Here is a 46,511-nt window from a genome sequence, read left to right as displayed (position 1 = left end):
GCCAGGCACCAGTTGGCGGCCAGACCGCAGCGATTGGCGTAACTGGAAATCACCCCCGGCACGGTGTCGCTGGCGGCATAACCGTTGCTGCCGCCGACGGCGTTGACCGCCGTCACCGCCAGCCAGCCGGTTTGCAGATCGCCATACAAATTCGGCAGGCTGGCGTTCAGATTCGGTTGCGCCGCACTGTCATTGCCGGTAGACCAGATAAACAAACTCTTCTGCGCCACATAAGGTTGATACAAGGCGTGCAAGGCAAGCGCCTGGCCGACCGAAGCGCCGACCGCACTGATGCCGTTGGATTGATTAAAAATCCGCGCACCCTTGGCGAACAGATCCTGGTACATCTGATTATTGAACAGCAAGCTATTGCCGGTGGTGCCGGACGCTGCCGCTTGTATGAATACGCCGGGGGCGATACCCAAGGTATTGCCAGCCAATATTTCCGTCACCTCCGTGCCGTGCGTATTACCGTTGGCGCCGTCGGGACTATAAACCGTTTTACTGATGCGCCCGGCGAATTGGGGATCGCTGACATTGAAATCGGTATCGACCACGCCAACCGTGACCCCGGCTCCGGTCAGCCCCTGTGCTCGGGCAGCTTTGACATTGCTTGGATCAAGTACATTCAACAGCGCCGGTGGCGGTGTTACCGCACTGCCGCTGCTAGAGGCAGGCGGCGTAGTTGAGGCCGGTGGCGTGGTTGGCACCGCGGACGCCGGCGGACTGGCACTGCTGCTACCGCCACCGCCCCCGCCGCAACCTGAAATCACGGCCGAGACAGCCATGGCAATCATCGATAACGAATATCGAGCAGACAGTTCCTTGTTCATGACATCCTCAGAATATTTGCTTCTATCATTGGCCTGACAGGCCATCCGTTTACTGTATTAACGGACGTCGTCGGGCTTTCTTGAACGGCAAATTACGAGTGTGTCGGGAGCTGTCTCTGTATATTTTTACTTCACGAAAACTGAATTCCAGCAGCTGCAAAACATCTGCAAAATCGCTGCAAAACTGCTGCACAACAGTTGCTAAAGCGCGATGCCCCGCATCACCAGGCCAACCCAATGCGAAGTCGATTCGTCCACGCCGAATGATCTTTTTCCAGCAGCGTCGCCCTTGCCCAAGGATGAGTTGTAAACCAGTTTCTTCGCACGTCTCGCCAGCCTTTGCTTGATGCGCCCGGTTTGCTGGTCGCCATACGCAACGATCTCGTGGAACATGGATTTCAGCAGCGCATCATCGTACAGATCTTGTTCCAGCTGGCGCCAGATGTCGCACTCGTTCCAGCGCCGGAAACGCATATAGGTGGTATTCCATTTACCAAACTCGGCAGGCAGCTTGCGCCATATGGATTTACTGTCGATGATCCAAAGCACAGCGTCGATAAACAAGCGGTTATCCCGGCCTTTTGCGCCAGGATCGCCCTGTTTGCCTATCAATAAAGGCTCCAGTTTTTGCCATTGACTATCACGAAGTTTCATCTTTGATTTCCTGTCTGCAAATGACTAGATTGTCACCACATCAAACCAGTTCGGGGGTATCAAACAAAGCCATGTCTGCACTGCACATGAGCTTTTCTATATCGATCAAAATCAGCATGCGTTGTTCCACCGTACCGAGGCCGCTGAGATATTCGGCCGACAAGGCGGCGCCAAACTCAGGCGGCGGTTTGATTTCGTCGCGCCCCAAAGTCAGCACATCGGATACGCCGTCAACCAATATGCCGACCACACGTTCAGCGATGTTCAAAATGATCACGACTGTCTGATGGTTGTATTGGATATTTTCGAGGCGGAACTTGATACGCAGATCGACGATAGGCACGATGATGCCGCGCAGATTGGTCACGCCTTTGATGAATTCCGGCGCGTGGGCAATCCGGGTCACGGCTTCGTAGTCGCGGATTTCCTGCACCTTCAGAATATCGATGCCATATTCTTCGCTACCCAGTGTGAACACCAGGAATTTCTGTCCCTCTGACTCATCATGCCCTGCCAGAGTCTTATTGTGATCATTGACCATTCCATTCTCTCTCTTCATCAAGATTTTTATGCTGCATCAGTCACGCAGCAGCTCAGGCTGCCGCCAGCAACGGCGCTTTCTCGCGGTTGGCGCGCTGTAACGCTGCCACGTCGACAATCAGCGCAACGCTGCCGTCGCCAAGAATGGTGGCGGCAGAAATGCCCGGGACTTTGCGATAATTTGTTTCCAGGTTTTTCACCACTACCTGGTGCTGGCCGACCAACTGATCTACCAGCAAAGCGAAACGTTTTCCTTCACCGTGCAAAATCACCACGATGCCTTGGGTCGGATCGGTACGTGCATCGGCGACGCTGAATACACGATGCAACTCGGTCAGCGGCAGATATTCGCCACGCACATGCAGCACCTGTTCCTCATTGCTGACGGAATGAATATCTTCAGCGCGTGGCTGCAAGGATTCGATCACATAGTTCAGGGGCAGGATGTAGACTTCGTTGCCGACCTTGACCGACATGCCATCCAGAATCGCCAGCGTCAACGGCAATACAATCTTGGTAGTAGTGCCATTGCCCTGACGCGAAGCGATCTCGACATGGCCGCCCATTTCCTGGATATTGCGCTTGACCACATCCATGCCGACGCCGCGCCCGGAGACATCGGTAATCTTTTCCGCGGTAGAAAAACCGGGAGCAAAAATCAGTTGCCAGACTTCGTCGTCGCTGATCGTGTCGCTGATGGCCATCCCTTGCTGAATCGCTTTTGCCAGAATTTTTTCCCGATTCAAACCGGCGCCGTCATCGCTCACTTCAATCACGATATTGCCGCCCTGATGCTGGGCCGACAACAGCAACTGGCCGACCGGATCCTTACCGGCAGCAATACGCTGCTCCGATTTTTCGATGCCGTGGTCAAGGCTGTTACGCACCAGATGCGTCAGGGGGTCGATGATCCTTTCGATCAGGCTCTTGTCCAGCTCGGTAGCTTTACCAAAGGTCACCAATTGCACCTGCTTGCCAAGCTTGTCGGTCAGATCCCGGACCAGGCGCGGAAAGCGGCTGAATACATAATCCATTTGCATCATGCGGATCGACATCACCGATTCCTGCAAATCGCGGGCGTTGCGTTCAAGTTGTCCCATGCCGTTCAACAGGCGCTCATGCAACACCGGATCCAGCGTCGCCGCGGTCTGCGCCAGCATCGACTGGGTGATCACCAGCTCGCCGACCAGATTGATGATCTGGTCGACCTTTTCCACATCGACCCGGATCGAGCTGGACTCTTTGGGCGCCGCTGCTGCGGCCGGACTGGCTGCAGTTACGACAGCCTTCGGCGCTGCCGATGTTGCCGATACCGCCGCAATCGGGATCACCTTTGCCGGTTCTGCCGATTCTGCTGCCACCGCCGGCATCGGTTCGACCAGGTCGATCGATGCGATTTCCGCTTGCGCCGCTGCCGCCGGCACTGCAGATTCCTGCACGATCTCGATCTGATCGAGATCGATAATGAAGCAGCACACGGCGATGATATCGTCTGCCTGGCAGCTGGTTTCCAGCCACAGGGTCAAACTGTCTTCGGTGTGCGTCTGCGCTGCCACCTCGCCCAGATTCGCCAGCTCCGCGCTCAACAACTTGCGATCGCTCTCGGATACTTTCGAAAATCGCACCCGTAGTTGCGCGCTGCCGGCGGCGCTCGCGGATGGCGGCGCAGCCACCGGTACGGCGACGGCAACCGGCACCTTTGCTACAGCCGCCTTGTTGCCAGCAGCGGGGCCGGCGCTTTCTTCCTGCGCCAATTGTTGCAATATCGCGCAAATCCGCGCGACCATTTCAGGATCAGGTTCTGCACCGGCCCGATAAGCACTTATCTGTTCTTGTAGCACGTCTTTGGTTTCCAAAAATGCGTCGATCATTTCCTTGCGCAGTCGTATTTCCTGATGACGAGCACGGTCCAGTAAATTTTCCAAAAGATGGGTAGTGTCGGTCAACGCCGTAAAACCGAAGGTGGCGGCGCCGCCTTTGATCGAATGCGCCGCGCGAAATATGGCGTTCAGATGTTCGCTGTCGGGCGCATCCATATCCAGCCCCAGCAGCAACTGTTCCATTTCGGCCAGCAGTTCATCCGCCTCTTCAAAGAAGGTCTGGTAAAACTCGGTGATATCCATATCGTTTGTGATCTCCTTACTGCGCTCTTTGATTGTTTGGCCCGCTACTGCACTCGGATGGCAAAGATCCTTGCCAAGCCATCGTCGCTATCCTGCATCCAGTAAACTGGCAACCACTTCCAGCAAGGTTGCAGGTTCTATCGGTTTTCTCAGCCAACCGCTGGCGCCAGCTGCCCGCGCATCGGCCTTTTCGGTATCGCTGGCTTCTGTGGTGAGCACCAGGATCGGTGTCTCGGCATGGCTTGCCAACTGCCGCAACTCGCGAATCAACTGGTGGCCGCCCATGGTCGGCATATTCCAGTCGGTCAGCACCAGGTCGATCGCTGCTGTGCGTGCATGCTGCATCGCGGCCGCACCGTCTTCTGCCAGCAGAACCTGATAGACATCTCCCGCCAGAGTCGCAGCAATCAGCTTGCGCATTACCGCCGAATCGTCCACCACCAGTATTGTTCTAGTCGTCATATCGGTTTCTGCTCATGGCTTTTTTGCTGTGGCGCCTGGCGGCGGCTTAAGCGCTTCCTGCCGCAACTGGCTGGCGCTATCCTTCTGCCCATCTAGCTTGGCGCCGGCATTGCTGCCGCTGGCGTTTTCCTGTTCGATCTGCGCCTGCGCCCGGTGATTCAACACTACGATGCTGATGCGTCGATTGATCGGATCGAGCGGATCTTCCTTGTTCAAATCCATGGTCGAAGCCACGCCAATCACGCGCAACACCTTTTGCTCGGTCATGCCGCCGCTAATCAATTCGCGCCGCGAGGCGTTGGCACGGTCGGCCGACAACTCCCAGTTGCTGTAGTACTTCGACGCCAGCACATAGGGCGTGGCGTCGGTGTGCCCGGCCAGGGTGATCTTGTTAGGCAGCTCATTGAGCACCGGCCCAATCTCGCGCAAAATGGTGCTCATGTACGGCTGCACCTTGGCGCTGGAAATATCGAACATCGGCCGGTTACGGTTATCGACGATTTGAATCCGCAAACCTTCGCTGGTGATATCGATCAGCAACTGCGGCCGGAACTGCTTGAGCACCGGATTGGCGTCGATCACCTGTTCCAGCCGGCGCTTCAGCGAGCGCAGCTTTTCGCTATCGGCGGCGTCGGGATTGCTGCGCTTGTCTTCGCCGTCGACCTGGGTGAAATCGGTGCCGCCGCCGGGAATCACGCTGCTGCTGGTGCTGCTCTTTTCACCGCCGCTGATGGCAACTTTCAGCGGCATTTTGAAATACTCGGCAATCCCTTCCTTTTGCTTGGGCGAGGAAATCGACAGCAGCCACATCACCAGAAAGAACGCCATCATCGCCGTCATAAAGTCAGCGTAGGCGATCTTCCAGCTGCCGCCATGCGCCTGATGCTTGGCGGCGCTTACCCGCTTGACGACGATGCGCTGCTTATTAGTCTTGCTCATGCGGCCTCCGTCGCCATTCCGACCGAACCAGCAAAACTAGCGGCTCTTGACTTGGCGCACATGATCATCCAGTTCCGTGAACGAAGGGCGTTCGGTGGAATACAACACCTTGCGGCCGAATTCCACCGCCAGTTGCGGCGCATAACCGTTCAGGTTAGCCAGCAAAGTGACCTTGATGCACTGATACATTTTTACCGATTCCGCCACCTGATGTTCGATCAGCGTTGCCAGCGGCGAGACGAAGCCGTAGGCCAGCAAGATCCCCAGGAAAGTGCCGACCATCGCATGCGCAATCAGCTCACCCATTTCCGACGGCGGCAAGTTGGCGGAGGCCAGCGCATGCACCACTCCCATGACTGCCGCCACGATGCCGAATGCAGGCAAGGCGTCGCCAACCTTGGCCAGGCTGTGCGCCGGCACTTCAGCCTCGTGCTTATAGGTTTCTATTTCGTGATCCATCAGCGATTCGATTTCAAAGGCATCCATATTGCCGCTGACGATCAGGCGCAGATAGTCGGTCAGGAATTCAATCACGCGCGGATCATGCTGTACCAGCGGATACTGAGCAAAGATGGGGCTGTTCAAGGGATCGTCGATATCCCCTTCGAGCGCCAGCATGCCGTCTTTGCGGGCTTTCGCTAGCAATACGTAAAGCAGGGCCATCAACTCCATGTACAAGGCTTTATTGTGCTTGGAACTGCGCAGCAGTTTTGGTAATTCCTTAAGGGTGGCCATGATGGCCTTGCCATCGTTGCCGACCACAAAAGCGCCGACTCCGGCGCCGCCGATCATCAACAATTCGATCGGCTGAAACAACACGCCAAGGTGGCCGCCCATGATGGCGTAACCGCCAAACACGGAAGCTATAACAACGATATAGCCAACAAGAACTAGCACTTTTAATTCCCCTTGAAATGAATCTTATGCGGCCGTCCGGATCACCGTTCTCGCTACACTCAGGCGACGCCGCCTTTGGCATGGCTGGCAATCCGATGCGGCTGCAGCGGCGGCGGCATATAACCGTGGCCGGTATCGAGCTGCTGATCCGCGACATGCGAGGCACTCAGCTTGCGTGTCTTGCCGGCACGTGACGGCGGCCGGCACAAGACACAGACGAAACCGTTTTGCAAATCGTGGGCGTGCGCCACAAAGCGACCGTTGCAGCGGCTGCAAGTGCTTAGCTGCAGCATGCCGCTGTCGAAGAAACGGGTCAGGGTCCAGGCTCGTGTGAAATCCAGCACCGGCTTGCTGCCTTGCCGTTCGGCCTGCTCCAGATACAGCCGGTAACTCTTGACCACCGCAACAATCTGCTGGCCGTCGCCATGCGCCAGCATGAAGCGGTAGATGTTGTAGAACATCGATGAATGGATATTCGACAACCAGGTCATGAACCAGTCGGTGGAAAACGGCAGCAATCCCTTGGGTGGAGAAATGCCTTTGATTTCCTTGTACAGCTTGATCAGGCGATCGCGGCTCAAGGAGGTTTCCGCCTCCAGGAATTGCAGGCGCGCGCCGAGTTTGATCAGGTCGATGGCCAGTTGGATTTCCTGGGCTTCCAGGATCACGCTTTTGTTAGTAGCCACGATTGCCGGCTCCCAAGGTGAACACCGTTGCAGCAGTTGCGATGGTCCGCATGAATGATGTCATCGGATCCCCTCCAGCGGTTGTCCTGCCAGCAGGATCGAGGCGTGTGCCTGTTGCAAGGCGTTGTCTTTGTCGGCATGCGTCAGAGATGAAAGAATCGCGTGATCGTCAAACCGGAAGCGGCACAACAAAAGGCTGGATGCAGCCAGCTTTACCACTTGCGATAATGACAGATTACCTAGCAGCTCGGCCAGTTCCCGGCTCAATCCCATACGGAACATGGCTGTCGCTTTATCCTCGCGCAACAGACGTTGCGCCAGCAGTAGATATGACAGATTGACTTCGCTTATCTCGTTTACAAATCCATTACTGTCCATGCTTTTCCCCAGACTGAAACTACTTATGAGTGATAACGGCAATGTGTGAGCAATCTTTTAGTTTTTGTATTTTCAGAACTCATTTCATCAATATCCGCGAGTGCGAACGCGCGGCAGGCGTTGCGTGCCTAGGCGCGGCGACGCGACGTAGCGGCACTACGGCAAGGAGCTGCAACAACGGCATGCGACGCCTGCAGCCGTTCCCGAAGGGTTCTTGCCAGAAGAGGCGCTGGCCGCGTTGTGCTCCTTGCCAATAGCTCGCTATTGGACGCGTCGCACGCCTTGCCAGCACCTCTTCTGGCAAGAACATCTCACGGATGTTGATGAAATGAGTTCTATGCTGCTTCCAGGCAATTATGGGATGTTTCAAAAAGGAAATAAGTCGGTAAGGTTCTCGATATGAATGAAACTTTTGGCTGAATTGATGTAGGCATTGTTCCTACGTCAGCACCGCATTGCACGGCAGCCAGGAGAGTGGAGATAAAATAGCAGAGTGATACAGCCGGAACAGCGCTGGAACGGCCGCTGCTGCGGTAACGCAGTGGTCACACAACGTTCACGCAACGTTCACGACAGCGGCGCCGGCAGGGCCGGGTTTGGCTTGAGTTGCAAAGCCAGCCGGTCCAACGCGTTTTGCAAGCGATAGTAGGCTTCTTCGATATTCTCAGATTCGCGATTGCGCGATTGGTTCTCGATTTCCGCTGCAGTTTGTGAAATTTCTTTTTGTTGCAATACGGCGGCGGCGCCGCGCAAGCCGTGCGCGATGCTCGCCGTCTCCGCCCATTGTCTGTTTTTAATGCTGAGCTTGAGACTGGCCAGTTGCAGATAACCGAATTGCAGCAAGTCCGTTAGCAGGTCGTCGGGCGCGCTGGACAGGGTCGCTGCCAATTTCTGCGGCACCACCGGCGCCAGCGTCTGCCGCAGTTGTTCGCGGCTGATAGGTTTAGTCAGGATGGCAGTGCAATCCAGGCCTCTGGATTCGCGCTGCAAATATTCGAGCGACATGCCGCTATACAGAATCATCGGGATCGGCGGCAAGCTCGATGCATCCGCCTCCCAGCGCCGCACCCGGTGCAACAATTCGACGCCAGACATGTCTTCCAGCACATAGTCGGTAATCACCGCAACCGGTCGCGTATGCGTCAGCCACAGCAAGGCTTCGGCGCCAGTCGCCACCAGTTCGCTCTGCCAGCCTTCCGCCGCCAGCTGCGCCTGCAGCATGCGGCGATTGATAGGATGATCTTCGACTACAAGAATTAATGCTGAACGCATCGCCACCTCCTAGCGGAGAAGATATCCTGCTTCAACATCCTTGTCATCTAGTGTAGTAAACCCGAGATCTGCCTTGGCGGCAGACCATTCAACGTGCATTCAGAGGTATGTTCAGATTGACCACGGTGCCGACTCCCACTTCAGAATCGATGCGAATGCTGCCGCGTATCAAATCGGTAAACTCCTTGGCCAACGACAAACCCAAACCCAGGCCGCGGCTGCGACCGGTACGCACCGATTCAGCCTGATAGAAATATTCAAACAAATGTTTCAATTCGCCTTTGGAGATGCCGGGACCGGTATCCAGCACCCGGATCTTGAGTTTGTTCCTGAACGTGGTGACTTCTATCGTAACGCCGCCGGTGACGGTGAATTTGACGGCGTTGTCGAGCATGTTATTGAGAATCTGCGACAGCCTGACGCGATCGCACAGAAAATTGCCGGGCAAGTCCGGCGCCAGCCGCATCTGGAAACTCAAGCCTTTTTTATCGGCATTGATTTTGTGCATGGAGCCGATATATTCGAAATACGCCAGCGTGTCGATATTCTCGTGAAATATCACCACCCTGCCGGCTTCGATACGGGCCAGGTCAAACAAAGTGTTCAACAAACCATGCAGGTAGATCGAGCTTTGATGAATCAGGTCGCCGAATTCCCGGCTCTGTGGATCGCTGCTGGTGTCTCGAACCAGTTCGGAATAACCGTGGACGCCGCTCAAAGGTGTGCGCAGCTCGTGCACCACCGTCGCCAGAAAGCGCGATTTTCGTTTGTTGGCGTCGCTCGCGCGCCGGCGCATCGCATCGTATTTGCGCACCACTTGATACTGACGCTTGATGGTGCGATAAGCTAAACCGATCAATAACAAGATCAATAAGGTCGGCACGCCGGCGTACGTCACATACCCCATCAGCTTGAGACTTGCCTGCCCTGGCAACGGCTCCGGGTAGGGCAGTTGCACCGACAGCAGGAGCGGATACGGTTCCAGCTTGCGCGATACCCATGAATGCTGGTCGTCAGGCGTATGATGATCGGCGAAAAGCTGATTCTTGCTCAGCTCGCTGTCGTCCAGCACCATGACCGTTTCATCGATCCGCCGCAAAATCATTCTTTCGTCTTCCAGCGCGCCGTCGGCGGCAATACCGTCGCTGCCGACCACCTGCCGCTCGCTGGCGCGAATCCGATCGAGGCTCGCATACAACGCTGGCAGGCGATCTACTGCAAATTCCAGTTCGACCATGCCGGCAAAATCACCCGTGGCGGAAAAGATGCGCCGCGCCACGTGCATCTGCCATTGGCCGCTGCCGGGCAATTTGCGCGGGCGGCCAAACCGCAAGCAGTCATCCAGATGATCGCGATGTGCAATATACAAATCGTTGCCGCTCCAATCGGCCGCTGCCGTTTGCCGGGTCGACGCGACCAGGCTCCCGGTCTGGTCCACTATCGTCAGCTGCGTGTACAAGCTGCCAAAGATCTTTGTGTAGCGCTGCAGATCGACTTTGCCGTCGGCACTTTGGTAATCGTCGCGTACCAATCTCAGCAAGCGATCGCGTTCATCTATGGATCGCAGCAAACGCTGGGAGAAATCGCGCACCACGATGGTGTGGCTGAGCTGGATGGTTTTGATATCGCGTTCGTACTCGGAACCGATTTGATAACCGGCGTATAGCCAGACGTAGCCAATGATGAGAATGGCAGTCACGGCGATCGCGTAGACCAGGCGCAAGAAACGCGGTCCGCAAAAAATGTTGTCCGTCTTTGAAACGGTTAGCAGGCGGCGCCAGGCAGAGGTAAATCTTTGCATTACGATGGGCATACAATCTATTGGAAACTGTGACGGATATTACCGCCACAATGCGTGATGCCCGTCGGCGACGATCGTGTCGTCACCGGCGTAGCTCAGGCATGTTTGCCATTATCCCGCATCGTGCGCCCCTGTAGCTCATCAATTTACACTTACCAATGCGGGCATGGGCCGGCCATCGGCGTGATGCGGGTCTGTTGGCTCCAGAAGTGTGGTCGATTCTGCAAAACCTTGTTTTTCAGATATGCCTGAATATTCCTGCCCGGCGCCCTCTGTCAAACGGAAGATGCTGACCGCTTGCAGCAATTCCCCGGCCTGTTCCTGCAAGCTGTGCGCTGCTGCTGCCGCCTGCTCTACCAAAGCGGCATTCTGTTGGGTAGCCTGATCCATTTGCCCCACGGCCTGGTTGACTTGTTCGATACCGCTGCTCTGCTGCGCGCTGGCGGCGGCGATTTCGGCCATTATGTCGACCACGCGCCGGATCGAGGCGACGATCTCGCTCATGGCGGCGCCAGCCGCGTCCACCTGTTTACTGCCAGCATCGACCTTGTCGACCGAGGCGCCGATCAATGCCTTGATATCCTTGGCAGCAAGCGCCGAACGCTGCGCCAGATTGCGCACCTCGGCCGCCACCACCGCAAAACCTCGTCCTTGTTCACCGGCCCGGGCTGCTTCCACGGCAGCGTTCAGCGCCAGTATATTGGTCTGGAAGGCAATGCCGTCGATGACGCCGATGATATCGCTGATCTGGTGCGAACTGTCCTTGATCAAGGTCATGGTGGCGACCACCTCGGCCACCATCTGACCGCCGCCCAGCGCCACGGAAGCAGCATTTTCAGCCAATTGGTTGGCCTGTCGCGCATTGTCCGCATTTTGCTTGACGGTTGAAGTCAATTGCTCCATCGAAGCAGCGGTTTGCTCCAGGCTGGCGGCTTGTTCTTCGGTGCGGCTGGATAAATCCAGATTACCGGCGGCAATCTGGCGCGAGGCGCTGACGATACTTTCGGTGCCGTTGCGGACCCGGCTGACCGTGTCTCGCAAAGAAAAAATCATCTCTTCAATGCCGCTCAACAGCTGCCCGGTTTCATCTTTGCTGTTGACCTCGATGCTGGCGCTAAGATCGCCCTGCGCCACCCGCTGCGCTACACCGACTGCCGCCCGCAGCGGCTTGACGATGCCGCCGGTCAGGCGCCAGGCAAACACCGCGCCGAGGAGAATTGCGAGGGCGCTGAAAGTAATCAGTAAAGTTTTTCCGGACTGATAGTTGGCTGCGATAGCCAGCGCCGAATCATCGATTTCCCGACGCTGGGCATCGACCAGTTTTTGCAGCTTGCTCAGGTATTCCTTGCGCGCTGGATCCAGCTCCTTCTCTATCATGGCAGCCGCACTTTCTGCACTGCCGTACTGGCGCGTGGTCAGCACGGCGTCTCGCAATTCGGTGTAGGCGGCGCGCGCTGCGGCGATCTCCGCCAGCGCCTTCCTGCCCTCTTCGTTGGATAGCCCATGCAGCTTGGTTTGCAACTCCGATGCGCGCGCCGATGTCGCGCTCATTTCCGACTGAAAAATCTGCTGGGTTTTGCTGTCGTTGCTGCGCACCACCGCCATCGTACGCACCGCGTTGACCGCCACTGCATCTCGCCACTCCGCCGCCAGTCGTTCGCGCACCAGCGATTGCGAGACCATGGCGTCGGCTGCCGCGCCGGTTTGCTGCAAGCGCCAGATGCCGATCCCTGTAATCGCCACTACCAGCAGCAATATGAGCGTAAATCCGACCGCCAGCCGGACCCCTATTCTTGTATTCCTGAAATTCATGTCCCCTCCTGTTTCAGCGACTCTGCCGGTCAGGCGGTCAGCTTGACGTCAACTTGCTTTCAACCAGCTTTCAACTTGCGGTCAGTTTGCGGTCAGCTTATTGATCAGGCCGATTTCATCGCTAGACATCAGTTTGTCGATATCCAGCAAAATCAGCATGCGATCGTCAAGCGTACCCAGACCGATCAGATAATCGGTGTTGAGGACCGTGCCCATCTCCGGCGCCGGTTTGATCTGCTGGCTGGACAAGGTGATGACATCGGACACGCCATCGACCACCATGCCTACCGTGCGCTGGCCAAGATGCAGGATCACGACCACGGTAAACTGGTCATAGCTGGAGGCAGCCAGTTTGAACTTGATCCGCATATCGATGATGGGTGTAATGACCCCGCGCAGATTGACCACGCCTTTCAGGAAATCGGGCGCGTTGGCGATCTGGGTGACATTGTCATAACCGCGCAGTTCCTGCACTTTGAGGATATCGATGCCGTATTCCTCCTTACCCAAGGTAAAGGTCAGGAATTCGTGGCCGGCGACCTCATTTTGAACAGTGGAACGGTGGAATTGCGTCGGCGTTTGAGCGGCAAGCGTCATGAACTTGATCCTTGATAAATTGAAAGGCACTTGCTGTCGCACCGGATCTCGGAAGTCCGGCTTCACGCAGCACTTTAAGCGATTCAATATAAACAGGAACAAGCGCTATCGATGTCGCGAAAAGGGCTTGAAAAAGCCCTCTATTTGAGGTTTGGAAACATGGCAAGGCTGCCATCGGGCGCAGGATCGAATTGCTACTTATTCGAGCAAACCATGCTCGATGACGTAGCGAGTCAACTCGGCGTTGGTGCGCACGCCCATTTTTTCGAATACGCGGGAACGATAGACACTGACGGTCTTCGGGCTGATAGAGAGATTTTTTGCAATTTCGGTGCGAGTCTGGCCAGAAGCGATCATCCGCACCGTCTGGAACTCTCGGTTGGACAATTGTTCATGCGGCATCAGGTCGTCTTCTTCAATGACATGATTGGCCAACGATTCCGCCAAGCCTTTGCTGATGTATTTACGGCCGCGTGCAACCACCCGCACCGCCTCCACCAACTCATCCGGTGCGCCATCCTTGGTCAGGTAGGAAGCGGCGCCGGCCTTCAAGGCGCGCACTGCGAATTGTTCCGGGCCGTGGCTGCTCAACACCATGATGCGCAGCATAGGTTCACGCTTCTTCAGCAGATGCAGGATTTCAATACCGTCCTTGCCCGGCATCGAGATATCCAGCAACAGGACGTCGCACGGTTGGTCCCTCAGGATATCGGTGATGCCGTTGTAATCGCTAGCTTCGCCGACGACGATAATGCCCGGGCTGGCATTCAGAATATGCTGCAGCCCGCGCCTGACAATGCGATGATCATCAGCGATCAATACCCGAATCGGTGATGCAACTTTCATATCCATGACTCTTTGAACAACCCCAATTCACACCCAAGGAACGAGCATTATCGATCCGCGATCAAGTCAGCACAACACTGGAAGGCAACTATATCTACAATTCGCACATATTTTGCTACGATGCCGGCAAACGATGCCAAATGAATAATATTGATATTCGCTATCGCAAGATTCAAACGGGTCCAGACTGCTCCTGGCGCTCTTCCAAGCCATACACCCATGCCAGCAACTCAGCCACCGCCAGATAAAGTTGCGGCGGAATCTGCTGGTCCAGATCGACATGCATCAGCAGCTTCACCAGATCGGGCGACGCGTGCACATACAAGCCGTTTTCACGCGCCCGTTGCAGAATGGCGTCAGCCACCACACCATAACCCTTTGCCACCACCAGCGGCGCCTGGTCCTTGCGTGCATGTGATAACGCTATCACGCTTTTACGAACGGAATCCTCAGTTGCCACTGCTGCGCACCCGCTTGCTGCCGCCGTCGATCTGACCCATGCCGATTTGCCTTACAGGCAAAAAACATATCCTTGCGGCAAAAAACATTACTCTAATACAATTATTTATCTTTGATGTCATTTTTTTCATCCGATTGCTGCTCTACCGGCGCTTGTGGCAATTGCGCCACTTGCAAATCGCTCAAATGCATGCCGGCCGTCGAAAATCGCTGCCGCAATTGTGCGCTGTCAGCGCGCATCGCGCTAAGCGTGGCCGCCTGCGTCGCGCCCAGATCGGCGCGCCAGCTATCACCCGCCAGACTCAGGCGCAATTCGATACTGCCGAGGCGCGGTAAAGTCAGGCTCAGGCTGGTGCTCCAGCTGGGCGGGTGCTGCTCCGGATTGCTCTCACGCTCATTAGCGCCCTGCTGGCGCCGCCCCTGTTCCGTGATCTCCCACCCCATGGCGACGCCAGGCCAGGCTTCACCGCCCCAGCGGAATTGCGACAACGCCAGTAACTCAAGCTGTTGGCGCACCAAGGGAATGGCGTCCGCAGCGATGCTCGCCGAGACATGGCTGGAGACGGTGGCGGGGCTAGTGCTGGTTGCCGAATCGGCGGCAGGATCGGCTGCAAAAACGATTGCAGAAGCGGTAGCAGCAGCGGTAACGGAATCAGCTTGGAAATCGGCTGCCGCAGACGGCAACATCAGTTGCGCCTGCGGTTCCTGCAGCAGTTGCGGCAGCGAGCGCTGGCCGCTGAAAAATTGCAATAAATGGGATTCGTAAAACAGACCGCTGCCAGCAACGCTACGCGCCAGCGCCGCCGCCAATTGTTGCGGCTGCGGCGCGGTGGCGGCCGGCCACAAGGGAGCGCTGCCACGTACCGCATCGCCCTTAGCCGGCGTGCTGCCCAGCAGTTCGCTGATGACGCGCGCAGCCGCGCTCAAGCGGGCACCGTCGGCAAACTGGGCTGGCGGCCGGGCGCTGCCTGGCTGAGTTAACCGAGTTAACGTTAACTGGCCAGGATCGACCCCGAGCTGCCGTTCAACCGCTGCCCTGGAGGGCAAGCGGGTATCGTTGGCGATCGCTTCGATATCGGTGACGGCGTCCGCTGCATAGATCGCAAGCTGCCCTTTCAAAGGCACCAGATCCGAACGTTGCGCGGATGCCGGCGCCAGCAATTTGTCAATTAAAGGCGTGCCGCCGTTCATGCTGCGTGGCCAGCGTTACTGCCGCCGCTACTGCCGCTGTTACTGCCGCTGTTACTGCCGCTGTTACTGACCGTAAGCATGATTGAGATGCTGCTGGCGATGCATATTTCCTAGCAAGCTGCTCAATTGCGCCAGCTCTGGCGTCACGATGTCGCGGATTTCCGCGTCGGCGGCCAGGATCCGGCTCAGCAAGCTATGCTTGCGCACTAGTTGCGACGGCTCCAGGGGATGCGCCAATTCGATCCCTTTCAAACGTTCGACGCAAGTTTGAAACTGCTGTCCCAACAGCACCAGGCCGTCCCAGTCGCCGGCGCGCGCCAGTTCCAGCATGCGGCCAGTCAATGGTGCGATTTTTTCGTAACAGTCCATCACTTCATGTTGGGGCGTGCTCATCTCATCCCCTTATCGAAAGATCGCCGCCAGCCAGGCTGGCTGGCGCTGGATTTGTTGGCGCGGCATTGATTTCGCGCCAGGCGGAAGCAATGTTTTCCAGCAAACGCTCAGCTTCGTCCAGCATGCCGGGATCGTTGTGCAGATTGGCATACAACAAGCGCTGATTGATGTAGTCGTAGAGCGCCGACAAGTTAGCCGCCAGCTCGGCGCCGGCGCTGCCCCCTGCCTCGGCATCCAGGCTGGCCTTGAGGCCGCTGTCGATGATGCTGACCGCTTTCGAAATGGCGTTGCCTTTGGCAACGATATCGCCGCTTGCCATGTGATGCCGCGCCATGCTGATGGCCGCCTTGGCGCCATCGAACAACATGGTCAACAGCTGCTGCGGCGAAGCGCTCATGACCGCGCTCTCGATACCGACCCGGGCATAGGCGCGAGCGCCTGGATTGCGCACCGGCACGGCTGCAGATGATGTGTACATGTAACCCCGCCTTATTTGGAAGTACCGTTGATTGCCGCGAATTGCTGGGTAAGATAATTACTGGTCTGGTTCATGCCGGCGATCAACGAATCGAGATCGGTAAATTGCTTGGTATAGCGCGCAATCGTGGTGCTGATCATCGACTGCGTGCTGGTCATCTGCGTCGCTAGCGTTTTCAAGGAACTGTTCAAACCGCTGACCGCCGTCTTCAACGGCCCGTTGCTTGCCGTGAAACCGGTCAGCAAGGTCGACATGGTCGAACCGAAGCCGGTAGTGCCGTTGGTGCTGGTGAACAGGTTTTGCACGCCGCTCAGATTAGTGCTCAGCGCTGCTGTCAATTTTGTCGAATCGACCGCCATGGTGCCGTCTGCCTGGAACGTCACACCGATCTGCGCCAGCATGGTCAACGGCGCGCCGGTACCGCCGACCAGGGCCGGCTGCGGCGTATTCATGGTGTCGCGGATCCGCATCTGGATGTTGCGCAAGGTCGCATCGCCGGCCAGCGGCGCTTGCTGATAGGTATGGCTTGCCGCATCTGCACTAAAGGCGGTCAACTGCGCAGTCTGAGATTGCAAGCTGTTATAAGCGGAGACAAAATTAGTAATCGCAGCTTGTACGCTGGCGGTATTGTTTTGCAATGACAGCGTGCTGCTGCTGGTGCTGAGCAGCGTCATGGTCACGCCTTGCACCGCTTCCTTGACGGTATTGCTGGCGCTGGTGACGCCGATCCCGTTCACCGTCAACTGCGCATTCTTTGCTGCCACGGTCTGCTGCAGGTTTTGCGTCCCGGCCGGGTCGTTCGCCAGCAGGTTCGACAAAGCTGCGTCGCCGCTGACTGAAATTTGCATGCTGGATGTAGCGCCGGTCGTATTTGAAGTCAGCACCAGGCGGTTAGGGCTGCTGCTGCCGTCGTTGACGATCGTTGCGGTAACGCCCATCGCCTTGTTGGCATTGATTGCATCGCGAATCCCCGCCATCGAATTATTGCTGGAATTGATCGTGATCGAAGTTGCTGCACGGGTGCTGTCCGCGGTAAAAGTGGCGCCGCTATATTTACCGGTGACGGGATCCAGCGTGCCGCCTGCGACCGTGCCGAATTGCAGCGTGACGGTACCGGAACCTATGGTCGAAGCCGCGTTGGCAACACCCGGCGTGGCCAGCGATTGCGCTTGCGCCAGCTGGCTGACATTGATCAGATACGAGCCGCTGGTGGCGGTGGTGCTGGCAGTGGCGGTTAACACGGCGGGTGCGCTTGAGGTCGGCGCGATGCTTTGAAACAGGGTCGGGCTGCTCAGCTGTGCAGCCGCAGCCTGCAAGGCGCTCAAGGCGCTTTGCACGGTGCCGTAGGCAGATAATTTAGCGTTATAGGCAGTCTGCTGATTGGTCAACGCATTCAGCGGCGCATTTTCGGCGACGGTGATGCTGCTGAGCAAAGTGTTCAGAGGCAGTCCGGATGCGGAACCCAGGGAAGTCACTAGAGCCATCTCATTTCCTTTTTACTAAATTGCGTTGTCAGTGCTTACACGATCTGCGCGCGGTCTTCACGCGGTCTTCACGCGGTTTTATGCAGTTTTTTCCAGCAGCACACCTTTGAGCTGGCCCATGACCTTGGCAATCCGCACCACTTCCTCGCTAGGGATTTGCAAGACCACTTTGCCATCCTGTTGATCCACGACTTTTAAAATCACATCTTTATAACCGGGGTCTATCTGGAATTGCACGCTAACCGCCTTAAGCTGCAACTGACGATTCAGCGCATCGATCTGGCTTTGGATCTGCGAGCGCTCAGGCACGGCGGCAAGCTTATCGCCCAACGCCGCCACGCCTGCATGCCTGACAGCGCCATCGGCGGCGGTGGTCTGGCCCGCAACTTGTTTATCGCCACCGGCAGCAATGTTCAGACCAACTGAAGCCTCAACTGCCGGCGCGTTGATTGCAGAAATCCCATCGATAGCCATAACGCCCTCTTCTATCATTTCCTTGTCCGCTCAGTTCTGCTCCGGCAAAGTTGGGCAAAACTGACTGGACAAAGCTATTGAAACAAGCCTGTTGCAAGAGTGGGCCGGCCGCACGGTATGTTGCAACACCGGCCAGCCCACGATTCCCGCAAATCTCAGCCAACGCATTAAGCTGCATAAGCTGTGTTTGCGGAGTCACTCAACGTTGATTGACGCTTATTGCAGCAATGTCAAAACGCTTTGTGTCGATTGGTTCGCCTTCGCCAGCACCGAAGTACCAGCTTGTTGCAGAATCTGCGAGCGTGTCATGTTCGACACTTCAGTCGCGTAGTCTGCATCTTGAATGCCGGAACGCGAGGACGACAGATTGGTCACTGTAGTGCCCAGGTTGGCGATGGTCGAAGCAAAACGGTTTTGCACGGCACCCAGCGAGCTGCGCAGGCTGTCGACTTGCGACAAGGCGCTGTCCATTGCTGTCAACGGGCTGCTGCTGGCGGCTGTCAACGCTTTCGACGAGTCATAGGTCACTGTCGCAGTAGGAGCAGCTGCAGTCCCGCCTTGAGTCGCGTCCGCTACAGTCACGGTAGCAGCGTAGAAGTTGGCGCCGTTCTTGACGTAGGTATTGCCGCGTGCGTCAGTAACCAGATCGGTGACAGCTGCAGTGAAACCTGCTGCCGGATCGCGGTTGACAGCAGTGAAGCCGCCTGCAGTGACGGCGGTTGCGGCGCCGGTGTTGTCCTTGCCGGTAGGTGTCAACGTCGCTGTCGCGCCGGTAGGACCAGCCAGGTTCAACGTGTTCAGTTTCAGCGCAGTCGAATCGATTTTTTGCAAACCGATGCCGATAGTCTGGCCGTCGTTGGCGCCGACTTGAATATTCAGAGTCTGGTTAGTTGCCAAAACTTTGACGCCGTTGAAGTCAGTTTGCGAGGAAATACGGTCGATTTCCTTCAGGCGCTGGCCAACTTCATCCTGGATCGATTGCAGATCGCTGGAAGAGTTAGTGCCGCTGGCTGCTTGTACCGACAATTCACGGATACGTTGCAAGTTGTTGTTGACTTCAGTCAGCGCGCCTTCAGTGGTTTGCGCCAGCGAGATACCGTCGTTGGCGTTACGCGATGCTTGTGTCAGGCCGGTGATGTTGGCTGTGAAGCGGTTCGCAATAGCCTGGCCAGCAGCGTCATCCTTAGCGCTGTTGATACGCATGCCGGAAGACAGGCGTTGAATCGCCGAGCTCAGCGAAGCTGCCGATTTGGTGAGGTTGTTTTGGGCTACCAGTGACAGAATATTGGTATTGATGACAGACATGGCATAACTCCTGTTGCTAAAGTTTATGGGTTCCGGCAAGCCGCCGTAACGCTGGACTCGCTCCCGGGCAAAAACAACTACCAGGACAAGCAAGCCACCGTTATTCAGGTTATCGGCAATTGCCCGGAAAACATTTAGGGCCGATCATCAAAAATAAAGCGAGGCGCCGCCTCAGGTGTTCAATAAACCGCCAAGGCTCTGTCTGGCCTGATCCAGGTCGACGTAATAACAACCGAAATGGTTGACCAGACCATCCGGCCCCTGCACGATGCGGCTAAACACCACCCGTAAATCCACCAGCAACCTGCCGGAAGAGCGGAAATCGAGCACCGCCGCCGGCAATACCGTACCCACCGGCAGCGCTTGCAAGGAGACATAGGTCGAGCGCAAACCGATGCCGCGCGCGCTCAGATCGTGGACATCGAGCACAAAATCGTTGCCGTCGCGGCGTTTGGCGCGCACCACGCATGCTTCAGCCGGCTGCATGCCGATGCGAATGAATTTCCGATGCGGAAAAAACGCAACGCAAGTCGGCAGCGCCGCCGCCAACGCGGTCGGCCACGGACTCATGCTGATTCGCGCAACGCTGGTCACGAAGCGCACCCCGGCGCCATCCAGCGCACCGTCAAAACATAATAAGTCGCCAGGCAGGTAATGCGCCCCGCTGCCGTCAGCGTCGCCGGCATGGATAAAGATGTCGTGCGCCAGCGCCACCGCCACCAGACGGGTAGCGACAGCTTCGCCGCCAACCGCCAGGCGCATGGTCATTGGGCTGTTCTGACGCTCCAGCTCGCGCAAGATACTTTCGATATCGGCCGCATTCTGCAGCAGATAACTAGCGCCCTGATCTAAACATGCTTGATCCAAAACTGACTCTCAAGCTGGCATATTCATGATTTCCTGATAGGCCGCAACCACCTTGTTACGCACCTGCAGCCCCATCTGAAAGCCGACATTGGCTTTTTGCAAATCGATCATCACATCATTCAGCGAGACCCCAGGCTTGCCCAGTTCGAATGCCTCGGCCTGCCCGGCTGCATGCTGCTGGCTGTTGCTGATACGTTCCAGCGACCTTTTCATCTCGTCGGCGAAACCGCCGCCGGCGATAGCATTGCCTGCGCTGCCTATGCTGCCACCGCCGCCGGCAATTTGCGCCGTCGCCGTTAATTGCTGCAAAACCGATTCAATCGCAGATATCGCCATATTTCATCCTCTCTTGCCTGGTGTTTCTGAATTCTCATGACCACCCTTGAACCCGGCGCACATGACCTGTTCCCTAAATCTGCTCCTTAAATCTGCTCTATGCGCCTTCTGCTCCTGGCGATCAGCTATTGCCAAGCAGCGTAACAGCAATGATTTTTTTGCATAGCGGCAAATGATGGGAAAAAACACAGCTATTCGAGCGATCGAAATACCGGCTCGCCGTTGACAATCATTAGCGTCGACACAGGCTGTCTTGGCTTAGGCGACTTACCTTTGTTGACAACTGTTACCCCATTCTAAGGAAGCCTGCTGTATGTCAGATACACAGAAGCGCATAGCCAACACCAGTAGCCGTTACAGCCAGTCCTCATCCGAGGTACCGGCATGAATGCTGCCGTCACCGGCGCCAGCCTCCCTGGCGACAAGAAACCGTCGTTGCTGGAACAGTTGCGCGCCAATCCAAAGCTGCCGCTGATGATCGGCGCCTCGCTCGCGGTGGCGGCGCTCGCCGCTTTCTGGTTGTGGAGCCGGGCCCCCGACTATCGTGTCTTGTACAGCAACCTGTCGGATCGCGACGGCGGCGCCATCATCGCCTCGCTGCAGCAGATGAATATCCCCTACAAGTTCGCCGAAGGCGGCGGCGCGGTGCTGGTGGCTGCCGAGCAGGTCCATGAAGCGCGCTTGCGGCTGGCCTCGCAAGGCTTGCCCAAGGGCGGCTCGGTCGGTTTTGAATTGATGGACAACCAGAAATTCGGCGTCAGCCAGTTTGCCGAACAAGTCAACTACCAGCGCGCACTGGAAGGTGAACTGGCGCGTTCGATAGAATCGATTTCAGCAGTCGAAGCGGCGCGCGTCCATCTGGCGCTGCCCAAACCTTCGCTGTTCGTGCGCGACCAGCAAAAGCCCAGCGCATCGGTAGTGCTCACCTTGCATCACGGGCGCGCCATCGATGACGGCCAGGTCAGCGCCATCGCTCACCTGGTATCGAGCAGCGTGCCGGAACTGAACGCCAAGAATGTCACGATAGTCGATCAAAGCGGCAATCTGCTGTCGACGCCAGCCACCGGCAATCGCGGCCTGGATGCGAGCCAGCTTAAATATTCCCAGGAAATCGAACAAAGCTATATCCGCCGCATCGAAGCAATTTTGCAACCGATAGTCGGCGCCAGCAATGTACGGGCGCAAGTCGCGGCAGATATCGATTTCTCGACGGTCGAGCAGACCGACGAAAAATACACGCCGAACCAAGACCCGACCAAGGCCGCCATCCGCAGCCAGCAGTCGAGCGACGCCAATCAACAAGGAGCGACCCCGCCGGGCGGCGTACCGGGAGCCTTGTCGAATCAGCCGCCGAGCAATCCGACTGCACCGATCAGCACTACTGCACCAAATCAGCCAGGAGGGGCCAACGCGCAAAACAATCAGGCCAATGCCGCGAACAATGCACCCCGCAGCGGCGGCTCCAGCAACGTACGGCGCGACGTCACCACCAACTATGAAGTGGATAAAACGATCAGCCATGTACAGCAGAGCGCCGGCGCCATCAAACGATTGTCGGTGGCGGTAGTGGTGAACTACCGCGGCGCCGCCAACGCCCAGGGCAAGGCAGTGGCGCAAGCACTGCCGGCGGCCGAACTGGAACAAGTGAAAAACCTGGTCAAGCAGGCAATGGGCTACAGCGCCGAGCGTGGCGATTCGCTGAATGTGGTGAACAGCCAGTTTGCCGGCGATGCGCCGGAACCTGAGTTGCCGGTGTGGCGCCAGCCTGACAATATCGAGTTGGCCAAAACCGCAGGCAAGTATCTGTTGCTCGCGATAGTCGGCCTGTGGCTGTGGTTCGGCCTGGTGCGGCCGCTGCTGCGCAAACATTTGCAAGGGCCGCAAACTGCCACAGCGGCAGAAGCGGAAGCAGCGGCGGCAATTGCCAACGCAATGAGTGAACCGTCGCCCGAGCAAGTCAAGCGCAATGAAGAAGCAAGGCAACGCGAGGCTGACCGCCATCAGGACAATATGCAGCACGCACAGGACCTGGCCGAGAAAGATCCGCGCCTGGTGGCCATGGTAATCAAGAACTGGATGGGCAACAATGAGTGACGACGGAATCAGAAAAAGCGCGATCCTGCTGATGTCGCTGGGTGAAGACGGTGCTGCCGCCGTGTTCCAGCACCTAAGCCCGCAGGACGTGCAGAAGCTCGGCATGGCGATGTCCAAGCTGCGCCAGGTGACACGCGAACAGATTGCCGAAGTGATGGAAGAGTTCCGTCTTGAAACCGAGCAGTTCTCGGCGCTCAACCTGGATTCCAGCAGCTATATCCGGGCGGTGCTGAACAAGGCGCTAGGCAGCGATCGCGCCGCCAGCCTGATCGAAGACATCCTCGAATCCGGCAACAACTCCACCAACGGCATCGATACCCTGAACTGGCTGGAAGCCAACGAAGTGGCCGAGCTGATCCGCGACGAACACCCACAGATCATCGCCACCCTGCTGGTGCATCTGGATCGCAGCAAGGCCTCCGAAGTGCTGGAACTGTTCACCGAACGTTTGCGGCACGACGTCATCCTGCGGGTTGCCACCTTCGGCGGCGTGCAGCCGGCCGCGCTCAGCGAACTGACCGATGTGTTGTCCGGCCTGTTGTCCGGACAGGGTGTCAAGCGCAGCCGCCTGGGCGGTGTCAGAGCTGCGGCGGAAATCCTCAACCTGATGAGCAGCACGCAGGAAGAAATCGTCATCCAGCACGTACGCGAACACGACGGCGATCTGGCGCAACGGATTATCGACGAGATGTTCCTGTTCGAGAATCTGCTGGAAATCGAAGATCGCGGCATCCAGCTGTTGCTCAAGGAAGTCGAATCGGAATCGCTGATCATCGCCCTCAAGGGAGCAGCGCCGGAGTTGCGCGAGAAATTCCTGCGCAATATGTCGCAACGCGCTGCCGAAATGCTGCGCGAAGATCTGGAAGTGCGCGGCCCGGTCAGAGTTTCGCAAGTCGAGACCGAGCAAAAGACTATCCTGCAGATCGTACGCCGCCTGGCGGATTCCGGCGAGATCGTGATCGGCGGCCAAGGCAACGATGCTTATGTCTGATCTGGATCAAGTTCAGCGTCGGTTACCGCCACGGCGCACAACGCCGCCTGCCGCCAATCTGCCAAAACAGCAGATGACTGCCTGGCAGCGTTGGGAGATGACGGATGTACAGCGGCCAGACCCGCAATTGCCGGTTGATCCTGGCGATGCGAAGTCGTCAGCGACATCGCTCCCGGCCGAGCCGATGCTGGCGGAACTGGCGCCAAAACTGCTGATAGACGAAGCAGAATTGCAGCGCCTGCGCCAGCAAGCACAGCAAGCCGGCGCCAGCGAGGGCCGCCAGCAGGGCCATGCCGAAGGCTGGCAGGAAGGTTATAACGCCGGCCTGGAGAATGCGCGCAACGAAGCTGAGAGCCTGCGCGCATTGTGCATGGCCATGCCTGACGCCTTGCGCCAGGCGGAAAAAGAAGTGGCCGACGATTTGCTGACACTGGCGCTGGATATTGCGCGCCAGGTAGTGCGCCAGGCCTTGGCGCTAGAGCCGCAACTGATCCTGGCCGCAGTCCGCGAGCTGTTGCAGACCGAACCGGCATTGAGCGGCACGCCGCGCTTGCTGCTGCACGCCGACGACATGCCGCTGGTGCAGCAATATCTGGCGGAAGATCTGCAAGCCGCCGGCTGGCTGCTGCGCAGCGATCCCGCTATCACACGCGGCGGCTGCCGGGTGCAAGCCAGCAGCGGCGAGCTCGACGCCACCATGGAAACCCGCTGGCAACGCGTAGTGGCGGCGCTTGGCCGCAGCCAGGCCAGTATCGCCGCGCCATCCCATGACTGATCATTCCTCGATTGCCACAGAGATGCCGGCCAACAATCCCCATCTGCAAGCCTGGCGCAACAGGCTGGGCAACGCCAGCCTGAGCGTAGGCCGCAGCATTCCGATCCGCACCTATGGCCGCCTGACGCGCGCCGTCGGCCTGGTGCTGGAGGCAGTCGGCTTGCGGCTGCCGGTGGGCAGCGATTGCCTGATCGAACTGCCGCCGGGATATGCGCAGCGCACCACCGAAGCCGAAGTAGTCGGGTTTGCCGGCGATCGCCTGTTCCTGATGCCGCAGACCGAAGTCGCCGGCTTGTTGCCGGGCGCTCGCGTCTACCCGCTAGAAGCTACGGCTTCGTCGGCCAACGGCAATCCGCCAGCCGAGCCCGGCAGCAAGCGCCTGCCGGCAGGCGCAGGCATGCTAGGACGCGTGGTCGACGCCGCCGGCCGGCCGCTGGATGGCCTCGGCCCCTTGGATTTCAGCCGTGAAGTGCCGCTCTCGGCAGCGCCCATCAACCCGCTGGCGCGGGCCCCTATCGACAGCGTGCTGGATGTCGGCGTGCGCGCCATCAACGCCCTGCTCACGGTCGGCCGTGGCCAGCGCATGGGATTGTTTGCCGGTTCCGGCGTCGGTAAAAGCGTATTGCTCGGCATGATGGCGCGCTACACCAGCGCCGAAGTGATCATCGTCGGCCTGATCGGCGAACGCGGCCGCGAGGTCAAGGATTTCATTGAAAATACGCTAGGCGTGGAGGGTCTGGCGCGCGCGGTAGTGGTCGCCGCGCCGGCCGATACCTCGCCGCTGCTACGTTTGCAGGGCGCCGCCTACGCCACCTCGCTGGCCGAATATTTCCGCGACCAGGGCAAGGATGTCTTGCTGATCATGGATTCACTCACCCGCTACGCCATGGCGCAGCGTGAAATCGCGCTGGCGGTGGGCGAACCGCCGGCCACCAAAGGTTATCCGCCTTCGGTCTTCGCCAAGCTGCCAGCGCTGGTGGAACGCGCCGGCAACGGCGCCCGTGACGCTTCGGGTAAAGGCGGCGCGATTACCGCCTTCTATACCGTGCTGACCGAGGGCGACGATCAGCAAGACCCGATTGCCGACGCCGCCCGCGCCATCCTGGATGGCCACGTGGTGCTGTCGCGCAGCCTGGCCGAATCCGGCCACTACCCGGCGATCGACATCGAAGCCTCGATCAGCCGCGCCATGACCTCGCTGATCGAACCGGCGCAGTTCGATGCGGTGCGGCGCTTCAAGCAAATGCTGTCGCGTTATCAGCGCAACCGTGACTTGATCAGTGTCGGCGCTTACGCCGCCGGACATGATTTGCAACTGGACAAGGCGATTGCCCTGTATCCGAAAATCGAAGCGTTTTTGCAGCAGGGAATGAGCGAGCGCGCTGACTATATAGAAGCGATCACGCAACTGGAGCAGTTGTTTCAAGCGGATTATTGAGAGTTTCATCAAGCATGACAAAAGTCATCTGCATTTTTTTGCAGGAACTGCCGTTAATACCAAGATAAGCCGTCATCACGGCCCCGCGCAGCGATCAGAGTTTGAGAGGAAATCATGTCAAAAACATTACCACTCGCCATGTTGATTGAACTGGCTCAAAACAAGACCGACGACGCCACCCGCCGCCTGGGGCAGTTGCAGCGGGCCCAGGTCAGCGCCGCGGAAAAACTGGAGATGCTGATCCGCTATCGCCAGGAATACTACGACCAGCTGCAATCGCAGATGCAGGACGGCGTCTCCTCTTCACGCTGGCGCAATTTCCAGCATTTCATCGCCACCCTGGATCACGCGATCGAGCAGCAACGCGCGGTCACTATCCAAGCCGATTCACGGCTGGCTTACGGCCGCAGCGACTGGCAGCAAAACAAGCGCCGCCTGAGTTCATTCGACACGCTGGCCGAGCGCGTCAAGCAACAGCAGGCGCAACTACTCAACAAGCGCGAACAACACGCCAGCGACGAACACGCGGCGCGCCAGTTCCGGCTGCGCATGACCGCAGCGGCAGAATAATCAATCGAGGAACTCTCATGTCTCTACTTGTTTCATCCAGCAGCGCCGCCCTGCAAGCCACGCCGTCAGTCAGCAGCGCCGGCAAGCAGGCGAATCCGCAACCCGCCGACGCCGATAATTTCGGTAAGGTCCTGAATCGTTCGCTGGCCGGCGCCGACAAGCCGGCCGCAGCCGCAGATGCCGCCGCCGACAGCGTCAAACCGGTTGACCGGGCGCCGTCGCGGCGGCAGGCAGGCGCCGGTAATGATAGCGATCTGCAGCAAGATCCGAGCGCCTCATCGGCTTTAAACCCGGCTTTAAATTTCCTGGCCTTGCCGCAAGTCGCCGCAAAAACGGCCGAAGCCAATCCCCAATCCGGCAGCGACACGCCGCCGCAATCCGCCGCAGAGAGCCAGCTCAACGCGGCGATTGCCGCTGCAACCGGCAAAACCACTGCAGCCACTGCACTCGCTGCCGCCGCTGCACCAGCCGCGCAGGCCTCTGAAAAAAGCAACAGTCCCGCAGCAGCGACTTTGCCGCCGATGACGCAATTGGCAAGCCAAGCCAGCGCAGCACCATCCAGGCAAAGCGCGGCAACGAGCAACGATGCCGGCAGCGGCGAGTACACCGCGCTGACACCTGGCCCGCAACAACAGATTAGCGGGACAAGCGCAGGCAACGCCGCCGGACAGCAGGCCACATCTGACGACGCCCACGCCGGCAAGCATGAAAAATTGGAAAAAGCGGGACGGCAAGATAGCCTAGCCACTGCCAAGGTCGGCGCCGGGCAGACAGACGCCGCGGCCAACGCCAATAGCGGCTCCAATGAGATCGCCACGGCCAAAGCTGGCGCAGCTAACTCCGGCCAGCAAAATCTGCAGATGGACACCCAGATAAGCACGCAGATGAACCCAGCGCTAGCGCACGGCCCTGCCGCGGCCTCCGCAACCACTGCGCCGCTGCCGGCCGCCGCCGTAAAGTTAGCGCTGACTCCCACGGTAGGCAGCGACGGCTGGGGCACAGCGCTCGGCAAACAAGTGGTCTGGATGGGTAATACCAACAACCAGAGCGCTGAACTGCACCTCAACCCGCCCGACCTGGGCCCCTTGAAAGTCACGCTGACGATCAATGACAACCAGGCCCAAGCCACGTTTGTATCTGCCCACCAATCAGTACGCTCGGCGTTGGAAGCGGCGCTGCCGCAGTTGCGCAACAGCCTGGCCGAAAACGGCATCAACCTGGGCAACACTTCGGTCAGCTCTGACACCCAGCAATCGCAGCAGCAAAGCGCGTTTGCCCAGAACCAGAGCGGCAACAGAGGTTCGGGCAGTCAGTTTCAAGCTGCTGCAGCGATAAGCGATCTGAGCGCCAAGGCCGAACCTAGCCCGGCTGTAGCAAGCAGGAATGGCAATGGCAAAGTTGACATTTTTGCCTAACAGAAAAAAAACCGAATTTCCGGGCGCAACAAATGCAGGATCTGAAGCGCTTTCTCCCTTTATATCAGCCGATGGTTCGACGCCCTTTTGGCAAAGAATGGACGCTGGAATTTGATGCAGGAAAAATCATGGCAACCATCACTAACGACGCAGTGGCAACACCCAAGAAAAGCAAGCTTGGACTGATCTTGATCATCCTCACCGCGGCCCTGGCTGCGGCGGGAGCTGCTTATTATTTCACCAGCCAGAAGGCCAGCGCCAAGACCGTCGCGGCGCCGGTCCCCGAGACACCGATCTTTGTTGCGCTCGATCCGTTCACCGTCAATCTGCAAGCGGACGACCGCGATCGTTTCCTGCATATCGGCCTGACCTTGAAAGTGGCGGACGCCAAAACCCAGGCGCAGATTGTCCAATATCTGCCGGAAACGCGCAGCCGGATTCTCAGTCTGTTGTCGAACCGCGATCCGAGTTCGCTGATCACCGCGGACGACAAGAACAAGCTTGCCGCTGAAATCCTCAAGGCATTGAACAAACCCCTGGCCAGCAGCCAGCCGCCGCAACACATCACCAATGTGTTGTTTACCGCCTTCGTGGTGCAGTAAAACCGAGACCCAGCTATGGCTTATGAACAGCTACTGTCTCAGGACGAAGTAGATGCATTGCTGCAAGGCGTCACCGGCGAGACCGACACCGCCGCTGCACCGGCGCCGAATCCAGAGGGTGTGCAAGCCTACAATCTTGGCACCCAGGAACGTATCGTGCGTGGCCGCATGCATACGCTGGAAATCATCAATGAGCGTTTTGCGCGCCAGTTGCGCAGCTCGCTTTTCAATTTCATGCGCCGCAGCGCCGATATTTCGGTAGGCGCGGTGCATGTCCAGAAATACAGCGAATTCATCCGCCATCTGCCGGTGCCGGCCAATATCAATTTGCTGCACATGAAACCGTTGCGCGGCACGGCGCTGTTCGTGTTCGATCCGAACCTGGTGTTTCTGGTGGTGGACAATCTGTTCGGCGGCGACGGCCGCTTCCATATGCGGGTCGAAGGCCGCGATTTCACCCAGACCGAGCAACGCATCATCACCCGCCTGCTGCACCTGGCGCTGGATAGCTACGGCAGCGCATGGAATCCGATTTACCCACTCGAATTCGAATACGTGCGGGCCGAAATGCATACCAAGTTTGCCAATATTGCCACGCCCAACGAGGTGGTAGTCAACACCACCTTCCACATCGAGTTCGGCCCCATCGGCGGCGCTTTGCACATCTGCATCCCGTATTCGATGATCGAACCGATCCGCGACCTGTTATCCAATCCGGTGCAGGACGAGGTCGAAGTCGACAAGCGCTGGGTCAAGCAATTATCGCAACAGGTACAAAGCGCCGATGTCAAGCTGAAAGCCGATTTCCTGACGCTGCCGTCGACCATCGGCCAGCTGCTCAAATTGAAAATCGGCGACGTGCTGCCGATAGAAATGCCGGAATCGATAGTCGCCAAGGTGGATGGCGTGCCGGTGATGGAATGCGGTTACGGTACTTCCAACGGCCGCTATGCGCTGCGGGTTGAAAAAATGATCAATCACCGCGACGGTGATGTTGATGTAAAAGGGAATGACCATGATTGACGACAACAAACCAGATCAAACTTCCGACGCCGAAGACGATTGGGCCAGCGCGCTCGCCGCTCAGACTGCCGCATCACAACCGATAGCGCAACCTGCGGCTGCATCCAAGGTGTTCCAGCCGCTCAGCGGCGAACGCACCGAGGTTGCCAAAACCGATATCGACATGATCCTCGACATCCCGGTGCAGATGACTGCCGAACTGGGGCGCACCAGGATCACCATCAAGAACCTGCTGCAACTGGCGCAAGGCTCGGTGGTCGAGCTGGACGGCCTGGCCGGCGAACCGATGGATGTGCTGATCAACGGCTACCTGATCGCCCAGGGTGAGGTGGTGGTGGTCAACGACAAGTTCGGGATTCGCCTGACCGATATCATCACGCCGTCCGAACGCATACATAAACTGAACCGATGAAATCCTTGCGCATTGTATGGCTGGCGCGGCTGGCCTGGCTATTGTCAGCATGTCTGACCCTGCCCGCCGCAGCCGTGATCGCTACGCCGCCGGCAGCGGCAGCACCCGCTGCGATGCCGGCATGGGGCGCGAGCGGCTTGCTGCAAGCGGCTTCCGGCCTGGCTATCGTAGTGGCGCTGATTTTCCTGTGCGCCTGGGTGGCGCGCCGGCTAGGGCTGCAAAAATACAATAGCGGCCGCCTGGTAAAAGTGATTGCCAGCACCAGCATCGGCCAACGCGAACGGGTGGTGGTGGTGGAAATCGGCGGCACCTGGCTGGCGCTGGGCGTCACACCGGGACGGATTCAATCCCTGCACAGCATGCCGGCCCAGGAAATCACGGAAGATCCCACGCTGCCAATCGGACCCGGCGCCTTCGCGCAAAAATTACGCGAATCACTGGGCCGCAAATAAGCATGACAATGCCCTTGCCCGTTTTTTCGGTGCGCTTAACCAACGCAGCTAACTGGGGTCAGAGTGAACTTTCTGCGCGCTTTTTGCAGAAACTTCACTCTGACCCCACTTAGCGGGCCACGGAGCACCTGCCTCATCGTTAAAAAAGAACAAAACTGCGTCGTGCGCCCGATCTTTCTCCGAATCCGTCATGTGGGGTCAGAGTCAAGTTTCGCGGTGAAGCCTGCGAAAGTTGACTCTGACCCCAGATGACTCCTGCCGGGACGATGTCATGAATTATGAAACCCTTATTAATATTTACTTATTAAAACCGATAGGCAGAATGCGTCCTCACTCCTTCCTTGCGCAACACCGCAAACTACTGTCGGCACTTTTTTCGACACTATGCGTGGCGCTGATCCTGTCACCGGCTATCGCCGCAGCACAAGCGCTGCCCGGCATCACCAGCACCGCCGGCCCCGGCGGCGGCCAGACCTGGTCGCTCAGCGTCCAGACTCTGCTGCTGCTGACCTCGCTCTCGTTCCTGCCGGCGCTGCTGCTGACGATGACCAGCTTCACCCGCATCATCATCGTGCTCGGCTTGCTGCGCACCGCGATAGGTGCGCAAAGCTCGCCGCCGAATCAGATCCTGGTCGGCCTGGCGCTGTTCCTGAGCTTCTTCATCATGTCGCCGGTCTTCGATAAAGCCTACAGCGACGCCTACAAACCGTTTTCAGAAAACAAGATCAGCGCCGAGCAAGCACTCGATCGCGGCATCCAGCCGTTCAAGAAATTCATGCTGAAACAAACCCGCGAAGCCGATCTGGCCCTGTTTGCGAGACTGGCGCAGACACCGCAAATGCAAGGGCCGGAAGAAGTGCCGCTAAGGATACTGGTGCCAGCCTTTGTCATCAGTGAACTGAAGACAGCGTTCCAGATCGGCTTCACCATCTTCATTCCATTCCTGATCGTCGATCTGGTGGTGGCCAGCGTCCTCATGTCGATGGGCATGATGATGGTGCCGCCCGCCACCATCTCGCTGCCGTTCAAGCTGATGCTGTTTGTGCTGGTCGACGGCTGGCAGCTACTGATCGGCGCCCTCGCCCAAAGTTTTTATACTTGATCCCCAGACCCTAAATGACTCCTGAATCGGTAATGTCGCTTGGTTTCCAGGCGATGAAAATGACGCTCCTGCTGGGTGCGCCGCTGCTGCTGGTAGCTTTGGTCAGCGGCTTGATCATCAGCCTGTTCCAGGCCGCCACCCAGATCAATGAAATGACCTTGGCGTTCATTCCCAAGCTGCTGGCGGTTTGTGCCACCATGGTCATTGCCGGGCCGTGGATGCTGAATTCCATCCTCGACTACATGCGCCAGCTTTTTTCCAGCATTCCGCAGCTGGTAGGCTGATGTCGCCGATCCTGTCCGTTACCTCTGCCCAGCTAAGCGCCTGGGTAGTGACGTTTGTCTGGCCCTTCGTCCGCATGCTGGCCCTGATCAGCGCCAGCCCCATCTTCGGCGAAAAGAAGGTAGCGCGTCAGCTTAAGGTCGGCCTGGCCGCATTGCTGGCGATTGCCATCGCCCCTACCCTGGGCGCCATGCCGACGGTGCCGCTGGTCTCCGCCGGCGGCGTCTGGATCCTGATCCAGCAAGTCCTGATCGGCTCGGCCATGGGCTTTTCCATAAAACTGGTGTTTGCCGCGGTACAAGCCGCCGGCGACTATACCGGCTTGCAGATGGGCTTGTCTTTCGCCTCCTTCTTCGATCCCAACAGCGGCGGCAACACCATGGTGCTGGCCAGCCTGCTGAACATGCTGGCGACGATGATTTTCCTGGCGGTCGACGGCCATCTGATGATGATCAGCATCCTGGTCGAGAGCTTCCATGTATTGCCGATTTCGGATGCGCCGCTGGCCGCCGCAGGCTGGAATTTCCTGGCGCTGGCCGGCGCCAATGTATTCTCGGCTGGGCTGATGCTGGCGCTGCCCATGGTAGCCGCCCTGCTGACCTTGAATCTGGCTATGGGCATTCTCAACCGGGCTTCGCCGCAATTGAGCATTTTTGCGGTGGGCTTTCCTTTGACGCTGCTGGGCGGGATCATGATGTTGCAGCAGTTGATGCCGCATCTGGCGCCGTTTCTGGAACAGCAGTTTGCGTTGGGGCTGGCGAATATGCAGCACGTGGCGCAGGCGTTGCACCAGTAAAGAAAATCGAAGCCGCAGCCGATCTGGCGTTGCCCTTCGGCTCGCGGCCGACAAATGAACTTCGCATGGCTTGTGCTGGTCATCGCCTGCCGCTGTCGCCGCTACCCTCGAACCAGACTTGATTTCTTTTGTAAGCCGCTCTTGTTCGCCGCTGGAGAGGCGGTGCATTTTTTAGTCTTTGACTTAAAACACCCTGTACGCACTTTTTATTCTGTCTTTGCGATCTCGTACATGGTAATTTGGTCAAACCTCTTTTAAAAAAGGCGAGGTGTTTGAGGCGCCTGCGCTGGTTTGGGCAGGCTTTAAAGAAGACGCGGATTAGGGATGCAGCAAACATCCCCAACCCGCTAACCAATCAACTAAATGGAGTAGTTAATATGGCTAAGCGCAATTCTACGCGAGACAGCAACACGCCGGTAGTAAATGCAGCACAACGGCTCACCGTGTCCTTCTATCAGGACGACAATCCCGAAACGCTTTGGATACGATTGCATGGCAGCGGAATCAAACAAACAGGCTTCAGCCCCAATACCAGTGTGCGTGTCAGGGTCATGACTGGGTGTTTGATGATTACCAGCGATTAGAACCAATACATCACTGGCATCCGCAATAAAAAACCGCTCTACAATTCCGCGCGGGTCGCGGGGTTGAGAGCGGATTTTTTTTCAATACGGCCGCCAGCGATTAGCGGGGTGGCAGAGCTTCAGATCACACGCCAATGGAAGTCGGCTGCAAGGACTGATATTGCATGTGTGGTTGAGTCTGAGCTAATACATGCAATTTTCAATTCAAATTCTTCGGCAAAATAATACCTTTGTTCTCGACCTCGACATATAGCCCTAATGCCGCCAGCATTGGTTCAACAATTTTTAAGAAAATTTCAGTCGAGATTGCACATGCTGTCGAATTGATGTGCGATACATTTTCAATGGGTATAAATGATCCATCCAAAAAATGAAAATATCACAAAAGTCCCGATGTTCTGTACTACTGATGCGATACGTGCAGCTAATATCCAGCAACGTAATCCCTGAATTTTTAACATCGCTCTGGAGTCATCACCCCAAACGGTTGATTTTTTTAATGCCGAGGCGTATCCCAATTTAGGCGAAACATGCCAATCAGAAGAAATATCAAGAGCATAACTGCGATCTTTGAGTATTCGCGCAATAAGCTGTTCTCGAATAAGTTGTTTCGCTATTAGTGAGGCATAGACTACGATGAGTGGAGCAAAAAATAAAAGTGTCATCAACGGGAATTGCTCTTTTCTTTAAGTGAAATTGGAAATAAAGGGGGCAGAGTCGAATATTCCAACGCGAATATTCGACTGACACCTTTATTTCCTTCGGTGCTGCTGCCGTCGCGCAGCGTCACCATACGGATTATTTTTTAAAACGTCTTAAATCAAGAACACGGGTGTCGTGCTTTATCGCAAAACCAAAGATAGCGGCGACAGCTAAAAATATGAACTCTACGATAAGAACTAATATTTTTTCGCTTTCTTTTGTAGCTCCATTCCAGAGTAAACAAATCAATGAAACACCAAGTGAGGCGTAACATAAAGTCGCGTGTACCCTCATTTCGAGTTTTGTTAAAACATCTTTTTTTTGTTTTTGAACCAACATTTTTTAGGAGGGCTACATTGAGAAATGAAGGGAGCAGAGAAATAAAGGGGCAGAGTCGAATATTTCAATGCGAATATTCGGCTCTGCCATTTTGTTTCACAGCTAAAAAAAACGCTACACAATCCCGCGTAAATCGCGGGATTGTGTAGCGGATTTTTATTTATTGATCATCCTTCTTCTCGTAGCTTTTTTTTGCTTTTTTGTAGGTGTTGTCGAAGGGCTTGATTTTGAGCATTGCTGCTCGACTTGAGATTCCACCTACAGCGCCAATAACAAGGCCGATACAAGACACCATTAAAGTTTGATCATATTTAAGACCAATAAAAATTAAAGAGACTCCGATAACGCAAAGAATGCCTCTAACCAATAGCGTAAAATTTCCATCTTCGATAAATTTACTCATTTTTTTCCGTTATTGCTTTTCGATATCTCTGTTGTAGCTGCCTTTAGCTTTTTTATAGGCGTTATCAAAAATTTTTAATCCTAGTGCCTTTGTTCGTCCTGAATATCCCGCTGCCGCGATCGCAGCTAATCCAATCGAAAATCCGAGGGCACGTAAATAGTAGTTTTCTACCCAATCTATAGATGTATATATCAAAGAAGCTCCTATCAGAAGGAGGGTACATATTGCAAGGCCACTGAAATTTCCTTCATTCATGATTTTCATTTTTTCAGTCCATTGTTTGTCCAATTCCGCGCATTACGTGCGATTGGAAGTGGATTTTTATTTATTGATCATCCTTCTTGTCGTAGCTTTTTTTTGCTTTTTTGTAGGCGTTGTCGAAGGGCTTGATTTTGAGCATGTGTGCCTGGGATGAGTACCCACCTATAGCAGCTATGGCTAGTCCTACAGCGATGCCAACCGTACTCCACGTCGCACTTTCCACATAATTAAAAGAAAGAATTACTACGATTGCACCTAAAAGAAATAGAAGAATTTTTACTGGATAAATGAAATTACCATCTCGTATAAGTTTCATTGTTTTCTCATTTCCTTTCTAGAGGATTATGATCTTTAATTTTTTCACCTAGTTCTGTTATTGCTGGGCCAACTATTGGGGATTTTTCACTGGTAATCTTAACGCCGTAGTCAACGAGCGAACCCCAGGACAGCACACGGAGGTTAGGCCTCAGAGCCTGTTCCAGCGCATTTGTCCCGAATCCAACCAAAGTCGCTGTCCAAGCCATGCTCAATTGAGTCGCTGCCCCTGCCTGCAATATAGGATTCGGGCTGTTTGCTAAAAATGTTCCATACGCCGTAGCCGCCGCCGCAAACCTCCCTGACTGCGTAGAAAGCCAGCCAGCCCCATCGGCCATCTGGTCTCTTGTTGGCAGCTGTGGATTGATCATCACCACAGAACATTGTGTCCCGATACAGCTTGCTTGCTTGTATGGATTAAGTACCCCTGAAGCATTATTCATATTCAAAGCAAGATTTTGCGTTGGCGACCACGCGTAAGTGTTGTCGGTACCTTGCTGGATATAGGCCATTAAGTCAGGGGAGACATTGAGCGGCACCTGCTGCATCAGATGTTGTGTGCCATCTTTTCCGTTCTGAACCACTGACCATTTTGCGCCATCATCGTAGACCGTCGCTTTATTGCCATCCACGTTGACAATTGAGCCTGTGCCGACACCTTCGCCCAATCTCTTATTGTCCGCCGCCCGCAGAGCATCTTCAACTTGCTCAACGGTGTATTTCCCGTTACTGTTCGCGGCTAGTTGCTTGGCAAGTGTTCTCTCATCCGGATGCAACTGCCGATTGTTAGCTTCCACATTCAAACTAGACGCCGCCCCAGCCCCACCACCAACAACTGCCCCCAGCGCCGTCGCCGTCACTTGCGCCAATCCCTTCGCCACCCCATCCGGCAAGCCCATGTTATCAATTGCCGCCCCGATTGTACTCATCGCTTCCGCCGACACAAACGCACCCGCAGCACCAGCCGCACCGCCCGTCAACGCACCAATACCGGTATGCAGCGCAACCCGATAATCCCCTTTCTCTCCCCATTTCGCAGCCTCAGCACGTAAGGACGCCGCTTGTTCGGTATCGCCGCTGTCCTCAGCTTGCTTTGCTTCAGCATTGAGCGCCTTTTGCTGCTTGTCCGCATAGGTCCCTATCGCCATCGCCGCCTGCTGCCCAAACGCCGCCACGATCTGCGTCTCTGCCGTCACCTGGCTATTGAGTTGCTGTCCATCCCAATCCTTGGTCACCGAACCGGCATTGTTCACACCCACATCGTGATTGACCGCGGCCACAGCCTCAGTCGCAGTTTGCCCAGTCAATTGCTGCTGCTTCTGATCGTCGCTGATCACAATTGTGCCGCCGCTCACCCCGCCATGACTAGTGCCATGGGTGTCGCCACTGGCGCTGCCAAAGCCCACAGAAGTACCGGCCGGGCCGGCGTTCGATTTGCCGCCCGGCGTCTTGTCGTTCTGCTGGGCATAGCCGCCGCCAACACTCGCACCGGTGGCGTCGTAGCTGCTGTGATTCTCGATATCGCTTTGCGTCAAGGTTTGCGTGACCAGCATATTGGCGTTGTTTTTTACAGCCGTGTCGCTGCTGGCAATCACCCCGCCCTTGAGATCGGTGTTGCCGTTGACGTTCACAATAAAGCCGCCGTCGCCAGTCTTGATGCCGGATTGTTCGCCCACGCTGGCGTAGTTGCCGTCGACCTTGCTTTGACTGTAGTTGGCGCTGCCGCTCACGCCCACGCCGATGGTGATGCTGCCGCCGATGGCCTGGTCTTTGCTCTTGTAGGTGCTGGTGTCTTGCAGGCTTTCGATGTTCAGATTGCCCTGGCCGCTGGCGCCGACATTGGCAAACACTTGATTGCCGCTGGCCACCGCGCCTTTGATATTGGTGTCGTGGCCTGACGACAGCACCAGCGTGTTGCCGGCGCTGACATGGCTGTTGACGTTGGTGACATCGGTACCGTCGCTGTTGCCACGGCTGCCGGCCGCATTGGCGGTGATACCCGCCGCGAAGCCTTTGCCGTCATAGGTGGCGGCAATCCCGATCGCCGCGCTGCTCGATGAACTGGTCGAGTGTTGCGTATCGGTGCTTTGCGCCGCGCCCAGATTGATATCGCCATCGGCTTTCAGGACTGCGCTGTGCCCGGCAATGACGTCGCTGCCGATCACATTGAGATGGCTGTCTTTGCCTGCTCCAGTGGCGGTCATTATCACGTTGCCGCCGGCCTTGACGCTGGAGCCGACCACGGTACTGCCGCTTTGCGTACTTTCGCTGTTGCTCTTGCTCGAACCGACCGTCAGGCTGATGGTGACGCCCCTGGTCGGATCCTGGGCGGCGTTCACCGCGCTGTACGCCGAGCCTGCTGCCGCCGCACCGGCCATTACCTTCATCCGCGCATCATCCGTTTTATTGCTGGCAGACGCCATTTGCTGCACGCCCTGCACGGCGTTGATCAGCGGTGCGGTCACCCCCACCGTCAAGCCGCTTTGGCTCGCCGAACTGGTCTGCTTGCCATCGTAGGTATCGTGAACGGCAATTACGTTGATTTTTTGCGCAGTCACACCGACATCGCCTTGCATCGCAATCACGTTGCTGCCGCTTTGCGTATAGGTATTACCGGCGCTGATATTGACATTGCCGTCTATGCTGCCCACCGTGCTGCCGGTGTTCGTGACTTGCCGGCTGGTTTGCGTGTTTTGCTGGCTCTTCGATCCCATCGTCACGCCGACGCCGCCGCTGCTGAACATACCGGAAGTCTTTTCTTCGAAGCGGTAGCTGCTGTCGCTGGTGTTTTGCGCGGTGGCGATGGTGACGTTGTTTTTGGCGTGCAGATCAATATCGTTAGTCGCCACGATGTTGCTGCCGATGACGCCGATGTCACGCCCGGCCTGCACGATCACCGAATCCCCCGACAAGGTGCTGCCAATCGCGGTGGTGGTGTTGAGGTTGGTCTGCGAACGGTCGCTCGAAGATGACAGCATGCCTTTGGAAGTGACATACACCGCCTGATCGAGGCTGCTGCTTTGCTCGGCGCTGCCGATGTTGACATCACGCCCGGCGGCGGCGACCAGTTGCGATCCGGCGTTGACATAGGCGGCGCTGGTGTTGATATCCTGGCCGGCGATCAGGGCCAGCTTGCCGCCGGCGTCGATGGCGCTGCCGTTGGCTTGGGTCTGGCTTTGGTAGAGGTGATTGTCCTGATTGTAGGTGGCGTTGTAGCTGCTTTGGGTAGTCACCGCCGTCAGATTAAGGTCACGCCCGGCGGCCAGGGCGGTGTCGCCGGTGGTGCTGATGGCGGTGGCCGCCAGATTGATGTCACGCCCGGCTTGTACCGATAGCTGATCGGCGTTGACGCTGGCGATCCGTCCCAGGGTGATGTTGGTGCCCAAGACGCCGGTGGCGGAGTAGGCGGCAGTCGTCATCGTCACATCACGCCCGGCCAGGATGCCGACGCGGTGGCCGCTGATGGCGCCGCCGTTGTTGAAGATGTCATTCTGCGCCACCAGAATCGTGCTGCCGTCCTTGCCTGTGCTGCGGATGTTGCCGCTATTGGCGATGTCGGTGGCTTGCACGATCAGCTTGTTGGAAGCCTGCAAAGTACCGCCGTTGCTGAGGCTGCCGTTGATGGCCAGGTCGATATTCTTGCCGGAGATTAGAGCCCCAGTCGGCGCGATATCTTCGACGGAGGCGCGGGCCAGGTAGACCACCGGCGCCAGCACACGGGTACGGCTGCCGTCGGGCAGCGTAACCTCTTGTTCAACCAGCCAGACGATGTCGGCGGTCAGCGCCGCCATTTGCGCAGCGGAGAGCGCGATGCCGGGCGTCAGCTGGAAGCGCTGCGCGTAAGCGACACCGGACTCCATCAAGGCCTTGTATTGCTCTTCATTGCTGGCGTAGCCGTCCAGGAAACGTTTGCCGGTCAATTGGGCGATCTGATCGTTGATCAGCTTTTGTTCATAGAAACCGTCGCCCAGCCGCTTTTGCACTTTCTGCGGATCGAACGACAGCCGGTTCAACAGGTAATCGCTGGAAATGAAATTTCTGTAATTGGTGAACTTGGGATCGGTTTCGATCAAATACGGCTGGCCCGGTTGCGGGCGAATCGTAAACAACTGGCTGTTGGGCAGCACCAGATTGGGCAAGGGTGCATCGGGCGTGCCAATGGTTTGGCGGCTGCCGCTGGGAGCGATACTGCCGCCGCTGCCGGAACCGATGGTCCCCGCCGCGCCGTTCGCCGACAAGGAACTGCCATCGACGCTCGGCGTTGCATTAGGATCAACCCCATTGCCGACAGCCTGATTCGGATCGGTCGCGGGCTTTGTATTCTCTTGCTTGGTCCAGACTTGCAGCGCCAGCGGTATCTTCGACAGCACGACATCAAAGGCGTCGGGGCTGCCGTTGACGTAGTCGTAGTGGTCTCGATGGGGATGGCCGCTCACCGTATGAAAATAGTTCTCTCCTTTAGTCATGTGATTGGTGGTGATGGTTTCGCCCGTCGCGCCGATATTATTGATGTCGCCGGTATGGCCGGTGATGCTGCCACCGGCGATGATGGTGCTCTTGTCGTTGGTGACCGTGCCGGACAAGACCATGTTGCCGCCCGAGCTGATCTTGCCGGGCGCGCTGCTCGTGACTACGCTTTGCTGGACGATCTGGGTGTAATCCCGTTTGTTAAACCGCTCGCTGCGCCAGTTGCCGGGCAGGATCAGCACCAGTGCGCCGTCGCCGCTATCGCCCCAGGTGACCTGATCGGCCGTGAACCAGACACCGGGGGCCTTGTCTGGGTTGTATTCGATGACGCGCTTGGTTTTACTGGGATCGATCTGCAATTCGGTGCTGAAATGATCGTTGCGGTTCATCAAGGCCGCGGTTTGCAGCCGCAAGTCGCCGCCGGCGTCGATGGTGGCGGAGGCGTTGAGAATGCTGGCGGCGTTGCCGCTGACATGGTTGTCGGCGTCGAGCGCACCCCCCAGCGCCATGTCGTTCAGGCTTTGCATGATCGCGTATTCGCGGTTGACGATGGTGGCGGCGCCGATATCGAGATTGTTGCGTGCCGCAATCACGCCAGCCTGGCTGCTGCTGCCATCGGCATTGAGCACGCCGTCATTGGTCACGCTTTGCGCGCCAATGGCTACATCATCGCCATAGATACGGCCCAGGTTGTAGAAGCTGTTGCCGGCTTTGATGACGGTGGCGCCATTGCCGGCATTGACCAGCGCGCCATATTGATTATTGAAATTGGCGGCCGTCAGGCTCAGATTGCGTACGGCTTCCAGATTGCCGGCGTTGGTCAGCGTGCCGCTGGTGCTGAAACTGAAATCGCGATTGGCGCTGAGCAGGTTGCCGGTGCTGTTGGTGTAATCACCTTGCAGCTTGAGCGTCAAATCCTGGCCGGCGATGACTTTGCCGTCGCCGGTGATGGTGTTGGCGTTGATGGACAGGTTTTTATCGCTGCCGATATTGCCCGCTGCATTGCTAACGTTGCCACTGCTGGAAAGGGCAATATTTCCGCCATCGCCAGTGGTGTTGCCGATCTGGCCGCCGCTATTGTCGAGGCTGGCGAGGGATAACGCGATATCGCCTGATGCGCCGATATTGCCGCCGGTGTTATTCAGCGTGGCGCCGGCTTGGTTCAGGCGGAGGTTCCTGGCGGCGAACAGCTTGCCCTGGCGAGTATCGATTTCGTTCGCAATCTCCAGGTGCAAATCCCCGCCGGCGATGATCTGGCCTTGCTGCGTGTTGCTCAAGCGCGAGGCGGCCAGGGTGACATCGCCATTGCCGCCTATGGTACCGGCGTCGTTGACGATGCTTGCGCCGCCTTGAAGCGTGGTGGCGCCCGTGCCGCTGTTGGCAATCCGACCCGAGGTATTGTCGATGCTGCTGCCGAAGATAGCGAGCGTCGCAGCGCTGCCATTGGCTTCGACGCGGCCAGCCTGATTGCTCACGGCGGCGCTTGCCGTGGCGGACAGCGAGCCGTCGCTCTGGATCACGCCGGCGTCGTTGGTCAGCGTGCCATCGGCGTTCAGCGCCAGATCTTGTTTGCTATAGAAAGTGCCGTTCGTGTTGTCGATATCGCTAGCGTTGACACCGATGCTGCCTGCGCTGCCGATAAAACCACCGACGCCATTGGCGGCGGTATTGCTCAGCCCTTGTTTCAAGCGGATATCGAGCGCCGATGCACCGATGTTCTGCACCGTGCCCGCTGCGTTATTCAAGCTGCGGGCCTGGATGGCAAGGCCGTTCTTGATTGCTTCGATTTTACCGGCCGCATTGTTGACTTGGCCCGCCGCTTTCAGCGCCAGGCTGTCGCCGGCCAGATAACCCTTGTTGCTGTTGTCGATGTCGCCGCTGATGGCGGTGACCGTTGTACGGCCAGCACCAAACAGCGAACCGGAACGATTGTCGATGCTGGCTGCGGTGACGTTGGCGCTGCCGTTGCTGCCTATGCTGCCGCCTTGGTTGTGTAAAGCGCCGCTGCCGAGATTGACGTTCATCTGGCCGGCTCCTGCATGGGAGATTGTACCGCCGGCGTTGTTCAACTGCTGCGGCGTCAGGGTCAGATCGGCGCTGTTGGTCTGGATCAGACCGCCATTGCTGTTGTCGAGCGACCCGGCGACATCGATGATGCTGGCGTCCTTGCCGAACTGGGCGATCTGGCCTTGCCGGTTCGCCAGATTGGTCGCATGGATCGTCAGTTGATCGGCGTTGATCTTGCCGCCGACATTCGACAGGCTGCCGGAGCTGCTTGCCAACTGCGCGCTATTGATCACGCCGCGATCGTTGACGACGGCGCCGGCAGCGTTGATGCTGGTGCTGCCTGCTGTTTGCAAATTACCGCCAGTGTGGTCGATATCGCCGTCGCTGGCTGTCAGCGTCGTGCTGCCGCCGGCGCTGGTTTGGGCGTTGCGAAGATTGATACTGCCTGCCGTCATCGATACATTGCTGCCGGCGGTGTTCTGGCCGGTGGCTGTCAGCGCGCCGTCGGCCTTGAGATTCAAATTTCCGGTTTGGCTGACTTGGCCATTGGCGTCGATGCCAGCCGCCAGCACGCCGCTCGATTGCACGCTCGCCGCTGTCAGATTGAGATTGCTCTGCGCCGCCAGCGTGCCGCTATTCGAGATTTGCCCTGCGCTGTTGAGATTGACCGCTTGCTGCGCGTACAGCGTGCCGCTGTTGGTGATGTCGTCGTCGCTGCGTATGGCGACGCTACCGCTGGCGTTGGTTTTACCGTTGAGCGTGACTTTGCCGCGGCTGTCGAGATGGATGTCGCCGTCGTGTGCGGACATCGTGCCGAGGTTGCGCACGCCGACGCCAAATTCAGTGCCGATAAGACGGATCTTGTTGGCGTACATCCCGCCCAATTGAGCGACGTCGATGCCGACGGTCGGCTGCGCGCCTTCGCCCTGAATCACTGTGACGCCCAGATCGGCGTAATTGACTTGATTGTTGCCGGTGACGGCGTTGAGCCGATTGGCCCACAACTCGCCGTTCACCTGGATGCTGCGAGAAATTAGGTCAAATTGCGCAGTATTCGAGGCATTCATACCATTGATCTGAATATCGCCCCGCGTGACGCGAAACGCCTCCAGGCTGCCATCGGCGCCGAATTGCGGTGTGCCGGTAGTCAGCACGCCGCGCGTGGTATTGATAAAACCGCAACCGGAGCAAGTAATACCGTTCGGATTGGCGATGATTACTTCGGCGCGTTGCCCGGCCACTTCGGTGTAACCATTCAACAGACTGCGGCCGCCGCCCATGACTTCGTTGAGGATGATACGAGCGCTGCCATTGGCCAGATTTGGATTGCCTTCGACCAGACCGCCGAGCTGCGTTTGCGTGATCGTGCGGGCGTTGTTCAGAATCACGCCATTGCTATCGACGTTGTATTGCTCGTAGCGATTGTGACTCACGCCTGCGGCGTTGGGCGTAACAATCTGCACCAAAGGCCGCCCACTTGCGCTGCGATCGATAGTGGGACCCGAGCCGCCATTCTTGTACGCCACCATTTGCGCTTGCACTACGGTGACACCACCGAACAGCGCCGCCACCAGCAGGCTGAGCGTGGCAAAGCGGTGCAGCGGCGCGGCGGTCACATCGGCTGCGCATCCTGCTCCCGTCGCTTTACCCTGGCTGGACACATTCTCCGAAACAGCCATCAACATGCTGCGGTTTTTATTGAAAATGACGCGATAGGCTTGCTGATTCATGGCTATTCCAATTCAGGAAGTGGGATTCTTACGGTGGGGATGGGCAAGACAGGCCGAAACTGCCATCTTCTTTGCGAAGACGGAATTTTCCACTCTACAAATTCACTTTCCGATTGGATATAAGAAATTTCTTGGATTTGCTGCGATTTTCAATTCTTCACAAATTTCGCGGAGGTTAATGAAGATTAATGAATGGCATGAATGGATTTTTTTGTTATTAGATATAATTCAGCAGCGAGATTTCCCAAAAATCTGCTGTGCTGTTTGCAAGCTCATCTGCCACCGGTACAACTCGGTAATCGCGCTGGTGTAGTTCAAATCCTTCGTCGATCACGATCGCATCACAATCTCGATGTTTTCCAAGACCGATCCCTGCACCGGACCAGCATTTGATGAATTTCCAATGAGTTTCCAATGAGTTTCCAATGAAATCCAATCAAATTTCCGACGACCCCGAAGACACTCAGCACAGCTCCGCCGAACGTGCCGCGGCTGCCTCTCGCAGCACCTGGGTAAGTGTCTGGGTCAATATTTTTCTGAGCATTACTCAGGTCGCGGTAGGTATTCTCTCCAAATCCCAGGGCCTGGTTGCCGATGGCGTCCATTCGCTATCCGATCTGGTGGCGGACTTCGTGGTGCTGTTTGCCAGCCATCACGGCAAGAAAGATGCGGATGAGGATCATCCTTACGGTCATCAACGCTTCGAGACTGCGGCCTCGCTGGTGCTGGGCTTGCTGCTGCTGGCCGTCGGCGTCGGCATGTTGTGGTCTGCCTTGCTCAGGCTGGAAGATCCGGCTGCGATACAAAAAGTGCATGTGGCCGCGCTCTGGGTAGCAGGCGCCGCTCTGATTGCGAAGGAAACCCTGTTCCGTTACATGCTGGCGGTAGCCAAGCGCGTCAAATCCAGCATGCTGGTGGCGAACGCCTGGCATGCGCGTTCCGATGCGGCGTCTTCGCTGGTGGTGGGGATAGGCATCGTCGGCAATCTGGCGGGATACCCGATCCTGGATCCGATCGCAGCGCTGATCGTGGGTTTCATGATTGCCAGGATGGGTTGGGAATTTGGCTGGGACGCGCTGCATGACCTGATGGACCGCGCGGTCAACGAACAAGAAGTCGAGGCTATCCGCCGCACGCTGCTTGAAACGCCCGGTGTCAGCGGTGTGCATGACGTGCGCACCCGCAAGATGGGCGACATGATCGTGGTCGATGCGCATCTTGAAGTTGATGCGGCGATTACCGTCGAGGCTGGCCACGATATAGCCGTCGCAGCGCGGCAGCGGGTGTTACAGCGCCATCGCGTATTGAATCTGATGACGCACGTGGATCCGTGGCGGCGTCCGGATCTGGATCACGGAAGCGCCGACCGAGCAAACCTTACAGATAATTCAGCAACGAAATCTTCCGAATCTGCACAAACGTCTGCTGTGTCGCCTGCAGCGACATCTGCCGCTGATACAACTCGGTGATCGCGCTGGTGTAGTTCAAATCCTGGATATCGGACAGATAGCTCTTGTCCGACAGATTGCGGCTGTCGCCATTGACGTTGAGCGTATCCAGCTCTTGCATGCGCGAACCTACCGATGAACGCACCGTCAGCACATTGTCGAGCGAGTTGGACAACTTGACGTTGGCCGTAGCCAGCGAATTCAGCAGTTGCGCCTTGGCCGCAGGGGTGCCGGCGTCGACCGGCGTTTTCAGCGCGCCGATCAAATCCTTGAGGGCGCCGAACATGTCGGGATTGGCGTTTTTTGCGGTGTTGACGGCGAAGCTGTCGCCAGTGGCCGGTGCTCCGGTCAGGGTGATTTGCAAACCGCCGAACTGAATCGGTGCGCCGGAGGTGTACGCGCCGGGCGTGACTACCGGCGGCGTATCCGAATTGGTAATGTTGAAAGTGGTGGCCGAGGTGAAATTGATCGAAAAATTCTTGCCGAAATCGGGATTGGTGGCGTCGATCACTGAAGTTGCGCCGTACACGCCGTCGCCGGTGTTGGCGGCAGAGGAAGTGGCGACGTAACCGGCGTTGCCCTGTGCACTTTGGAAAATGCTGCGGCCGTCGTCGGTGCCGGCCATTTGCCGTGAGATGTCGACCTGCAGCAGTTGCTGGCCTTGATCGCCGACATATTGCACGCCGCCGCCGGCCTGCGGCACGAAGGGCGCGCTGCCGCTTTTGAAACCGGCGAACAGGAACTGGCCGTTGCCGTCATCGGTGTTCGCCAAACCCAGCAGCTGGTCGTAATTGCTTTGCAAGGTGGTGGCAATCGAGCCGCGATCGGCGTCGCTCATGGTGCCGTTACCGCCTTGCACTATCAGGCCTTTGATGTTTTGCAAGAGCGTGGTGACGCTTTGCAGGGCGTTGTCTTCCAGGCCCAATGTGCGCGTTGCCTGGGCGCGGCTGGTCGAGTATTGCTCGTTGAGATTAATCGATTGCGATGCGCTTAGCGCCCGGGTTGCGCCCAGCGGGTCGTCGGACGGCGTCAGGATTTTCGACATGGCGCCGATCTGCTGTTGCACACGCAACAGGCTGGTTTGCTGGGAGCCCATCGCCGCCAGGCTTTGATCATAAAACGATTGAGTACTGATACGCATCTTGTTCTCCTGGGTTACAACTCAACTACAGCTCATCCTGTTTTTCAGTGCACTAACAAACGCAGCTAACTTAGCTAACTGGGGTCAGAGTGAACTTTCTGCGCGCTTTTTGCAGAAACTTCACTCTGACCCCACTTAGCGGGCCACGGAGTAGCTGCCTCATCGTTAGAAAGAACAAAACCACCTGGTGCGCCCTGTCTTTCTCCGAATCCGTCATGTGGGGTCAGATACCGTCTTGAATAGCAAGCCCGTTGGTTAAATAATTTGGATCGAAGGGCTTGCCAGTACGGACCACCCCGTAAATAAGATGCGTCATTTTGTGCATGACGGCCCCG

General features: G+C 57.2%; 45 protein-coding genes. 15 read left to right on the top strand and 30 right to left on the bottom strand.

The window, feature by feature from the left end; translation table 11 throughout:
* From VNZ60_RS23270 to fliE, 23 genes are all read right to left on the bottom strand, one after another.
* Positions 1-833 (bottom strand): S8 family serine peptidase (locus tag VNZ60_RS23270; protein WP_325663472.1); only part of this gene is annotated, 833 nt, incomplete at its 3' end.
* 201 nt (positions 834-1,034) lie between these two features.
* A complete protein-coding gene (locus VNZ60_RS23265; RefSeq protein ID WP_325663470.1) occupies positions 1,035-1,487 on the bottom strand; it encodes a transposase in 453 nt (150 codons plus the stop codon).
* Between the two features lie 40 nt (positions 1,488-1,527).
* The gene (locus tag VNZ60_RS23260) at positions 1,528-2,028 is read right to left on the bottom strand and encodes a chemotaxis protein CheW (RefSeq protein ID WP_325663468.1); all 501 of its coding nucleotides are present in this window, start codon (positions 2,026-2,028) and stop codon (positions 1,528-1,530) included.
* Between the two features lie 52 nt (positions 2,029-2,080).
* Entirely contained in the window at positions 2,081-4,150 is a 2,070-nt protein-coding gene (gene cheA / locus VNZ60_RS23255) for a chemotaxis protein CheA (protein ID WP_325663466.1), read from the bottom strand.
* An 87-nt stretch (positions 4,151-4,237) separates the two neighbouring features.
* Positions 4,238-4,612: a response regulator gene (locus tag VNZ60_RS23250; protein WP_325663464.1), complete on the bottom strand. Its 375-nt coding sequence runs from the start codon at positions 4,610-4,612 to the stop codon at positions 4,238-4,240.
* Positions 4,613-4,624: 12 nt separating this feature from the next.
* Complete coding sequence (gene motB / locus VNZ60_RS23245) at positions 4,625-5,551, bottom strand: flagellar motor protein MotB (protein WP_325663462.1); 927 nt, start codon at positions 5,549-5,551, stop codon at positions 4,625-4,627.
* 36 nt (positions 5,552-5,587) lie between these two features.
* Positions 5,588-6,448 (bottom strand): flagellar motor stator protein MotA, encoded by an 861-nt coding sequence (gene motA, locus VNZ60_RS23240; protein ID WP_325663460.1) that lies wholly within the window; start codon positions 6,446-6,448, stop codon positions 5,588-5,590.
* A gap of 59 nt (positions 6,449-6,507) precedes the next feature.
* Positions 6,508-7,134, bottom strand: coding sequence for a flagellar transcriptional regulator FlhC (gene flhC, locus VNZ60_RS23235; RefSeq protein WP_325663458.1), 627 nt, complete (start codon positions 7,132-7,134; stop codon positions 6,508-6,510).
* Between the two features lie 60 nt (positions 7,135-7,194).
* The gene (gene flhD / locus VNZ60_RS23230; RefSeq protein WP_325663456.1) at positions 7,195-7,512 is read right to left on the bottom strand and encodes a flagellar transcriptional regulator FlhD; all 318 of its coding nucleotides are present in this window, start codon (positions 7,510-7,512) and stop codon (positions 7,195-7,197) included.
* 567 nt (positions 7,513-8,079) lie between these two features.
* Complete coding sequence (locus VNZ60_RS23225) at positions 8,080-8,784, bottom strand: Hpt domain-containing response regulator (RefSeq protein WP_325663454.1); 705 nt, start codon at positions 8,782-8,784, stop codon at positions 8,080-8,082.
* A gap of 88 nt (positions 8,785-8,872) precedes the next feature.
* A complete protein-coding gene (locus tag VNZ60_RS23220; RefSeq protein WP_325663452.1) occupies positions 8,873-10,483 on the bottom strand; it encodes a sensor histidine kinase in 1,611 nt (536 codons plus the stop codon).
* Positions 10,484-10,726: 243 nt separating this feature from the next.
* Positions 10,727-12,397 (bottom strand): methyl-accepting chemotaxis protein, encoded by a 1,671-nt coding sequence (locus VNZ60_RS23215; RefSeq protein WP_325663450.1) that lies wholly within the window; start codon positions 12,395-12,397, stop codon positions 10,727-10,729.
* 81 nt (positions 12,398-12,478) lie between these two features.
* The gene (locus tag VNZ60_RS23210; protein ID WP_325663448.1) at positions 12,479-12,994 is read right to left on the bottom strand and encodes a chemotaxis protein CheW; all 516 of its coding nucleotides are present in this window, start codon (positions 12,992-12,994) and stop codon (positions 12,479-12,481) included.
* A 198-nt stretch (positions 12,995-13,192) separates the two neighbouring features.
* Positions 13,193-13,840: a response regulator transcription factor gene (locus tag VNZ60_RS23205; RefSeq protein WP_325663446.1), complete on the bottom strand. Its 648-nt coding sequence runs from the start codon at positions 13,838-13,840 to the stop codon at positions 13,193-13,195.
* A gap of 172 nt (positions 13,841-14,012) precedes the next feature.
* Positions 14,013-14,300 (bottom strand): EscU/YscU/HrcU family type III secretion system export apparatus switch protein, encoded by a 288-nt coding sequence (locus VNZ60_RS23200; protein ID WP_325663444.1) that lies wholly within the window; start codon positions 14,298-14,300, stop codon positions 14,013-14,015.
* 101 nt (positions 14,301-14,401) lie between these two features.
* Complete coding sequence (fliK, locus tag VNZ60_RS23195; protein WP_325663442.1) at positions 14,402-15,490, bottom strand: flagellar hook-length control protein FliK; 1,089 nt, start codon at positions 15,488-15,490, stop codon at positions 14,402-14,404.
* Between the two features lie 63 nt (positions 15,491-15,553).
* Complete coding sequence (locus tag VNZ60_RS23190) at positions 15,554-15,883, bottom strand: flagellar protein FliT (RefSeq protein WP_325663440.1); 330 nt, start codon at positions 15,881-15,883, stop codon at positions 15,554-15,556.
* Between the two features lies 1 nt (position 15,884).
* The gene (fliS, locus tag VNZ60_RS23185) at positions 15,885-16,361 is read right to left on the bottom strand and encodes a flagellar export chaperone FliS (RefSeq protein ID WP_325663438.1); all 477 of its coding nucleotides are present in this window, start codon (positions 16,359-16,361) and stop codon (positions 15,885-15,887) included.
* 11 nt (positions 16,362-16,372) lie between these two features.
* The gene (gene fliD, locus VNZ60_RS23180; protein WP_325663436.1) at positions 16,373-17,845 is read right to left on the bottom strand and encodes a flagellar filament capping protein FliD; all 1,473 of its coding nucleotides are present in this window, start codon (positions 17,843-17,845) and stop codon (positions 16,373-16,375) included.
* Between the two features lie 78 nt (positions 17,846-17,923).
* Positions 17,924-18,319, bottom strand: coding sequence for a flagellar protein FlaG (locus VNZ60_RS23175; RefSeq protein WP_325663434.1), 396 nt, complete (start codon positions 18,317-18,319; stop codon positions 17,924-17,926).
* A gap of 216 nt (positions 18,320-18,535) precedes the next feature.
* A complete protein-coding gene (locus VNZ60_RS23170) occupies positions 18,536-19,624 on the bottom strand; it encodes a FliC/FljB family flagellin (RefSeq protein WP_325663431.1) in 1,089 nt (362 codons plus the stop codon).
* A 171-nt stretch (positions 19,625-19,795) separates the two neighbouring features.
* Entirely contained in the window at positions 19,796-20,491 is a 696-nt protein-coding gene (locus VNZ60_RS23165) for a flagellar regulator YcgR PilZN domain-containing protein (RefSeq protein ID WP_325663430.1), read from the bottom strand.
* A gap of 9 nt (positions 20,492-20,500) precedes the next feature.
* Complete coding sequence (gene fliE / locus VNZ60_RS23160) at positions 20,501-20,827, bottom strand: flagellar hook-basal body complex protein FliE (RefSeq protein ID WP_325663429.1); 327 nt, start codon at positions 20,825-20,827, stop codon at positions 20,501-20,503.
* A gap of 384 nt (positions 20,828-21,211) precedes the next feature.
* On the opposite strand from fliE, the gene fliF reads away from it, so the two are divergent.
* The 14 genes from fliF (at position 21,212) to VNZ60_RS23090 (ending at position 33,363) form a co-directional block, all read left to right on the top strand.
* Entirely contained in the window at positions 21,212-22,921 is a 1,710-nt protein-coding gene (gene fliF / locus VNZ60_RS23155; RefSeq protein ID WP_325663427.1) for a flagellar basal-body MS-ring/collar protein FliF, read from the top strand.
* Complete coding sequence (gene fliG, locus VNZ60_RS23150; RefSeq protein WP_325663425.1) at positions 22,914-23,912, top strand: flagellar motor switch protein FliG; 999 nt, start codon at positions 22,914-22,916, stop codon at positions 23,910-23,912. The genes fliF and fliG overlap by 8 nt, the downstream gene beginning before the upstream one ends.
* Positions 23,905-24,687 (top strand): flagellar assembly protein FliH, encoded by a 783-nt coding sequence (fliH, locus tag VNZ60_RS23145; RefSeq protein ID WP_325663423.1) that lies wholly within the window; start codon positions 23,905-23,907, stop codon positions 24,685-24,687. The genes fliG and fliH overlap by 8 nt, the downstream gene beginning before the upstream one ends.
* Positions 24,680-26,125, top strand: a complete 1,446-nt coding sequence (gene fliI, locus VNZ60_RS23140) for a flagellar protein export ATPase FliI (protein WP_325663421.1) — start codon at positions 24,680-24,682, stop codon at positions 26,123-26,125. Before fliH ends, fliI begins: the two co-directional genes overlap by 8 nt.
* Positions 26,126-26,239: 114 nt before the next feature.
* Positions 26,240-26,695 (top strand): flagellar export protein FliJ, encoded by a 456-nt coding sequence (gene fliJ / locus VNZ60_RS23135; protein WP_325663419.1) that lies wholly within the window; start codon positions 26,240-26,242, stop codon positions 26,693-26,695.
* Positions 26,696-26,712: 17 nt separating this feature from the next.
* Positions 26,713-28,110 carry a flagellar hook-length control protein FliK gene (locus VNZ60_RS23130; protein WP_325663417.1) on the top strand — a complete coding sequence of 466 codons (1,398 nt, stop codon included), beginning with the start codon at positions 26,713-26,715 and terminating at the stop codon, positions 28,108-28,110.
* 128 nt (positions 28,111-28,238) lie between these two features.
* The gene (fliL, locus tag VNZ60_RS23125; RefSeq protein ID WP_325663415.1) at positions 28,239-28,712 is read left to right on the top strand and encodes a flagellar basal body-associated protein FliL; all 474 of its coding nucleotides are present in this window, start codon (positions 28,239-28,241) and stop codon (positions 28,710-28,712) included.
* Positions 28,713-28,727: 15 nt separating this feature from the next.
* Positions 28,728-29,735 (top strand): flagellar motor switch protein FliM, encoded by a 1,008-nt coding sequence (gene fliM, locus VNZ60_RS23120; RefSeq protein WP_325663413.1) that lies wholly within the window; start codon positions 28,728-28,730, stop codon positions 29,733-29,735.
* Positions 29,722-30,147, top strand: a complete 426-nt coding sequence (gene fliN, locus VNZ60_RS23115; protein WP_325663411.1) for a flagellar motor switch protein FliN — start codon at positions 29,722-29,724, stop codon at positions 30,145-30,147. Before fliM ends, fliN begins: the two co-directional genes overlap by 14 nt.
* Before the next feature lie 5 nt (positions 30,148-30,152).
* Positions 30,153-30,599, top strand: a complete 447-nt coding sequence (gene fliO, locus VNZ60_RS23110; RefSeq protein WP_325663409.1) for a flagellar biosynthetic protein FliO — start codon at positions 30,153-30,155, stop codon at positions 30,597-30,599.
* 322 nt (positions 30,600-30,921) lie between these two features.
* Positions 30,922-31,701 carry a flagellar type III secretion system pore protein FliP gene (gene fliP, locus VNZ60_RS23105; RefSeq protein WP_325663408.1) on the top strand — a complete coding sequence of 260 codons (780 nt, stop codon included), beginning with the start codon at positions 30,922-30,924 and terminating at the stop codon, positions 31,699-31,701.
* 14 nt (positions 31,702-31,715) lie between these two features.
* Positions 31,716-31,985: a flagellar biosynthesis protein FliQ gene (gene fliQ / locus VNZ60_RS23100; RefSeq protein WP_325663406.1), complete on the top strand. Its 270-nt coding sequence runs from the start codon at positions 31,716-31,718 to the stop codon at positions 31,983-31,985.
* Complete coding sequence (gene fliR / locus VNZ60_RS23095; RefSeq protein ID WP_325663404.1) at positions 31,985-32,779, top strand: flagellar biosynthetic protein FliR; 795 nt, start codon at positions 31,985-31,987, stop codon at positions 32,777-32,779. The genes fliQ and fliR overlap by 1 nt, the downstream gene beginning before the upstream one ends.
* A 377-nt stretch (positions 32,780-33,156) precedes the next feature.
* On the top strand, positions 33,157-33,363 hold the full coding sequence (locus tag VNZ60_RS23090) for a SymE family type I addiction module toxin (protein WP_325663402.1): 207 nt from the start codon (positions 33,157-33,159) through the stop codon (positions 33,361-33,363).
* 341 nt (positions 33,364-33,704) lie between these two features.
* Here the strand turns inward: VNZ60_RS23090 and VNZ60_RS23085 are convergent, their stop codons facing one another.
* The 6 genes from VNZ60_RS23085 to VNZ60_RS23060 form a co-directional block, all read right to left on the bottom strand.
* The gene (locus VNZ60_RS23085) at positions 33,705-34,028 is read right to left on the bottom strand and encodes a hypothetical protein (protein WP_325663401.1); all 324 of its coding nucleotides are present in this window, start codon (positions 34,026-34,028) and stop codon (positions 33,705-33,707) included.
* Between the two features lie 536 nt (positions 34,029-34,564).
* A complete protein-coding gene (locus VNZ60_RS23080; RefSeq protein ID WP_325663400.1) occupies positions 34,565-34,807 on the bottom strand; it encodes a hypothetical protein in 243 nt (80 codons plus the stop codon).
* Positions 34,808-34,816: 9 nt separating this feature from the next.
* The gene (locus tag VNZ60_RS23075) at positions 34,817-35,071 is read right to left on the bottom strand and encodes a hypothetical protein (RefSeq protein WP_325663398.1); all 255 of its coding nucleotides are present in this window, start codon (positions 35,069-35,071) and stop codon (positions 34,817-34,819) included.
* A 61-nt stretch (positions 35,072-35,132) separates the two neighbouring features.
* Positions 35,133-35,384, bottom strand: a complete 252-nt coding sequence (locus VNZ60_RS23070; RefSeq protein ID WP_325663397.1) for a hypothetical protein — start codon at positions 35,382-35,384, stop codon at positions 35,133-35,135.
* Positions 35,385-35,391: 7 nt separating this feature from the next.
* Positions 35,392-43,587, bottom strand: coding sequence for a hemagglutinin repeat-containing protein (locus VNZ60_RS23065; RefSeq protein WP_325663395.1), 8,196 nt, complete (start codon positions 43,585-43,587; stop codon positions 35,392-35,394).
* Between the two features lie 217 nt (positions 43,588-43,804).
* Positions 43,805-44,002 (bottom strand): hypothetical protein, encoded by a 198-nt coding sequence (locus VNZ60_RS23060; RefSeq protein ID WP_325663393.1) that lies wholly within the window; start codon positions 44,000-44,002, stop codon positions 43,805-43,807.
* Positions 44,003-44,012: 10 nt separating this feature from the next.
* Between VNZ60_RS23060 and VNZ60_RS23055 the strand changes: the two genes are divergently transcribed.
* Positions 44,013-45,056, top strand: coding sequence for a cation diffusion facilitator family transporter (locus tag VNZ60_RS23055; RefSeq protein ID WP_325663391.1), 1,044 nt, complete (start codon positions 44,013-44,015; stop codon positions 45,054-45,056).
* Here the strand turns inward: VNZ60_RS23055 and flgL are convergent.
* Entirely contained in the window at positions 44,965-46,176 is a 1,212-nt protein-coding gene (flgL, locus tag VNZ60_RS23050; protein WP_325663389.1) for a flagellar hook-associated protein FlgL, read from the bottom strand. The two genes, VNZ60_RS23055 and flgL, sit on opposite strands and share 92 nt — an antisense overlap.
* Between the last annotated feature and the right edge of the window lie 335 nt (positions 46,177-46,511).

Source organism: Collimonas sp. (assembly GCF_035566375.1).
Lineage (GTDB): Bacteria > Pseudomonadota > Gammaproteobacteria > Burkholderiales > Burkholderiaceae_D > Collimonas.
The sequence above is the reverse complement of the archived record's forward strand: the minus strand, read 5'-3'. Positions and strand labels throughout refer to the sequence as shown.

Bases quoted from the DNA above. Each gene is read 5' to 3' on its own strand.
- VNZ60_RS23265 (WP_325663470.1), bottom strand. From the start codon at position 1,487: ATGAAACTTCGTGATAGTCAATGGCAAAAACTGGAGCCTTTATTGATA.
- VNZ60_RS23260 (WP_325663468.1), bottom strand. From the start codon at position 2,028: ATGGTCAATGATCACAATAAGACTCTGGCAGGGCATGATGAGTCAGAG.
- cheA (WP_325663466.1), bottom strand. From the start codon at position 4,150: ATGGATATCACCGAGTTTTACCAGACCTTCTTTGAAGAGGCGGATGAA.
- VNZ60_RS23250 (WP_325663464.1), bottom strand. From the start codon at position 4,612: ATGACGACTAGAACAATACTGGTGGTGGACGATTCGGCGGTAATGCGC.
- motB (WP_325663462.1), bottom strand. From the start codon at position 5,551: ATGAGCAAGACTAATAAGCAGCGCATCGTCGTCAAGCGGGTAAGCGCC.
- flhD (WP_325663456.1), bottom strand. From the start codon at position 7,512: ATGGACAGTAATGGATTTGTAAACGAGATAAGCGAAGTCAATCTGTCA.
- VNZ60_RS23225 (WP_325663454.1), bottom strand. From the start codon at position 8,784: ATGCGTTCAGCATTAATTCTTGTAGTCGAAGATCATCCTATCAATCGC.
- VNZ60_RS23215 (WP_325663450.1), bottom strand. From the start codon at position 12,397: ATGAATTTCAGGAATACAAGAATAGGGGTCCGGCTGGCGGTCGGATTT.
- VNZ60_RS23210 (WP_325663448.1), bottom strand. From the start codon at position 12,994: ATGACGCTTGCCGCTCAAACGCCGACGCAATTCCACCGTTCCACTGTT.
- VNZ60_RS23205 (WP_325663446.1), bottom strand. From the start codon at position 13,840: ATGAAAGTTGCATCACCGATTCGGGTATTGATCGCTGATGATCATCGC.
- fliK (WP_325663442.1), bottom strand. From the start codon at position 15,490: ATGAACGGCGGCACGCCTTTAATTGACAAATTGCTGGCGCCGGCATCC.
- VNZ60_RS23190 (WP_325663440.1), bottom strand. From the start codon at position 15,883: ATGAGCACGCCCCAACATGAAGTGATGGACTGTTACGAAAAAATCGCA.
- fliS (WP_325663438.1), bottom strand. From the start codon at position 16,361: ATGTACACATCATCTGCAGCCGTGCCGGTGCGCAATCCAGGCGCTCGC.
- fliD (WP_325663436.1), bottom strand. From the start codon at position 17,845: ATGGCTCTAGTGACTTCCCTGGGTTCCGCATCCGGACTGCCTCTGAAC.
- VNZ60_RS23175 (WP_325663434.1), bottom strand. From the start codon at position 18,319: ATGGCTATCGATGGGATTTCTGCAATCAACGCGCCGGCAGTTGAGGCT.
- VNZ60_RS23170 (WP_325663431.1), bottom strand. From the start codon at position 19,624: ATGTCTGTCATCAATACCAATATTCTGTCACTGGTAGCCCAAAACAAC.
- fliE (WP_325663429.1), bottom strand. From the start codon at position 20,827: ATGGCGATATCTGCGATTGAATCGGTTTTGCAGCAATTAACGGCGACG.
- fliF (WP_325663427.1), top strand. From the start codon at position 21,212: ATGAATGCTGCCGTCACCGGCGCCAGCCTCCCTGGCGACAAGAAACCG.
- fliG (WP_325663425.1), top strand. From the start codon at position 22,914: ATGAGTGACGACGGAATCAGAAAAAGCGCGATCCTGCTGATGTCGCTG.
- fliH (WP_325663423.1), top strand. From the start codon at position 23,905: ATGTCTGATCTGGATCAAGTTCAGCGTCGGTTACCGCCACGGCGCACA.
- fliI (WP_325663421.1), top strand. From the start codon at position 24,680: ATGACTGATCATTCCTCGATTGCCACAGAGATGCCGGCCAACAATCCC.
- fliJ (WP_325663419.1), top strand. From the start codon at position 26,240: ATGTCAAAAACATTACCACTCGCCATGTTGATTGAACTGGCTCAAAAC.
- VNZ60_RS23130 (WP_325663417.1), top strand. From the start codon at position 26,713: ATGTCTCTACTTGTTTCATCCAGCAGCGCCGCCCTGCAAGCCACGCCG.
- fliL (WP_325663415.1), top strand. From the start codon at position 28,239: ATGGCAACCATCACTAACGACGCAGTGGCAACACCCAAGAAAAGCAAG.
- fliM (WP_325663413.1), top strand. From the start codon at position 28,728: ATGGCTTATGAACAGCTACTGTCTCAGGACGAAGTAGATGCATTGCTG.
- fliN (WP_325663411.1), top strand. From the start codon at position 29,722: ATGACCATGATTGACGACAACAAACCAGATCAAACTTCCGACGCCGAA.
- fliP (WP_325663408.1), top strand. From the start codon at position 30,922: ATGCGTCCTCACTCCTTCCTTGCGCAACACCGCAAACTACTGTCGGCA.
- fliQ (WP_325663406.1), top strand. From the start codon at position 31,716: ATGACTCCTGAATCGGTAATGTCGCTTGGTTTCCAGGCGATGAAAATG.
- fliR (WP_325663404.1), top strand. From the start codon at position 31,985: ATGTCGCCGATCCTGTCCGTTACCTCTGCCCAGCTAAGCGCCTGGGTA.
- VNZ60_RS23090 (WP_325663402.1), top strand. From the start codon at position 33,157: ATGGCTAAGCGCAATTCTACGCGAGACAGCAACACGCCGGTAGTAAAT.
- VNZ60_RS23085 (WP_325663401.1), bottom strand. From the start codon at position 34,028: ATGACACTTTTATTTTTTGCTCCACTCATCGTAGTCTATGCCTCACTA.
- VNZ60_RS23080 (WP_325663400.1), bottom strand. From the start codon at position 34,807: ATGAGTAAATTTATCGAAGATGGAAATTTTACGCTATTGGTTAGAGGC.
- VNZ60_RS23075 (WP_325663398.1), bottom strand. From the start codon at position 35,071: ATGAAAATCATGAATGAAGGAAATTTCAGTGGCCTTGCAATATGTACC.
- VNZ60_RS23070 (WP_325663397.1), bottom strand. From the start codon at position 35,384: ATGAAACTTATACGAGATGGTAATTTCATTTATCCAGTAAAAATTCTT.
- VNZ60_RS23065 (WP_325663395.1), bottom strand. From the start codon at position 43,587: ATGAATCAGCAAGCCTATCGCGTCATTTTCAATAAAAACCGCAGCATG.
- VNZ60_RS23055 (WP_325663391.1), top strand. From the start codon at position 44,013: ATGAAATCCAATCAAATTTCCGACGACCCCGAAGACACTCAGCACAGC.
- flgL (WP_325663389.1), bottom strand. From the start codon at position 46,176: ATGCGTATCAGTACTCAATCGTTTTATGATCAAAGCCTGGCGGCGATG.